55 protein-coding genes (1 of these 55 only partly in view) are annotated in these 57671 nt (G+C 51.4%); 16 read left to right on the top strand and 39 right to left on the bottom strand.

Going from position 1 to position 57671, the window contains the following annotated elements:
- Nucleotides 1-96: 96 nt before the first annotated feature.
- Both P2H89_RS29125 and pafA read right to left on the bottom strand, forming a co-directional pair.
- Nucleotides 97-2976, bottom strand: coding sequence for an insulinase family protein (locus P2H89_RS29125; RefSeq protein ID WP_275833832.1), 2880 nt, complete (start codon nt 2974-2976; stop codon nt 97-99).
- 190 nt (nt 2977-3166) lie between these two features.
- Nucleotides 3167-4831, bottom strand: a complete 1665-nt coding sequence (pafA, locus tag P2H89_RS29120; RefSeq protein WP_275833830.1) for an alkaline phosphatase PafA — start codon at nt 4829-4831, stop codon at nt 3167-3169.
- A gap of 221 nt (nt 4832-5052) precedes the next feature.
- Here pafA and P2H89_RS29115 point away from each other — a divergent pair, with 221 nt between their 5' ends.
- Together P2H89_RS29115 and P2H89_RS29110 are read left to right on the top strand one after the other, a co-directional pair.
- A complete protein-coding gene (locus P2H89_RS29115) occupies nt 5053-6312 on the top strand; it encodes an aminotransferase class I/II-fold pyridoxal phosphate-dependent enzyme (protein WP_275833828.1) in 1260 nt (419 codons plus the stop codon).
- A gap of 263 nt (nt 6313-6575) precedes the next feature.
- Nucleotides 6576-7019 carry a hypothetical protein gene (locus P2H89_RS29110; protein ID WP_275833826.1) on the top strand — a complete coding sequence of 148 codons (444 nt, stop codon included), beginning with the start codon at nt 6576-6578 and terminating at the stop codon, nt 7017-7019.
- 387 nt (nt 7020-7406) lie between these two features.
- Here the strand turns inward: P2H89_RS29110 and P2H89_RS29105 are convergent, their stop codons facing one another.
- On the bottom strand, nt 7407-7937 hold the full coding sequence (locus P2H89_RS29105) for a DUF255 domain-containing protein (protein ID WP_275833824.1): 531 nt from the start codon (nt 7935-7937) through the stop codon (nt 7407-7409).
- Between the two features lie 136 nt (nt 7938-8073).
- On the opposite strand from P2H89_RS29105, the gene P2H89_RS29100 reads away from it, so the two are divergent.
- Nucleotides 8074-8664 (top strand): UbiX family flavin prenyltransferase, encoded by a 591-nt coding sequence (locus tag P2H89_RS29100; protein ID WP_275833822.1) that lies wholly within the window; start codon nt 8074-8076, stop codon nt 8662-8664.
- A 46-nt stretch (nt 8665-8710) separates the two neighbouring features.
- Here P2H89_RS29100 and P2H89_RS29095 read toward each other — a convergent pair whose 3' ends face one another.
- A complete protein-coding gene (locus tag P2H89_RS29095; protein ID WP_275833820.1) occupies nt 8711-9385 on the bottom strand; it encodes an outer membrane lipoprotein carrier protein LolA in 675 nt (224 codons plus the stop codon).
- A gap of 171 nt (nt 9386-9556) precedes the next feature.
- Nucleotides 9557-12109, bottom strand: a complete 2553-nt coding sequence (locus P2H89_RS29090; RefSeq protein ID WP_275833818.1) for a DNA translocase FtsK — start codon at nt 12107-12109, stop codon at nt 9557-9559.
- A 93-nt stretch (nt 12110-12202) separates the two neighbouring features.
- On the opposite strand from P2H89_RS29090, the gene P2H89_RS29085 reads away from it, so the two are divergent.
- Nucleotides 12203-14263, top strand: coding sequence for a sensor histidine kinase (locus P2H89_RS29085; RefSeq protein WP_275833817.1), 2061 nt, complete (start codon nt 12203-12205; stop codon nt 14261-14263).
- Here P2H89_RS29085 and P2H89_RS29080 read toward each other — a convergent pair.
- The 3 genes from P2H89_RS29080 to P2H89_RS29070 form a co-directional block, all read right to left on the bottom strand.
- On the bottom strand, nt 14253-14639 hold the full coding sequence (locus P2H89_RS29080) for a DUF423 domain-containing protein (RefSeq protein ID WP_275833814.1): 387 nt from the start codon (nt 14637-14639) through the stop codon (nt 14253-14255). The two genes, P2H89_RS29085 and P2H89_RS29080, sit on opposite strands and share 11 nt — an antisense overlap.
- Entirely contained in the window at nt 14632-15636 is a 1005-nt protein-coding gene (locus P2H89_RS29075) for a GNAT family N-acetyltransferase (RefSeq protein WP_275833812.1), read from the bottom strand. Before P2H89_RS29075 ends, P2H89_RS29080 begins: the two co-directional genes overlap by 8 nt.
- A 103-nt stretch (nt 15637-15739) precedes the next feature.
- A complete protein-coding gene (locus tag P2H89_RS29070; RefSeq protein ID WP_275833810.1) occupies nt 15740-16924 on the bottom strand; it encodes an acyl-CoA dehydrogenase family protein in 1185 nt (394 codons plus the stop codon).
- Nucleotides 16925-17166: 242 nt separating this feature from the next.
- Here P2H89_RS29070 and P2H89_RS29065 point away from each other — a divergent pair, with 242 nt between their 5' ends.
- The 5 genes from P2H89_RS29065 to P2H89_RS29045 all read left to right on the top strand — a co-directional run bounded on the left by P2H89_RS29065 (nt 17167) and on the right by P2H89_RS29045 (nt 20339).
- Nucleotides 17167-17733 carry a sigma-70 family RNA polymerase sigma factor gene (locus tag P2H89_RS29065; RefSeq protein WP_275833809.1) on the top strand — a complete coding sequence of 189 codons (567 nt, stop codon included), beginning with the start codon at nt 17167-17169 and terminating at the stop codon, nt 17731-17733.
- The gene (locus tag P2H89_RS29060) at nt 17730-18347 is read left to right on the top strand and encodes a hypothetical protein (RefSeq protein WP_275833807.1); all 618 of its coding nucleotides are present in this window, start codon (nt 17730-17732) and stop codon (nt 18345-18347) included. The genes P2H89_RS29065 and P2H89_RS29060 overlap by 4 nt, the downstream gene beginning before the upstream one ends.
- Nucleotides 18322-19311, top strand: a complete 990-nt coding sequence (locus P2H89_RS29055; protein WP_275833805.1) for a hypothetical protein — start codon at nt 18322-18324, stop codon at nt 19309-19311. The genes P2H89_RS29060 and P2H89_RS29055 overlap by 26 nt, the downstream gene beginning before the upstream one ends.
- Nucleotides 19312-19528: 217 nt before the next feature.
- The gene (locus P2H89_RS29050; RefSeq protein WP_275833803.1) at nt 19529-19963 is read left to right on the top strand and encodes a YciI family protein; all 435 of its coding nucleotides are present in this window, start codon (nt 19529-19531) and stop codon (nt 19961-19963) included.
- Nucleotides 19964-19991: 28 nt separating this feature from the next.
- Complete coding sequence (locus P2H89_RS29045) at nt 19992-20339, top strand: MmcQ/YjbR family DNA-binding protein (RefSeq protein WP_275833801.1); 348 nt, start codon at nt 19992-19994, stop codon at nt 20337-20339.
- A gap of 87 nt (nt 20340-20426) precedes the next feature.
- Here the strand turns inward: P2H89_RS29045 and pyrF are convergent, their stop codons facing one another.
- The 7 genes from pyrF to P2H89_RS29010 all read right to left on the bottom strand — a co-directional run bounded on the left by pyrF (nt 20427) and on the right by P2H89_RS29010 (nt 26833).
- A complete protein-coding gene (pyrF, locus tag P2H89_RS29040) occupies nt 20427-21230 on the bottom strand; it encodes an orotidine-5'-phosphate decarboxylase (RefSeq protein WP_275833799.1) in 804 nt (267 codons plus the stop codon).
- Nucleotides 21231-21256: 26 nt separating this feature from the next.
- Nucleotides 21257-22534 (bottom strand): kynureninase, encoded by a 1278-nt coding sequence (gene kynU / locus P2H89_RS29035; protein ID WP_275833797.1) that lies wholly within the window; start codon nt 22532-22534, stop codon nt 21257-21259.
- An 87-nt stretch (nt 22535-22621) separates the two neighbouring features.
- On the bottom strand, nt 22622-23407 hold the full coding sequence (locus tag P2H89_RS29030) for an SDR family oxidoreductase (protein ID WP_275833795.1): 786 nt from the start codon (nt 23405-23407) through the stop codon (nt 22622-22624).
- A gap of 130 nt (nt 23408-23537) precedes the next feature.
- Nucleotides 23538-24446, bottom strand: a complete 909-nt coding sequence (locus P2H89_RS29025) for a glycerophosphodiester phosphodiesterase family protein (protein WP_275833793.1) — start codon at nt 24444-24446, stop codon at nt 23538-23540.
- Between the two features lie 48 nt (nt 24447-24494).
- The gene (locus tag P2H89_RS29020; RefSeq protein WP_275833791.1) at nt 24495-25127 is read right to left on the bottom strand and encodes an FMN-binding negative transcriptional regulator; all 633 of its coding nucleotides are present in this window, start codon (nt 25125-25127) and stop codon (nt 24495-24497) included.
- 197 nt (nt 25128-25324) lie between these two features.
- Nucleotides 25325-25522, bottom strand: a complete 198-nt coding sequence (locus P2H89_RS29015; RefSeq protein ID WP_275833789.1) for a hypothetical protein — start codon at nt 25520-25522, stop codon at nt 25325-25327.
- Nucleotides 25523-25729: 207 nt separating this feature from the next.
- On the bottom strand, nt 25730-26833 hold the full coding sequence (locus P2H89_RS29010) for an Mrp/NBP35 family ATP-binding protein (RefSeq protein WP_275833787.1): 1104 nt from the start codon (nt 26831-26833) through the stop codon (nt 25730-25732).
- A gap of 100 nt (nt 26834-26933) precedes the next feature.
- Here P2H89_RS29010 and P2H89_RS29005 point away from each other — a divergent pair, with 100 nt between their 5' ends.
- The 3 genes from P2H89_RS29005 to P2H89_RS28995 all read left to right on the top strand — a co-directional run bounded on the left by P2H89_RS29005 (nt 26934) and on the right by P2H89_RS28995 (nt 29652).
- The gene (locus P2H89_RS29005) at nt 26934-27575 is read left to right on the top strand and encodes a carboxypeptidase-like regulatory domain-containing protein (RefSeq protein ID WP_275833785.1); all 642 of its coding nucleotides are present in this window, start codon (nt 26934-26936) and stop codon (nt 27573-27575) included.
- A gap of 702 nt (nt 27576-28277) precedes the next feature.
- The gene (locus P2H89_RS29000) at nt 28278-28901 is read left to right on the top strand and encodes a GyrI-like domain-containing protein (protein ID WP_275833783.1); all 624 of its coding nucleotides are present in this window, start codon (nt 28278-28280) and stop codon (nt 28899-28901) included.
- 307 nt (nt 28902-29208) lie between these two features.
- Nucleotides 29209-29652, top strand: coding sequence for a hypothetical protein (locus tag P2H89_RS28995; RefSeq protein ID WP_275833781.1), 444 nt, complete (start codon nt 29209-29211; stop codon nt 29650-29652).
- 253 nt (nt 29653-29905) lie between these two features.
- On the opposite strand, the gene P2H89_RS28990 is transcribed toward P2H89_RS28995, so the two are convergent.
- From P2H89_RS28990 to P2H89_RS28980, 3 genes are all read right to left on the bottom strand, one after another.
- Nucleotides 29906-30661 carry a metallophosphoesterase gene (locus P2H89_RS28990; RefSeq protein ID WP_275833779.1) on the bottom strand — a complete coding sequence of 252 codons (756 nt, stop codon included), beginning with the start codon at nt 30659-30661 and terminating at the stop codon, nt 29906-29908.
- 49 nt (nt 30662-30710) lie between these two features.
- On the bottom strand, nt 30711-32591 hold the full coding sequence (locus P2H89_RS28985) for a WG repeat-containing protein (RefSeq protein ID WP_275833777.1): 1881 nt from the start codon (nt 32589-32591) through the stop codon (nt 30711-30713).
- A 70-nt stretch (nt 32592-32661) separates the two neighbouring features.
- Nucleotides 32662-33360 (bottom strand): hypothetical protein, encoded by a 699-nt coding sequence (locus P2H89_RS28980; RefSeq protein WP_275833775.1) that lies wholly within the window; start codon nt 33358-33360, stop codon nt 32662-32664.
- Between the two features lie 166 nt (nt 33361-33526).
- Between P2H89_RS28980 and P2H89_RS28975 the strand changes: the two genes are divergently transcribed.
- Nucleotides 33527-34747, top strand: coding sequence for a tetratricopeptide repeat protein (locus P2H89_RS28975; RefSeq protein WP_275833773.1), 1221 nt, complete (start codon nt 33527-33529; stop codon nt 34745-34747).
- Here the strand turns inward: P2H89_RS28975 and P2H89_RS28970 are convergent.
- From P2H89_RS28970 to P2H89_RS28920, 11 genes are all read right to left on the bottom strand, one after another.
- Entirely contained in the window at nt 34713-34952 is a 240-nt protein-coding gene (locus tag P2H89_RS28970; protein ID WP_275833772.1) for a helix-turn-helix transcriptional regulator, read from the bottom strand. The genes P2H89_RS28975 and P2H89_RS28970 overlap by 35 nt on opposite strands.
- Before the next feature lie 404 nt (nt 34953-35356).
- On the bottom strand, nt 35357-35704 hold the full coding sequence (locus P2H89_RS28965; protein ID WP_275833770.1) for a hypothetical protein: 348 nt from the start codon (nt 35702-35704) through the stop codon (nt 35357-35359).
- A gap of 152 nt (nt 35705-35856) precedes the next feature.
- Nucleotides 35857-37266, bottom strand: a complete 1410-nt coding sequence (gene hemN, locus P2H89_RS28960; protein WP_275833768.1) for an oxygen-independent coproporphyrinogen III oxidase — start codon at nt 37264-37266, stop codon at nt 35857-35859.
- Nucleotides 37267-37337: 71 nt separating this feature from the next.
- On the bottom strand, nt 37338-38105 hold the full coding sequence (locus tag P2H89_RS28955; protein WP_275833766.1) for an ABC transporter permease subunit: 768 nt from the start codon (nt 38103-38105) through the stop codon (nt 37338-37340).
- Entirely contained in the window at nt 38098-38865 is a 768-nt protein-coding gene (locus P2H89_RS28950; protein WP_275833764.1) for an ATP-binding cassette domain-containing protein, read from the bottom strand. The genes P2H89_RS28955 and P2H89_RS28950 overlap by 8 nt, the downstream gene beginning before the upstream one ends.
- Nucleotides 38862-40094: a nitrous oxide reductase family maturation protein NosD gene (gene nosD, locus P2H89_RS28945; RefSeq protein ID WP_275833762.1), complete on the bottom strand. Its 1233-nt coding sequence runs from the start codon at nt 40092-40094 to the stop codon at nt 38862-38864. Before nosD ends, P2H89_RS28950 begins: the two co-directional genes overlap by 4 nt.
- Entirely contained in the window at nt 40091-41131 is a 1041-nt protein-coding gene (locus P2H89_RS28940) for a nitrous oxide reductase accessory protein NosL (protein WP_275833760.1), read from the bottom strand. The genes nosD and P2H89_RS28940 overlap by 4 nt, the downstream gene beginning before the upstream one ends.
- 54 nt (nt 41132-41185) lie before the next feature.
- Nucleotides 41186-43204 (bottom strand): Sec-dependent nitrous-oxide reductase, encoded by a 2019-nt coding sequence (gene nosZ, locus P2H89_RS28935; protein ID WP_275833758.1) that lies wholly within the window; start codon nt 43202-43204, stop codon nt 41186-41188.
- 32 nt (nt 43205-43236) lie between these two features.
- On the bottom strand, nt 43237-43704 hold the full coding sequence (locus P2H89_RS28930; protein WP_275833756.1) for a c-type cytochrome: 468 nt from the start codon (nt 43702-43704) through the stop codon (nt 43237-43239).
- Between the two features lie 326 nt (nt 43705-44030).
- Entirely contained in the window at nt 44031-45314 is a 1284-nt protein-coding gene (locus P2H89_RS28925; RefSeq protein WP_275833754.1) for an acetyl-CoA hydrolase/transferase C-terminal domain-containing protein, read from the bottom strand.
- Between the two features lie 68 nt (nt 45315-45382).
- On the bottom strand, nt 45383-45880 hold the full coding sequence (locus P2H89_RS28920; RefSeq protein ID WP_275833752.1) for a YqhA family protein: 498 nt from the start codon (nt 45878-45880) through the stop codon (nt 45383-45385).
- A gap of 398 nt (nt 45881-46278) precedes the next feature.
- On the opposite strand from P2H89_RS28920, the gene P2H89_RS28915 reads away from it, so the two are divergent.
- Complete coding sequence (locus P2H89_RS28915) at nt 46279-47172, top strand: 3-hydroxybutyryl-CoA dehydrogenase (protein ID WP_275833750.1); 894 nt, start codon at nt 46279-46281, stop codon at nt 47170-47172.
- Between the two features lie 32 nt (nt 47173-47204).
- Here the strand turns inward: P2H89_RS28915 and P2H89_RS28910 are convergent, their stop codons facing one another.
- Nucleotides 47205-47831 (bottom strand): YigZ family protein, encoded by a 627-nt coding sequence (locus P2H89_RS28910; protein ID WP_275833748.1) that lies wholly within the window; start codon nt 47829-47831, stop codon nt 47205-47207.
- A complete protein-coding gene (gene ribD / locus P2H89_RS28905; RefSeq protein WP_275833746.1) occupies nt 47828-48868 on the bottom strand; it encodes a bifunctional diaminohydroxyphosphoribosylaminopyrimidine deaminase/5-amino-6-(5-phosphoribosylamino)uracil reductase RibD in 1041 nt (346 codons plus the stop codon). Before ribD ends, P2H89_RS28910 begins: the two co-directional genes overlap by 4 nt.
- Before the next feature lie 109 nt (nt 48869-48977).
- Here ribD and prmC point away from each other — a divergent pair, with 109 nt between their 5' ends.
- Nucleotides 48978-49889 carry a peptide chain release factor N(5)-glutamine methyltransferase gene (prmC, locus tag P2H89_RS28900; RefSeq protein WP_275833744.1) on the top strand — a complete coding sequence of 304 codons (912 nt, stop codon included), beginning with the start codon at nt 48978-48980 and terminating at the stop codon, nt 49887-49889.
- 58 nt (nt 49890-49947) lie between these two features.
- Nucleotides 49948-51294 (top strand): FAD-binding oxidoreductase, encoded by a 1347-nt coding sequence (locus P2H89_RS28895; protein WP_275833742.1) that lies wholly within the window; start codon nt 49948-49950, stop codon nt 51292-51294.
- A 111-nt stretch (nt 51295-51405) separates the two neighbouring features.
- Here the strand turns inward: P2H89_RS28895 and P2H89_RS28890 are convergent, their stop codons facing one another.
- The 8 genes from P2H89_RS28890 to P2H89_RS28855 all read right to left on the bottom strand — a co-directional run.
- Nucleotides 51406-51942, bottom strand: coding sequence for a hypothetical protein (locus tag P2H89_RS28890; RefSeq protein WP_275833740.1), 537 nt, complete (start codon nt 51940-51942; stop codon nt 51406-51408).
- A gap of 34 nt (nt 51943-51976) precedes the next feature.
- Nucleotides 51977-52375: a biopolymer transporter ExbD gene (locus tag P2H89_RS28885; RefSeq protein ID WP_275833738.1), complete on the bottom strand. Its 399-nt coding sequence runs from the start codon at nt 52373-52375 to the stop codon at nt 51977-51979.
- Nucleotides 52376-52393: 18 nt separating this feature from the next.
- Nucleotides 52394-53101: a MotA/TolQ/ExbB proton channel family protein gene (locus P2H89_RS28880; RefSeq protein WP_275833735.1), complete on the bottom strand. Its 708-nt coding sequence runs from the start codon at nt 53099-53101 to the stop codon at nt 52394-52396.
- A 100-nt stretch (nt 53102-53201) separates the two neighbouring features.
- Complete coding sequence (locus tag P2H89_RS28875; protein WP_275833734.1) at nt 53202-54128, bottom strand: SPFH domain-containing protein; 927 nt, start codon at nt 54126-54128, stop codon at nt 53202-53204.
- Between the two features lie 118 nt (nt 54129-54246).
- Nucleotides 54247-54954: a hypothetical protein gene (locus tag P2H89_RS28870; protein ID WP_275833731.1), complete on the bottom strand. Its 708-nt coding sequence runs from the start codon at nt 54952-54954 to the stop codon at nt 54247-54249.
- Nucleotides 54955-54977: 23 nt separating this feature from the next.
- The gene (locus tag P2H89_RS28865) at nt 54978-55664 is read right to left on the bottom strand and encodes a hypothetical protein (protein WP_275833729.1); all 687 of its coding nucleotides are present in this window, start codon (nt 55662-55664) and stop codon (nt 54978-54980) included.
- A 110-nt stretch (nt 55665-55774) separates the two neighbouring features.
- Nucleotides 55775-57241, bottom strand: coding sequence for a RagB/SusD family nutrient uptake outer membrane protein (locus tag P2H89_RS28860; protein ID WP_275833727.1), 1467 nt, complete (start codon nt 57239-57241; stop codon nt 55775-55777).
- 29 nt (nt 57242-57270) lie between these two features.
- Nucleotides 57271-57671 carry the 3' end of a TonB-dependent receptor gene (locus tag P2H89_RS28855; protein ID WP_275833726.1) on the bottom strand. Its footprint extends 2722 nt past the window's final position, so the window shows 401 of its 3123 coding nt (coding positions 2723-3123); the start codon falls outside the window, past its right edge; the stop codon is at nt 57271-57273.

Genomic DNA, 57671 nt, shown 5'->3' with positions numbered 1-57671 from the left:
TCAGGGTTTTTACGATGCGTTATGTTGATTTATCTCAACCCTGCGGGTGGCTTGTGTGTACTTCGCCTGCCCGGACATTCAGGGATGAGCGTACGCTTAAAATCCTTTCTTCTGTTCTCCGCTGCCCGGCGTTTTGTTGCCATAATTTTCGGGCATCTGGATCGCGTAGAACTGGTTCTTACCGTCGAGGATCAGTTTAGCTGCCTGCTGCACATCTTTCGGCGTAAGCTTGTTGATGTACTTCTCGGCATGGAGGAAACGATCTGGATCATCACCCTTGAACTTGATGCTCATCAGGCCTTCGAGCCAGGTACCGTTCTCTTTCATCTTCACCTTATTCTGCTCGAGCCATTGGATCTTTACCTTGTTTAGATAGCTGGTATCGGGGCCCTTGGCTACGATATCGACAAATTCCTTTTTCACCGCTTTAAGGAGCGTATCTACTTTCTCGGGGCCGCAAGGTAATTGCAGTACGAAGGAGTAGCTGGTGTAAGGATATTTTTCGAGTCCGCCATTGGTGCCGCCACCGTAGATGCCCTGCACTTTTTCGCGCAGTTCTTCAATGATGCGGATGTTGAGCACTTCACTCATGGCCTGCGCTTTGAGGTCCATGTCTTCTGTGTAAGGCACTTCGCCGGAGTAGAAGGCAAGGATCATGCTCTTTTCTTCTTTACCCTTATTAACAGTAAGCTGCTTATTGCCGGTTACGGGACGCACTTTGTTGTCGACGAAGGCGAACTTCTTACCGGTTGCAGGCAGACTGGCGATATACTTCTCGATATAGGGGATGATCTCTTCGTCTTTAAAGCTGCCCACGAAGGTGAAGCTCATGCCGCTGGCATCGCCGAAGCGCTCTTTGTAAATATCAAGTGCGCGATCGAGGTTTACCTGATCGAAATAGCTTGAATTGGGCACCATCACCGGCGCCAGCGGGTTGTTATTGTACATGGTCTTGTTCAGCGTATCGAAGAACACGGCCTGGGGATTGGCGCTGATGTTCGCAAACTGCGACTTGTTGCGCTGCTGCCAGGAACGGAAAAGCGCGGTATCCTTGCGGGGCGCTGTAAAGTACAGGTAGGTAAGCTGGAACATGGTTTCCAGGTCTTTTACGCTGGAGTTGCCGCGCACGCCTTCTGAGATGGCCGAGAAGGTCGGGTTCACGCTGGCCGTTTTACCAGCTAGTGCTTTGCGCAGGTCGGTGGGCGAGAATTCACCAACGCCCATGGTGCTTACCAGCGGCACTGCGTATTCTGCATTGAATTTATCGGACAGGCCATAGCTGTTTTTACCACCCTGGCGGGTAGCCCCCATGAGGATCTGGTCGTTCTTGAAATCGGTCGACTTCAGGGTTACGGTGATTCCATTGGAAAGCTTCAGCTCGGTGGTACCCAGTGCGGCATTCTTTGTCTTAGCTACTACTTTACCGGCTGCGGGCTCTTTGCTGATGAGGGTAGCCGCTACTGCTTTTTCTTCGTAAGGCTTGATATCGGCCTTTTCTTTGGCTTCGATGGCTGCAAGCAGGTCTTTGCCTTCGGGAAGCTTTTCGCCGGCTTTGGGCTCGGGTCCGGTTACATACACAAAGCGGTTCTTATCATCTTTGAACTTCTTCGATACTGCATTGACCTCTTCGAGGCTGATGCCGGGTACCAATCCTTTGGCATATTCATATTCCTTGTCCATGCCGGGGATGGGCTCCTGCTGCAGGAAGTTGTTGACGTATTCTTCTACATAATTGTCGCTCTCGGTTTTGTCGCGGTTGTTGTACATGCGGTCGTAGTTGGCGAGCATGGACTTCTTGGCGCGCTCAAGTTCGGCCGCTGTGAAACCGAAACGCTTTACGCGCTCTATCTCTTCTACCACGGCACTGAGGGCTTTGTTCACATCGCCGGTACCAGCTGCCGCGAATGCACCGAAGGCATCATAACCGCGTGCATAGGATCCGAAACTAACCGATCCAAACAGGAATGGCGGGTTCTCTTTTTGGGTAAGCTCCTGCAGGCGCTGATTGGTGAGTGACACGAACATCTGTTTTACCAGGTAGTTGCGGTAATCGCCGACCGTACTGGAAGGAGATTCTTTAAAGGCGGGATAGTTGATGGAAACCGTGTAACTGGTGGCTTCTTTATCGGTTACTACCATCGCTTCGTTAGAAGCATAGGCAGGCACGTTGGCATATTCACGGGGTCGTGGATTGGCGGGGTTGGTGAGGCCGGCAAAATGCTTGCGCACGAGTGCTTCAGCTTTCGCGGGTTCAATATCACCTACCACGATCACGGCCATCAGGTTGGGCCGGTACCAGTCCTTATAAAAGCGGCGGATCACATCGGGTTTGAAGTTCTTAATGATGCTGTCGATCCCGATGGGGAGGCGCTTGGCATATTTGGAGCCGGCAAAGAGCTGGGGATAGATCTTTTTGAACATGCGGTCGTTGGCTCCCTTGCCGAGGCGGCTTTCTTCGAGGATGATGGGCTTTTCGTTCTGGATATCATCATCGAGGTAGGTGACATTGTGCGCCCAGTCTTCCAGTACCTGGAACCCTTTTTCGAGGTTGCCGGGTTTGTCGATGGGTATGGGCAGGATGTACACCGTTTCGTCGAAGCTGGTATACGCGTTGAGGTCGTTGCCAAAGCCTACACCAATGTTCTGCAGGAAGGATACGATATCATTCTTTTTGAAGTGCGTGGTACCATTGAAGGCCATGTGCTCGGCCATGTGGGCGAGGCCCTGCTGGTCGTCGTCTTCATTGATGGCGCCGGCATTGAGCACGAGGCGAAGCTCTACCTTCTGCTCGGGCTTTTTGTTTTGGCGGATGTAAAAGGTGAGTCCGTTGTCGAGCTTGCCGATCTTTACCTTGGGATCGACGGGGATCTTAGCAGTCGGATCTAACGGGCTATTCTGGGCGAAGGTATGCCCGGCCGTTATGGTGACTACCAGGATCAATAGCCACTGTGCAATGGCCTTGAAGGGTTTGTTCATAAACATGTAGGTTTTTTAGTCGGTACAAATTTATCTGTACGCCTGTACAAAATACAGCCTTTTATATAAATGCCTGAAAAATGACCCTATTTACCCATTTACCCGTTGGCCAGGGTAACCTGGAGGGGCTCTACATGAAACAGGTGGACCGTTAGTACGGTCCACCTGTTAATTATCATGATAGTGAATATTATTTCAATACTTCTTCCACCACTTTACCCACGGTGCCGTTGGGCATTTGGATGTGCAGGAGCGCTGCGATGGTGGGAGCAATGTCGGTCATATAGGTTTCGCGGTTGGTGCGGCCCGGTTTGATGCCCCAGCCGTAGAACAGCATGGGGATATGTGCATCGTAGGGGTTCCAGATGCCGTGGGTAGTGCCGGTGGCGCCGCCGTCGATCCAGCCGGGTTGCAATACAAGCTGGATATCGCCGCTGCGGCGGGGATACCAACCATTGGCCATCATGTCGCGCTGCTTGGCGGTGAGGGGCACGGTCATGAGTTCATTAATGGCAAAGGCGCGGGATATACCTTCCTGTTTGTTGTAGTAATCAACGATGTATTGGATCACTGATTTTTTATCGAGCTCCAGTGAATCGAGTTTGTGGTGGTTGAGGTGTACCTGGTAGTTGTAGGTGCTGGTGATCAGCTTGTCCGCATTGAACTTTGCCTTGAGTCCGGCAGCCAGTTCTTTACCCCAGCGATCATCTTCAATAAGTCCGCCAGGCAGTTTGTGTTCTTTCATGAAGCCGGGTACATGGGCTACGCCATGGTCGGCGCTGAGGAACACGAGGTATTGCCCCTTCCCTACTTTCTGGTCGAGGAAGTTGAAGAGGTTACCGAAGGTGGTATCGAGGCGGAGGAAATCATCTTCCTGTTCGATGGAATTGGGTCCGAAGGAGTGACCAACATAATCGGGAGAAGAGAAGCTTACTGCGAGGAAGTCGGGGATATCATCGGCGCCAAGTTGTTCGTTGATCACGGCTGCTTTGGCCATGTCGGCTGTCATCGAGTTGCCGTAAGGCGTGCTGGCGATGGCGCCGTAGTTTTTACCAATAAACTTCTTCAGGTCGTATGGGAAACCCTTCTGATCGGCCCCGAAGGATTTTCCTTCCCAGGGCATTTCATCGGCGGTGCTTTGCACGTAGGTTTCTTTGGGATACATGAGGTTCCAGTCGAGGGCATAGTATTTATCAACGACCTTTTTCGCGTTAAAGTCTTTTACCCACTGGGGCAGGTCGTTCATGTAGTAGGTAGAAGTGATCCAGTCGCCGGTTTTGCTATCGTACCAATAAGCGGCGTTGGCGGAATGGCCGGCGGGCAGGATACCGCCGCGGTCTTTAATCGCGATGCCTACTACTTTGCTGCGAAAGTTGGTAGCGAGGCGGAGCTCATCGCAGATGGTATTGGTGAGCATGTTGCGGGGGCTCATTTCGCCGTTGACTCCGGTAGTGCCTACGGACTTCACCGTTTTATCTTCGGTGCAATACACGCTGCGTTGTTGTTCTTTATCCCACCAGGCGTTGCCGGTGATGCCATGTACGGCGGGTACGCTGCCGGTGTAGATGCAGGTATGTCCGCAGGCCGTGATCGTGGGCGTATACGGGATGAGTGTATTTTCTGCTGTGAAGCCCTGCTGGAGGAATCGTTTGAATCCGCCATCGGCTTTGTAGCGATCATAATATCGATAGAGATAATCCCAGCGCATCTGGTCTACCACGATACCAACGACCAGTTTAGGACGGTTGGGGGTGTTGAGGGTGGTAGTTGCCGGAGCGGCTGTTTTGGGTTTGGTTTGGGCCAGTGAACTGAAGGCAAGGGTGGACAAGCAAGTGTACAGGAATAACTTCCGCATTGTAGAAATAATTTCCGGCAAAGATATAAGCCCGGATAAATTGCTGCATTAAAATTTGATCAACAAAGTGTTGCGTGTTTTTGCAGGGCATTGGTCCACAAAATGGCGCCAGTGGCAGATTTTGTGCATGTTTTGTGATGAATCCCATACCAGCCATTGCACTAAATGCGTTATTTTTGCCCCTTGATTCATCTAAATCAAACCTTTAACATATCCATTATATGGCAGACATTTTCGAAAGACTGTTGAAGAACTATGGGCCTATCGGCCAGCACCGTGAACGTGCGCATGGGTATTTCGCCTTCCCCAAACTTGAGGGTGAGATCGGTAGCAGAATGAAGTTCCGTGGCAAAGAGATGGTGGTTTGGAGCCTGAATAATTACCTGGGGTTGGCCAATCACCCCGAAATACGCAAGGCGGATGCCGACGCGGCTGCTCAGTTTGGTCTGGCCTCCCCCATGGGTGCGCGCATGATGAGCGGCAATACCAATTATCACGAGCGCCTGGAGCAGGAACTGGCCGAGTTTGAGAGCAAGGAAGACGCCATCCTGCTGAACTTCGGTTACCAGGGTATGGTGAGCATCATCGACGTGCTGTGCGGCCGTCATGATGTGATCGTATACGATGCAGAAAGTCATGCCTGCATCATCGACGGTTTGCGCCTGCATCCCGGTCACCGCTACGTGTTTAAACACAACGATATTGAAGACTTCGAAAAGCAATTGCAACGTGCTACTGCGCTGGTAGACAAACAAAAGGCCGGCGGTATCCTCGTGATCACCGAAGGCGTGTTTGGCATGGCCGGCGACCAGGGTAAGATCAAGGAGATCGTTGACCTGAAGAGCAAGTACGACTTCCGCCTGCTGGTAGACGATGCCCATGGTTTCGGTACGCTGGGTGAAACCGGCGCCGGTGCTGGTGAAGCACAGGGTGTACAGGACCAGATCGACCTTTACTTCTCTACTTTCGCCAAATCGATGGCTTCTATCGGTGCTTTTGTGGCCGGTCCAAAGTCTATCATCGACTATATCCGTTACAATATCCGCAGCCAGATCTTCGCGAAGAGCCTGCCCATGCCGCTGGTATTGGGTAACCTGAAGCGCCTGGAACTGCTGCGTACACGCCCAGAATTGAAAGCCAAGTTATGGGAGAATGCGACGAAGCTGCAACAAGGGTTGAAGGAAAGAGGTTTCGACATTGGCAAAACCGACTCTGTGGTAACTCCGGTGTACATGAAGGGTGGCGTGGAAGAAGCTACTGCCATGGTGATGGACCTGCGTGAGAACTACGGCATCTTCTGCTCGATCGTGGTATACCCTGTTATTCCAAAGGGGCATATCATCTACCGCCTGATTCCGACGGCTGCGCATTCCGATGAGGACATTCGCCTGACGCTGATCGCGTTTGACGAAACCAAGAAGAAGCTGGACGCTGGTGAATACAAAGTAGAAGCCATTCCTGATATGGCCGAAGCTCAATAAGTATTTTAGTGCTGAAGTATACTGGCCGACCTGGTAACGGGTCGGCATTTTTATTGGGTGACTTCAAAGCCCTTGACATATAGCAAATATTGATCAAGCCAGGCAGGGCGTTTCAGCGGATTGGTTGGCCAGTTAACCGTAATAAACTGATCTTTCATCGTTTAAATGCCTCAACTGCAACATATCCCGGCTATAATATGTAATTTTTTAGCCAAACAACCGTTATTCCATCGGTAAAGACTGCTTTATCTAATTCGGTTTTAATGAAGGCAATTATGGCGTTATTGGTTACCTCTTTGCTTTGGGGCATCCCTGCGATGTCTCAAAGGAAGCTGCCCACGGACAGCGTGGACGTAACCATTCGCCTGAAGCATTCTGGCGGTACACCCATCACGGATTCGGTATTGGTAATCTTTGACCGTTATGATCATTCCGGCGCCGGGATCATCAAAAGGATCTATCACCCGGTGAACAATGAGATCGTCATTCCCAAAGTACCACCTGCCCGCTATTATATCGAAGTGGCCTTCCTGGGTGTCAACCAGGATCGTTTCAACGAACTTACGTATGTCAACAACCGGCGCAGCAACATCTTCACCTACCGCATCCGGAAAGGCGGTACGTTTACGCCAGGCCTGGTTATCATCCCCCTCGACCCTATCAACTTCAACAAGCTAAAGATCCTCGAGCCCAGAATTACTCCCTAGGCTGTTTACCTGTGTAGGGAATGATGTGTTTGGTATTGCTACAAAAAAAGAGTCCCGCCTTGCGGCAGGACTGCACTAATCAAATACCATTAACCATTAAACCTTATCCTATGAAAATTCAAATATAAGATGATGGCGTTGATTCAATGGTTGCACGCCGTAACTTTTTTTAAAGGAATTGATCTGGGTCAACACATGAATAGGGGATGAATCCTGTTCGCAGCCCTTTTCACCGCATTCAGACTACATGCAAACGTTTGCGGAGAAATGATGCATTCGGTTGGGTGCTAAATCGATATTCTTATCGTGTAGACGGGAAGTGCCAAATATTAACACCTTATACGCATATTTTGACATACGTCGCCCCTACCTCCCGGATTCAATTCTCTACCAACTGGATTTGAAGGAGCGTTGGTATTCGCCAAAATCCTTCTTGCCGAATTGTCCTTCACCGAAATATTTAACCAGCAATTCGAGCTCGGGTGGTGTGAGGTAACCGGGAATGGCCTGTGGTTCTCCATCGACGGGGATAATGACAGTGGTGGGATAGGAAAGTTGTCCGCCTGTAAGATAGATGGCAAAATTATTTGTCTTGTATCCGTCGTTGTACGTATAGCTCTTCCCCTGCCAGGTGATGGCGCTGCGCGTTTCGGCATCCACCTTTGCTGCATAGAACTTGTCCTGCAGGTAGGCTGCTACGTTCTTATTCGTGTATGTCTTTTTATCCATGACCTTGCACCAGCCACACCAATCGGTATACAGATCGATCAATACCGGTTTCTTTTGCTTTTGCAGGCCTTCGGCTACCTGGGTCAACGTGAGCCATTGGGTCTTGTTGGCGATCTCTGCAACAGGACGCTGTCCGCACGAAAAAACAAGGACCCAGCCGAACAAAAGAACCAGTTTGAAGGTTTGCATACTTATTTTTGTTTAATGACGGGGTTTGCCGGCCGCCTGGTTGCCTCCGTACTTGACCGGCAAGGCTTATTTCCGGGCTTTTTACCAGCCGTTGTTAGTATAACCATTTTGCGTTATTAAAGTTAACTCAAATACCATGCATAAAATTGTGCTCGCCATTACCGGCGCCAGTGGTTCGATCTACCCCAAACTACTTTTGCAGAAGTTGCTGACCATTCCGGCGCAATGGAGCGAACTGGGGGTAGTGATGACGACCAATGCCAGGCAGGTATGGGAAACCGAGCTGGGCAATGATGACTATAAACGATACCTGGAGGGGCATGAGCGGGTGAAGGTGTATGGTACCATGGATTTCAATGCACCTTTTGCGTCGGGATCGGGGCGCTTCGATACGGTGATCATTGCGCCCTGTTCGATGGGCACGCTGGGCCGTATTGCAACGGGCGTTTCGACCGACCTGATCACGCGGGCAGCTGATGTGGTATTGAAGGAACGCCGCAAGCTGATCTGCATGGTACGCGATACTCCCTATAATCTTATTCATATCCGGAATATGGAAACGGTGACGCTGGCGGGCGGCATCATTTGCCCGGCCTCTCCTTCTTTCTACAGCAGACCCACCACCATCGAAGAAGTAGCGGCCACCGTGGCCGACCGGGTACTTGACCTGGCAGGCCTTGATATCAGCACCTTCCGGTGGGGATCGCAGGGAAATGAAAAAGGCTGATCACGATGATCAGCCTTTCGTATAGATGGTTATTTGTGCCTGTGCATTATCGCAAGTCAACTTCTTCTACTCCGGGATATTTACTCTTGTCGAATACGAAGATATTATCAGCCAGGGTAGCTTTGCCATTGAGGCTGCTCACGGTGTAGCTGATCTTGGTGCCACTCTTATCGAGGATGCGGGTGCTGTACAAGGTCCTCGCATTTTTGTCTACCAGCAGGAATACTTTGTGAAATGACTTGGTTTTATCAACTGGTGTCATTTCAATTTCCACGAGTGTTTTACCAGCTTCTTTCTTTTCACCATTCAGTTTATAGAGGAAGTCCTTATCATAGAAATTGGTAAACAATTTCTGCGGGCTGATACTGCTTGCCGAAGGATCGAGTTTGGTGATGGTGACTTCGTTGGCCGCTTTGTCGTAGGTCCAGATATTGGATCCATCGCAGAAGATCTCGGCGCCACCGACGAGCGATACGCGGTATTTGGAGCCCTTCATGGATACGGTTCCTTTCTTATTGTCGAGCACTTTGCCTTTCGCGTCTTCATTTTTCAGGGAGAAAGCAGCCTGCACGGATTTGTAGGTCTTGAATTTTGCACTTACGTCGTCAAGTACTTTCTTGGCAGCCGGATCGTTTGTAACCGGTTGATCACCAACCTTTTTCTGAGAAAACCCTGCCAATCCGACCCCAATTAAACTAATGAATAAAAGTGCTGATTTCATTTATAGGTATTTGTGTATAATACGAGTTGCTAAAAGGCGCAAAGATATTGGTTTGCGTCAGAAACTTAGACGTCGGTTTTCCCCCGACCGTTTAGTCATTAGGAATAAATTAACAGAAAAAGTGACCCGGGCGTCAGATAGCCGAGGCGGCACGGTTGGCTTTGGGCGCGCCTACAGGAAATTGGCCAGGTGTTGCTCAAGGTCCATTTCCGTTTTGATGAGCACGTCGCGGGCCTTGGAGCCCTGGCTGGGGCCTACGATGCCGGCTGCTTCCAGCTGGTCCATCAGGCGGCCTGCGCGGTTATACCCCAGCTTCATGCGGCGCTGCAGCAGCGAGGTAGAGCCGATCTGGCTGGTGACGATCATACGGGCGGCGTCTTCGAACAGGGAGTCGCGGTCGCTGAGGTCAAAATCCTTTCCTTCCAGCTCCTTCTCATCCACATACTCCGGCAGCATAAAGGCCTGTGGATATCCATTCTGCGCCCCGATGTTATCGCACACGCTTTCCACTTCTGGCGTATCCACGAACGCACACTGCAAGCGCGTGAGCTCGCCATTGTACGAGATCAACATATCCCCTTTACCAATGAGCTGCTCCGCGCCACCCGTATCGAGGATGGTGCGCGAGTCGATCTTGGACGATACCTTGAACGCGATACGGGCCGGGAAGTTGGCCTTGATGGTACCTGTAATGATATTCACCGACGGACGCTGGGTGGCAATGATCAGGTGAATACCTACGGCACGGGCCAACTGGGCCAGACGGGCGATGGGCATTTCCACTTCCTTGCCGGCTGTCATGATCAGATCCGCAAACTCATCCACTACGAGTACAATGAAAGGCAGGAACTGGTGCCCCTTCTCCGGATTGAGGCGGCGCTTGACGAACTTCTCGTTGTATTCCTTGATGTTCCGGGTGCCGGCCTCTTTGAGGAGGTCGTACCGGTTATCCATTTCAATACACAGGGCATTGAGGGTATGGATCACTTTCTTGGTATCGGTAATGATGGCTTCTTCTTCGCCGGGCAGTTTGGCGAGGAAGTGGTGCTCGATGGTACGGTAAAGTGTCAACTCTACCTTTTTAGGATCTACGAGTACCAGCTTCAACTGCGATGGGTGCTTTTTATACAGCAGCGATACGAGGATCGCATTGAGACCAACGGATTTACCCTGACCGGTGGCACCTGCCATCAGCAAGTGGGGCATGGTGGCGAGGTCGACGATGAAGTTCTCGTTGTCGATCTTTTTACCGATGGCCACGGGCAGGCTGAAGTTGTTGGCCTGGAATTTCTCGGAGGCCAGCAGGGTCTTCATGCTCACCACGGTCTTCTTCACATTGGGTACTTCGATACCGATGGTTCCCTTACCGGGGATCGGGGCGATGATACGGATACCAAGGGCCGCGAGCGAGAGGGCGATATCATCTTCGAGGTTCTTGATACGGGAGATACGCACGCCGGCGGCGGGTACGATCTCGTACAAGGTTACCGTAGGACCCACCGTGGCGCTGATCTTCTGGATATCGATATCGTAGTTCTTGAGGGTGGTGATGATCTGGTTTTTGTTGGTCTCCAGTTCGGCCGGGTCCTGAACGATCTTCTCGCTTCCGTGCTGCTCGAGCAGTTCGAGCGAGGGGTATTGGTAATCCTTGAGGTCGAGCGTGGGCTCGTACGGGATATTCAGGTTGGGCTGGCGTACTTCCGGAATCTCCTCTCCTGCCGGTACCGGCTCTTCTTCCGTTTCGGGCTCCTCGGGCATGGACTTGATCTCGAGTTCGAGATTAGCTGCTGCCTGCTTGGCCTTTTCGGCTTTGGTGATCCGGGGCGGTAATGCAACCGGTTGTTGTATGGGTGGCGGTATTTGTACAGGCTCTTCGGGTTCGTCTATTTCAAAAGGCGCCTCATCTTCTTCCTCTTCCGGTTTCTCTACGAGCTGCATGTCTTCGAGCAGTTCTTCGTCTATCTCCAGTTTGGGCGCCAGCAGCGGTGCTGCCTGTTCGCCCTTTTTGAGTTTGTTGGTACGCTTTGGTTTGGGCTGCGGTTCCTGCTCTTCTTCATTCACCGGCAATACAGCTTCGTCTGCCTCCGCTTCTTTCTTCTTAGGCATGCTGGGCACTTTGAAGACAGGATTGAAGCGCCAGATGATATAGGCTAGCCCGCCTACCAACAGCAAAGCTGCGGTACCCACTTTGCCAAGCAGGCTTACGAGCCAGTCACTGATCATAGTGCCTACGGCTCCACCCCAGGTAAACTGGCTGCGGCCGGCGAAGAACGCAAAGGCCACACTAAAGAACAGTACACCGATGATGAGGTAGCGGACATTGCGCCACACGGAAAATATCTTCTTTCCAAAGAGGGCGTTGGCCCCCATGACGAAGAAGAGGGTGCAAAAAAGATAGGAGGCGATGCCGAACCCATTATAGAAAAACTGGTGCGATATATAAGCGCCGATATTGCCCAGCAGGTTGGTGGCTTTTACCCCGGCCGAGGGCCAGAGGATGGAAGCTCCACGGAAGACTTTATCCTGGTCTTCGGCCCAGGTAAATAGATAGGACGTGAAGGCGATAAACAGGAACAGGCTCACCAGCAGGGATACCGTGCCGGCGATCTTGTGGGTACGTTCATCTTTCACCAATTGTTTGACGGTTACCTGTTCTTCCTTCTCAGGTTTCAGTTTATCTGTTTCAGCAGGTTTGTTCTTGCCCGATTTTAAGCGATTGGCCATGGTTACAAAGATAAGTAGTTGATCAAATCTGCGCTATATCAAATAAAAGCGTTGGTGTGCCGGTAATTATTGTATTTTACAATGTCAATCAACATGAAACTCCGGAAGCACCTTTCCATCTGCACCAACCGCCTTTTTGTCCACCGTTCCTGTGTGGGCCGCGTAGCATTCTCCGTTTTTTCCCTTTTTTTACTGATTTGTTCGTTGCCGGGGCTGGCACAGCAGGATTCGCTGGCAGGCCGGATGGGCAGCAATGTACAGCATTCAAGTGAAGGACAGGATGGTGATGAGGCAGGAGCAGGACCATTGAGTGTTGTAGATTCTTCGGCGATCGATATTGCGAAGATCCGGTTCAACCGGTCGGAGGTGACAGGTTTTGAAGTGGCGACCATTTCAAGGAATCTGGCCTTCGGTGACAAGATCGACTTGCGTAGTCTTCCTTTCAAACCACTGAGCCGATCGCTTCCTGCGGAGTATATGGAGCAGGATGTGGTGGACCGTTTCACACTGACCAATACAGGTGATTCGGTCAAGTCGGTCTATTTCCTGCCTGGTTTCTATTGCCGGAATATCGAGCTATCTGCTGTGGGTGACGACGGCGCGTGGGCGCCGGTACCGGATACTTTGCAGAGCAACCGCTTCCTGGGGGCTATTGTGGTAAAGCTGCAGGGGCATGAGACCCGTACCTTTTATTGCCGTTTCAATTTTGTACGTACGAATGTCAATAATATTATTCCACGGCTGGTGGAGCGGGATTATTTCAGGCAGTGGAGGTCGTCGATCCGCGACCGCGATTACCTGCTGGATGTGGTGACCTATGTGGCCTGTGGCATTTTGCTGATGATGATCTTCTATTCGGTAGCGGTGTACCTGCAGAATAAGAACAAGGAGTTTATCTTTTATGCGCTGTATACTTTCTGTACGGCCTTCCTGCTGTTCCTGAAATCGTACCTGAACTTATCGGGCACCCGCTTTCATTATTTCTACGAGGAATACCTTGACCTGATGATGATGACGGCCAGCGTATTTACGTATCTCTATTTTGTGCGGCAGTTCATCAATACGAAGGAGCAGCATCCGGGCCTGGACCGGTTCATGCGTTGGTCGAAGGTGATCATGATCCTTTTTGCCATTTTCTTCACCCTGCTTTATTTCTTTACCGACAAATACATGTTGCTGAATGTGATGGAGAACCTGGTGATGAAGCTGATCTTCTTTGTCGTAGGCATTACCTTTATCGTATACAGTATCAAGAAAAAGGACACACTGCTCAACTACCTTGCGCTGGGGAACCTCGCACTGGTGGTGTTTTCGATCATTTCACTGCTGATCATGCTGCTCAAAATATGGCCCGCCAATAATGAATCGAGCTGGAGTATTCTCAACCGGTCTATCTTCTATTATGAGATCGGACTGGTGCTGGAATTGTCCTTCTTCCTGAGCGGCCTGGCCTGGAAGAACCGGCGCGACCTGGTGGAAAGGGTGAAGGAGCGGGAAAGGCTGAAGCTGGAGAATGAGCGGAAGGAGTTTGAAAAGCAGATGGCGGTGGTGACGGCGATGCAGGGTGAGCGGGACCGTATCTCGGCGGATATGCACGATGAGCTGGGCTCTGGCGTAACCGCGATACGCCTCATGAGTGAGATCTTAAAAACGAAGATGAAGAACCAGTCGATCCCCGAACTGGAGAAGATATCGAACAACGCGAATGAGCTGCTGGGCAAGATGAACACGATCATCTGGACCATGAAGAGCAGTAACGATACGGTGGAGAGTCTGATCGCTTATATCCGGGCACATGCCATCGAGTATTTCGACAGTACACCGATCGAATGCCATGTTAAACTTCCGCCGGTGATCCCGCAGGCTGATATCAGTGGTGAGAAGCGCCGCAATATTTTCCTGAGTGTGAAGGAAGCCCTCAACAATGCGATGAAGCATTCGCAGGCCACGCACCTGCAGGTCGATATCGCTACGCGGGAAAACGCGCTCATCATCCGCGTGGTGGACAATGGCGTCGGCATCAACCCCGACCAGCTGCGCCGCTTTGGCAATGGCTTGAACAATATGCGCCGGCGCATGGAAAGCATCGGCGGCTCTTTCAATATTGATTGCGACGGCCAGTGTGTGCTGACCTTCGAAGCCCCTATTTTTTAATGATTGCCACGAACATTGCGATCCAGCCGGCAATGAAGAACAATCCGCCGATGGGTGTGATGGCTCCTATTCCGCTCAATCCAACCGTATTGGTGGCTTTGAGGGCGGTGAGCACGTACAGTGATCCGGAGAACAGTACGATGCCGATGATGAAGAGCAAACCTGCCCAACGCATCCAATCGCCGGGAAACTTCTCGAACAATATCGCCACCACTAGCAGGGCAAATACATGGTAGAACTGGTATCGTACACCAGTTTCAAAGGTGCCTACGGTTTCGGGCGGCACGATCTTCTTCAATCCATGTGCCCCGAATGCGCCGAGTGTTACGGAGAGCGCGCCGAGCAAGGCGGCGGTGGTTAAAAATCCTTTATGCATGTAATACGGTTTGTATGAAATCGTTCATCGAGATGGCATCTTCCTTGTCCATCACCACATCGGCCTGCTCATAATACATACGCCGCTCGTTGAGCTTGCGCAGGATGTAGGCGCGCAGTTCTTCATCGCCGATATCTTTTATCAACGGCCGCTTGGCTTTCTCTTTCAGTAAGCGTTGCAGCAATACATCGACGGAGGTATTGAGCCATACGACGATGCCTACCTTCTTCATGTATTCTATGTTGTTGTAAAAGCAGGGCGTGCCGCCACCGCAGGAGAGCACCATGGATTCATTGGTTTCGACCAGCTTCTCCATCGTTTCCTTTTCCTTTTCGCGGAAATACTCTTCGCCGGAGTCGGCAAATATTTCCGTGACGGTTTTACCATCTTCTGCTTTGACCACTTCTTCATCGAGGTCGAAGAAAGGCAGGTTGAGGCGGTGCGCCACCTGTTTGCCCCAGTGCGTTTTTCCAGACCCCATGAATCCTATCAGGATGATCCTCATCGGTTGTTGTTTGTGGAATGAATACGTATAAAAGATCGTATCGAGCGGCATGGCCGGGAAATAGGCCGGCAGCTGCTCCTTTTTGATGCGATCGAATCCATTGCGTTCATAAAAGCGGTGGGCTGCTTTGAAGGGTTCAATTGTGCCGAGCAGGATGCGTTGTACCTGCTGTTGACGACACCAGTCGAAGACCACCTCTATCAGCTTTTGTGCCACTCCTTTATCGCGCCCCCGGTGTTCGGGGTGCACGAACATCTTGCGCAAAGCTACTTCGTTGTGGCCGATATCGATCAGGGCGATGGTGCCTACGACCTTATTTTCTTCGAGGGCAAGCCAGAAGTTACCGTTGCCCTGCTGGTAAAAGGTGTTCACGGTACGCAGATCGGGCTGGTCGGCGGCAGTGATGGGAACGCCGAATTCGCCGGCCTGTATACCTACGATGAGGTTGATGGTTTCGTCTTCGTATTGTTTGCTGTGCGTTATGATCTCCATTCCGTTGTGCTTGTTTGTTTACGGACAAAGGAGTACCTCCCCTGCCCGATGGCCGGTTGTTTGGCAGTATAACGTTTTGGGCGTGGTGTTGTTGACCCTGGAGCTATTTAAATGCGTTGAGCCCTGTGACATCCATGCCGGTAATGAGCAAATGGATATCGTGGGTACCTTCGTACGTGATGACGCTTTCAATGTTCATCATGTGGCGCATGACGGAATATTCGCCGGTGATGCCCATACCGCCGAGCATCTGGCGTGCTTCGCGCGCAATGTTGGCGGCGATCTCGCAGCCATTGCGCTTGGCCATGGAGACCTGTTGCGGGGTGGCTTTGTGCTGGTCCATGAGTGTGCCGAGGCGCCAGTTGAGCAGTTGCGCCTTGGTAATGTCGGTGATCATTTCGGCGAGTTTCTTCTGTTGCAGCTGGAAGCCGCCTATCGGGCGGTCGAACTGCACGCGCTCCAAGGAATAGCGCAAGGCGGTATCGTAACAATCCATGGCGGCGCCTACGCTGCCCCAGGCGATGCCAAAACGGGCGCGGGTGAGGCAACTGAGCGGCCCTTTGAGGCCTTTTACGTTGGGCAGTATATTTTCTTTGGGCACTTTTACATGGTCGAATACGAGTTCTCCGGTTGCAGAGGCCCGGAGGCTCCATTTGCCGTGGGTGGTGGGGGTGCTGAAGCCTTCCATGCCGCGCTCGAGGATGAGGCCGCGAATGTCGCCGGCTTCGTCCTTGGCCCATACTACGGCCACCTGTGCGAAAGGGGCATTGCTGATCCACATCTTGGCGCCGTTGAGGATGACGTGGTCGCCGGCGTCTTTGAAATGGGTGAGCATGCCGGCGGGGTTGGAGCCATGATCGGGCTCGGTGAGACCGAAACAGCCCAGCCATTCGCCACTGCCGAGTTTGGGCAGGTATTTTTTGCGTTGTTCTTCGCTGCCGAACTCATAGATCGGAAACATGACGAGAGAGCCCTGTACGGAGGCGGTGGAGCGTACGCCGCTGTCGCCGCGTTCGAGTTCCTGCATCATGAGTCCGTAGGAGGTATAATCGAGCCCTCCCCCGCCGTATTCGGCGGGTATGGTAGGGCCAAAGCAGCCGAGTTCTCCCAACTGTTTTACGATGTGCTGGGGAAATTCGGCCCGCTGGGCATAATCTTCTATAATGGGACTGATCTCTTTTTTAACGTAGGTGCGTACGGTTTCCCGGATAAGTTTTTGCTCTTCGGTGAGCAGGTCGTCGACTGCGAAATAGTCGGGACTGGTAAAAAGATCGGTTTTGGCGCTCATGTTTCCTTCTTTTTGGTCTATGGGTGCTAATGTAATGAAAATTAGCTAATAAGTGTTAGTTTATGCGGGAGAAGACGTGCGGGGGCGGCCAAGGCAAGTGAGGAACTTTGACCCGTGCTAAAATAGCTAACCGGGTGTACGCTAAAGGGTTTTCTGGCTGAATTGAAATATTTTATGGAGCTTATGCAACATCTGTTTCACGCCCATGTCTCTTCTTATGAACAAACATTAAATCATTCATCGTGGAGCTGACTGCAAACACCGTCCGGGATGAACTGGTAGAACGATGTAAACAGGGTGACAGCCTGAGTTATCAATTGTTGTATCAACGTTATTCCAAAGCCATGTACAACACCAGTCTGCGTATTGTGAACAATACGGCAGACGCGGAAGATGTTCTCCAGGAAGCGTTCCTGGATGCGTTCCGTTCGCTCAACGATTTTCATTACCGCTCCACGTTTGGAGCCTGGCTAAAGAAGATCGTGATCAACAAATCGATCAATGCGTTGCGCAAGCGACGCGGCCATTTCGTGGAGATCGACGAAGAGCGCGAAGACGGCGTTCATGCCATTGCGCAGGAGGAGCCGATCGACGAAGCGGACCTGCAATACCGGGTGGCCGAAGTCAAGAAGGCCATCCAACGATTGCCCGACGGTTACCGGGCCGTGGTGAGCCTCTACCTGCTGGAGGGGTACGACCAGGAAGAGATTGCAGGCATCCTGCACATTTCGCACAATACGGTGCGGACCCAATATGTAAGAGCGAAACAAAAGCTACTGTCTATTATAAAACAAGGAGGATTATTATGAGTACCCGTTTTGAACAATTCATGCGCGATCACCGGGAGGATTTTGACAGTGATGAACCGGCCCCACAGGTGTGGACGAAGCTGGAGAAAGAGCTGAAGCCGCGTGAGCAGAAAGGGAAAGTATTGTCCATGAAGATCATGCGCTGGAGCGTGGCGGCGGCCATTATGGTGCTGGCGGGCCTGGGGGTGTATCACCTGTTTGTTCCCAATGGTAAAGTCGGTCCGGACAATAATGCGATTGTCCAGGATGAAAAGTCCGGCAAGAAGCAGTCGCCGGAAGGGGATGTGTTGCTGAAAGACATTAACCCGACCTATGCTAAAGAAGTTTATCATTTCACCCAGCTCATCGAACTCAAGCAAAGTGAGCTGAAGCAAATCGAGAAAGACAATCCGACCTTATACAAACAATTCCTGCAAGACATTTCAAGGCTCGACAGCTCTTACAACACATTGAAGAGCGAACTGCCCACCAATGCCAACCGGGAGCAACTCTTAGAAGCGATGATCCAGAATTTGCGGCTGCAGACCGAGTTACTGAATCAACAGCTTCAGATCATCCAACAAATTAAAAAATCTAAATCGGGCAATAATGAAAGCAATGGTAAGATCGTATAGTGCATTGTTGTTAGTGGCTTCTCTGGCTTTACAAACTGCTGTGATGGCGGCAGGCGATCCGCTGGTAGAAAAGAAAAAGACTTTCTCTAAATCGTATAGCGTTACTTCGGCCGACAAGATCAAGGTGAGCAACTCATTTGGCGAGATGAAGATCAGCACCTGGAGCAAAAATGAAGTGAAGGTAGACGCCACCATCACTGCTGAAGCGGGCAGCGACGAACGGGCACAAAAGCTGCTGGATGCGATCTCGATCGACGCAGACAATAGTGGCAATGATGTTACTTTCAAAACACGCATTGGCGATAACAACAATAGTCGCGAGAAGGGCGAGAAGCAAAGTTTCAGCATTAATATGGTGGTATATGTTCCGGATGGATACCAGTTTACGGCCACGAATGAATTTGGCCCCATGTCGATCGGCGATTACAACGGACCGGCCAATTTCGTGAGCAAGTTTGGCAGCTTTACTGCCGGCAAACTGACGAAGGCGAAAGTACTGGTTGAGTTTGGCAAGGTAAATCTCGGTGCTTTCAATTCGGGTACGCTGGCCATCAAGTTCTCCCGCGGGCTGATTGAGAATGTAACGGGTGACGTACGTGGTACGTTCGAGCATTGCAGCGGCATCAAACTTAACTTACAGAATAGCATCAAATCGCTCGACGTCAAGAATGATTTTACGCCCTTGTATGTAGATGTGCCAACGAGTATTTCGGCCAGCTTCAATGTCAAGACGAGCTTTGGCGAACTCAGCAACAAGACCTCCTTCCCTATCAAGAAAGACGACGACGACGAAGACAGTCATGGGCCCAAATTCGACCACCAGTACATCGGTGTAGCCGGCAGCGGCAGTGCTTCGGTGCGGATCAAAGCCAGCTTCCAGACTGTTACGATTGGCCACAACCTTTCGTTCGACATTGACAAAGACGACGACAAGAAGGATAGGAAGAGAACGAGGAATATATAAGCCAGGAAAACACAAGATACAAGGACTGCGGTGGATAGAATGTGTGCGCAAAACTTGCAGTCAGCAGAGTCGAAGACTCTCTACGACGGGGCACTCCGGAAACGGGGGCCCTGTTTTTTTTGGGGGGCTTTGTTCGTCGGTCGGATTTCCGGGTTGATCGTGATACATGGGGAAGGCTTGAGCGGAGCGATTATCTTTGACTCTTAAATTGAACTATATGAGAAAATTCTCCTTGCTGCTGGTGCTGATCGTGTTGGTTTGCGCCGCAGGTTTTGCCCAACAAAAAGAAGCTACGACCGGCAAGAAGCCAGCCGACCAGATACGACAATACTGGTTTGTGATCTTAACGAAGGGCCCCAACCGCGCGCAGGATTCTGCTACGGCCGCCGAAATACAGAAAGCACACCTCAACAATATCAACCGCCTCTATAACGAAGGAAAGATCAAAGTGGCTGGTCCGTTCGGCAAAAACGAACTGGGCTACCAGGGGCTGTTCATTATTGATTGTCCTACCCGCGAGGAAGTGGAGCAGTTGCTGCAGACCGACAAAGCAGTGGCTTCGGGCCGGTTGAAATTCGAGGTGCTGCCCTGGTATACAGCGCCTATCGGGAGTTTTGTGCCCGGTAAGCCGGCCAAACCGTATAATGATTAATTTTGCCGTTCACTTTTACTGATTGCCTATGACCATCGAAGACATTCAAACAATCTGCGGCAAGTGGGCCGGTGTTACACAAGACATTAAATGGGAAAACCATCTTTGCTTCAATGTGGGTGAGAAGATGTTCCTGGTGACCGCACCGGATGAGGTGCCTATTTCGGCTTCTTTTAAAGTGGCAGATGAGGAGTTTGATGAAGTGAGTGCCCGGCCGGGTTGTAAGCCGGCGCCGTACATGGCCCGGTACAAGTGGGTATGGATCGACGATATCAACCGCATTGGCAAGAAAGAGTGGACGCGTTTGCTAACCTCCTCCTATGACCAGGTGGCTGCAAAGTTGCCGGCGAAGAAAAGAAAGGAATTGGGGTTATAGGGAGCAAAAAAAGGTCCGCGGTGGCGGACCCTGATCTTGTAAAGCTATTTATTTACGTAACGGCCTGCGGGCCGTTTTTTGTTATGGCTACTTGATGTATCCGGCCATTTCCAGCTGGTAGGCTTTGGCCACTTCGGTTGCTTTCACGGCAAAGTCTTCGCCGGTAGAAGCATAGATGATCGCACGGCTCGCATTGACGAGGATGCCAATATCTTTATTCATGGCCTTTTCGGAGATCTCCTTCAGACTTCCTCCCTGTGCGCCCACGCCGGGCACGAGGTAGAAATGATCGGGGGTGAGCTGGCGTATGTTGGTGAACCAGTCGCTTTGTGTGGCGCCGATCACATACATCAGGTTTTCCGGAGTGCCCCATTGCGCCGCCGTGTTGAGCACCTTTTCATAGAGAAGCCCATCGCCGGCTGGTTGCAGCTCGAAGTCGGACGCGCCGGTGTTGGAAGTTAAGCCGAGGAGGATGGTCCACTTTCCTTTATACTCCAGAAAGGGTTTCACGCTATCGGCCCCCATGTAGGGCGCTACGGTGATAGCATCGAAGTTCATAGTTTCGAAGAATGCCTTTGCGTATTGTGTAGAGGTATTGCCGATATCGCCGCGCTTGGCATCGGCGATCTTGAAATGCGTATCGGGTATATAATCAACCGTGCGTTCCATGGCTTCCCATCCTACCAGTCCCAATGCTTCGTAAAAGGCGGTATTGATCTTATAGCTGACGCAATAATCTTTGGTGGCATCGATGATGCGCTTATTGAATTCGAACACCGGCTCGGGTGAGGAGAGCAGGTGGCGGGGGATCTTGGTAATGTCGGTATCGAGTCCGACGCAGAGATAACTCTTCTTAGTCCTGATCTGTTCTACTAATTGTGCACGTGTCATGTCGTAATGTATTTTTAGCGGCGTACTTATTGTCTGATTAAGCGGGCTAAGGTATCTACAAATTTCCATACCTCTTCATAGGTATTGTACAGGGCCACGGGGGCGAGGCGGATGACGTTCGGCTCGCGCCAGTCGACAATGATGCCTGCTTCGGTGAGCGCATCGAATAACTGCCTACCCTTGCGGTGCACCAGCAGGGAGATCTGACTGCCGCGGGCGGCTTCGCTGCGGGGTGTGATGATCTCGAGGCGGGCTTGCGGGATGGAAGTTTCGAGTTCTTCTACCAGGTACCAGAGCCAGGCATTGAGCTGCTGCCGCTTTTGCTGTATGTTTTGCCAGCCTGCTTCTTCCACGATCTCCAGGGCAGCTTTATGGGCGGCGTAGAGCAATACCGAGGGGGTACTCAGTTGCCATCCCTGTGCGCCGGCATCGGGCACAAATCCTTTTTCCATTTTGAAGCGGGTGGCTTTGTCGTAACCCCACCAGCCTGCAAACCGATGCAGGGTGGGATCGTTGTGGTAACGCTCGTGGATGTAGGCGCCACCGATGGCGCCGGGGCCGCTGTTGAGGTATTTATAACTGCACCAGCAGGCGAAGTCGACGTTCCAGTCGTGCAGCTGCACGGGTACGTTACCTGCCACGTGTGCGAGATCGAAACCTACCTTCGCCCCTGCTGCCTGCGCGGCGCGGGTGATCGTCGCCATATCGAAAAGCTGACCGGTATAATAGTTGATGCCACCCCATAGTACGAGGGCGAGTTCGTCTTTGTGCTGATCGATCGCAGCGAGTATATCTTCTTCGCGGATGGTATGTTCGCCTGTGCGCGGAGCTACTTCTATGAGTACTTCAGCCGGATCGAAGCCATGGTGTTTTACATGGGTTTCGAACATGTACTGATCGCTGGGGAAGGCTTTGGCTTCGCAAATGATCTTGCGGCGTTTGCCTTCGGGGCGATAGAAGGTGACCATGAGCAGGTGCAGGTTGACCGTGAGTTGGTTCATGACCACTACTTCGTGTGGTAAGGCACCTACTACTGCTGCTAATGGCTGTATCAGTTGATCGTGGTATTGCAACCATTGGTTATCGCCCATAAACCAACCTTCTACGCCGTAATCGGCCCAGTTGCCGAGTATCTGGTGCAGGCGTTCTTTGGTGCGGCGCGGTTGCAAGCCGAGGGAGTTGCCCAGGAAATAGAGCTGTTGCTTTCCGTTGTGCTCCGGTATGATGAACTGATCGCGATATTTTGCCAACGGATCGATGCGATCAAGCTGTTGGGCGTATGTGATGCTGTTTTCGAATGCCATGTGTTGCTGAATGGTGCTTGTTGCGTGTACTGCCGAATAATTTACTGGGCGCCTGGTTTGTTTGACACGGGCACTATGTGGCTTCCGTTATATGGATCCCGTTTTGCCACCATCAACGGGAATGCTGGTGCCATTGATGTAGGCTGCCGCGGGGCCGGCCAGGAATGCTGCCAGGGCAGCGAGTTCGGCCGCTTCTCCAAACCGGCGTGCCGGTATCTCCTTCAACATTTCTTTTTCTATCTCATCGGGCGAGCGGTTGCTGCGCTTCGCGTTGTTTTGAATGAGGCTGGTGAGGCGTTGGGTTTTGGTGAGGCCGGGTAGGATATTGTTGACCGTAATGCCGAATTGACCCAATTCATTGGCCAGGGTTTTCGCCCAGGAGGCGGTGGCGCCGCGGATCGTATTGCTGACGCCCAGGTTCGCGATGGGTATGCGTACGGAGGTGGACACGATGTTGATGATGCGGCCATATGCGGCGGCCTTCATGCCGGGTATTACGGCCTGCACGAGCAGCTGGTTGCAGATGATGTGCTGGTTAAAGGCGGCGAGGAAGGCTTCGGGCGCGGCGTCACTGATGGGACCTGGAGTGGGCCCACCGGTATTGTTGATCAATAGGTGTACGGGCTGCTTTGCCACGATGTTGTCGATGGCTTGTTTTACCTGGGTGGGCTGCGAAAAGTCGGCCACCTGGTAACTGTGTTGCTGGCCATGGGGCTTGGGCAGGGTGGCGGCCACCTCTTTCAACGTGGTTTCGTTGCGTGCCAGCAGGATGCAGGTGGCGCCGAGGCCGGCGAGTTCCTGCGCGATGGCGAATCCGATGCCCTGTGTGCTGCCGCCGATGACGGCTGTTTTACCCTGTAAAGATGTATTCATCTCCTTTGTTTTGAATGGGGCAAAGGTAGGGGAAGAATGGCGTGGGGTGAAATGAGGGGCCTGGGGTAAGTAAATAAAAAACGGCCTGCAGGCTCGTGTGGAAGCGTGCAGGCCGGTTGCGTATGGTCTATTAAAACAAATTGGGATAATCGCTGATGATGCCATCAACGCCCATGGCTTTGAGCTTTTCGATGGTGGGTTTATCGTTGACCGTCCACGGCAGTATCCTGATCTTTTGCTTGTGGCAGGCTTCTACGAGTTCGGGTTTTACGAGGGTATACATCGGACTGTAGATATCGGGCGTGAATCCCAGCAGGCTGAGGTGTTCATCCAGCCCTTTTGCATCGGCCACCAGGGCAGCAGTGCGGATAGAAGGATATTTATCATTCAAATATTGCAGGGTGCGGAAATCGAATGATTGTATGATGACGCGGCTCTCGATGCCTTTGGATTTGATGACGGTCATCAGTCTATCTACAAACTCCTTTGGCGCGGGATGGTATTGGTTGTCTGTTTTCGGATTGCATTTGGTTTCGATGTTGTAGAACACCGGCACGAGGTTCTTGCTTTGTACATAGGCTTCGACGGAGTCAATGACTTTGCTGAGCAGTGGTTTGGTAGCGGCGAGTTTGTGTTGGTCTTTGAAACCGGGATTGGGGGCCAGGCCTACGTCGTAGCGCTGGGTCTCTTCGTAGGTCATCCCAAATATATTGAGGCCTTTTTCTTCCTGTGGGGTTACGCGTGTGCCATCGGGTTTGGTGGTGATGGCGGAGCTGAAGTAGGTATCGTGCGACAGGATGACCTGGTTATCTTTGGTGATCACGGCATCCATCTCGAGCGTGGTGACGCCCACGTCGATGGCGTGGTACATGGCGGGGATGGTGTTCTCGGGCATGAGTCCGCGGCAGCCGCGGTGCCCTTCTTTATCGAAGGCAGGTAGGTTGGCCTGGTGCTGTTTCAATGTATCGGTGCTTTTGCGGGTGGCATGGCAACTGACGACCAGTGCTACGATCAATACCAATTCTAAGAGCTCTTTCATTCGTTTCATTATTCAAGGTTACAACTTCTTCGGTATGGCGACCCTGGACTATCGTTTAAATAATTGTGATCTTCTTTCTTCCATCTCCAGTGCTATGCGACGGGCATCTTCGGTTCCTTCATTGAGGTCATTGATGATGTTGTCGTAGCTGGCTTCGTCACGGTTCTGGCTCAGCTTAAATACATTGTCGATCTGCGTTACGACGATCTCGATGCCTACGATGGCTTTGATGAGTTTGGCGATGTATTCTTCGGGCAAGTTTTCGTAGGCGCCGGGCGTGTGGGGGCCGCCTTCGAAATGGGTGGTGGTGTCGCGCAGCACCTGGCGCAGGTCGGCTTCTTCCAGGAAGCTGAGTTCGCCCTGGGCCTGTACGGTGATGTAATTCCAGGTGGATCCCTGTTGGGGGTCGGTGTACAGGCTGGCGCTGACGTAGGTGTGGGGACCGGTAAAGAGGGCGAGTACGTGCGGGTTCTGCTGAAAGGCTTTGTGGTGGTCGGTATTGCGCATGACGTGTCCACGGAGGACGAGCTTCCCGTTGCGTTCTGCAAAGAGAAAGGGGACCTGTGTAGCGACCGGTTTATGATCGGCGCTGACGCCCGTGAGCACCGCGAAGGGATGAGCCTTCATGAATGCGACGACCGTTTCAAAGTTCTTTTCTTTGAAATAAGGCAGATGGTACATGGTGCGAAGGTATTTGGTCCTTCCTTTTGTGGTTATTGATAATGGCTGAACCGGCTATTACACTGGTTAAGCCGCGCAAAATTACTTGATCGAAAGCAATTTTGACGGGAAATAAAGGGCGGGTGGGAACAAATGTGCACGTTTTGGGGAATAATAGCAGGAAAAGACGGGGGAAGGCTCCCAGACTCCCGCCTCTATCAATGACTTTTCTTCTGTTGGCCGGGGGCGTAGGGCTTGGCCGATTTAGAACCCGTGAGCTTTTTCGCCTGGCCGGGCGGCAGGGGTTTGGCTGGCTTGGATGCGGGTGGGCGAGACTTGACTACCAATGGTTTATTGCTACAGGCAGTTGCAGCGACCATGGTGATGGCGAGGAGGAGCAGTAAGGCGTTTTTCATATCAGGGTGTTTGGAATGTGTTTTCAAAGGTGATGCCGTGGGTGGCAATCGGCGGCAAGATAGTGAGGGGTCCGTACTTTGACAAGTTTTCTACCCAGTTACCTTGAAGGGGGTTCTGCGGGTTGGGTGGGCAACCGGTGCAAGTATGTAAACGGCCGGCGCCTTTGGCGCCGGCCGTGGATTATGGTGTCTTTTCATTTTTAATTGCTATTCAATCACTTCCGCTACTTTGCGGCTGCCCAGGTTGGCATTGCGCATGGAGATGGAGCGAATGGTATTGGCGGCAAACTCTTCGAAGGCTGCTTTGGTGATGGCGTCGTCGCCCACCATAGCCGGCACGCCCTGATCGCCCCCTTCGCGGATAGACTGTACCAGGGGTATTTGACCCAGGAAGGGGATCTCGTACTCATCGGCCAGTTTTTTACCACCATCTTTTCCGAATATATAATATTTATTATCGGGCAGTTCGGCCGGTACGAAGTAGCTCATGTTCTCGACCAGGCCGATCAGGGGCACTTTAAGTTGGGCCTGACCGAACATGGCGATCGCCTTCTTGGCATCTGCCAGCGCTACATCCTGCGGAGTGGTGACCACCACCACGCCGGTAACGGGAGCGGTTTGCATGAGGGTGAGGTGTATATCGCCGGTGCCGGGAGGCATATCAATAAATAAATAATCGAGTTCATCCCAATCCACGTCGGTCACAAACTGACGGATGGCGGATGACGCCATGGGGCCGCGCCATACCACTGCATTCTTTTCATCGACGAGGAGGCCGATCGACATGATCTTTATGCCATATCGTTCAAGGGGTACGATCATTCCTTTATCGGATCCTTCCACAGATTTCATCATGGGACGTTCGCCGCGAACGCCAAACATGATGGGCACGCTGGGTCCGTAAATATCAGCATCCATGAGTCCTACCCGGGCGCCTTTTTTCGCGAAAGCCAGTGCCAGGTTGGCAGCAACAGTGCTCTTCCCTACTCCACCTTTTCCCGATACCACGGCGATAATATTATTAACGCGGGGCAGCACAGCGCGGGTGTCCTTGCGGGCGGTAGAAATGTTGGAGGTAAAGTTGACGACGACGGTAGCTTCTTTGTTGACAAGGAGTTTGACGGCGTTTACGCATGCATTGCGGATATGATCTTTCATGGGACAAGCGGGCGTGGTGAGTACCACTGTAAAGGACACGAAGTTGCCTTCCACCACTACGTCTTTCACCATATTCAGTGTCACAATGTCTTTTCCGAGATCGGGCTCCTGCACGTTGCTCAATGCCTCTAAAACTTTGTCGGGGGTCATCATCTAATTGTTTTGTTAAAATGAATCTGTTTGCTGCAAAATTAACCAATAACGGGGTGATTTTGTTGAGAGTATTTGGCGGTAACCTGTATATTTGGACTGCATGAAGAGACATTTACTACTAGCCGTTTTGTTTGCTGTGGCTTTTCCGTTCCTGGCCAGTGCCCAATTCGAAAAGCTGAAGGATTCTGTGATCCAATTATATGGTGTGGTAATGACCGCCGACAGCTTAAAGGCGATCCCTTCGGTGAGTGTGGTGGTGAAAACGGACGGACGCGGTACGCAGACCAACGAACAGGGTGTGTTCTCGATCGTGGTGCAGAAAGGCGATGTGATCGAGTTTTCGTCGGTGGGGTATAAAACCAAGCAGGCGGTGATTCCCCGCGACCTGGAGGGCAATCAATACAGCCTGTTGCAACTGATGGTGACGGATGCGCAGTACCTGCCGGCCACGATCATCAAACCGAGGCCTACCAAGGAGCAGTTTGATCGCGACTTCGTGAATACGCCGGTGGCCGATGATGACCTGGAGACGGCGCGCAAGAACAATGATGAAACGAAGCGCCGGGTGATTGCGCGGACCTTACCGCGCGACGGCCAGGAGAACAGCAATATGTTGCTGAATAATAATTCGCGCCGCTATTATTATAATGGGCAGGCGCCGCCACAGAATATCTTCAACCCGTTTGCATGGGGCGAGTTCATCAAGGCCTGGAAGCGGGGAGATTTCAAGAACAAGAATTAATGTTATTGTGATTTATAGGGAAAGCGCCTCTTCGGGCGCTTTTTTGTTTTGGGAGATGCCGGGGCAGTACCGCAGCTAAGGGGTTTTGTAAAAAGCGGATCGATGGAGGGTTTGGTGGTGGACGAGCGGAAGGGCTGCGTGGGCAGCAGAGAGGCAGGCCTGGCGGAATGACGCAGGGTTGACTTATAACCACAAAGCGCCCTTGTGGGGCGCTTTACTGGCTCGGTGGATTAAGGCTGTTGCCGGGAGGGCTGCTCTCCAGGAGCTACTTATGTGTTTATTATCGTACCCTCTCCCACCCTGGCTTTTGGCTGGCCAGTTTTGATACTCATGGTTGTGTTGATTGGGGACCACGGCTCATCCATCAAAGTGAAACTTTTTGCTTTTACGCGACACCTTGATAAAGCATCAATTTTCAATTACGCTTTATGTAAAAATGCTACTAATCGTTGCCCGTAACGGTATGCTATAACGCGCTACTTCTCACTTCTAAAAGCGGCCTGCCTCTGCCCAATGCGATTGGCAGGCCGGGTTTTGTTGCTATCTATGAACCAAAAGGTAAGGATGAATATCTTTCAACTATAGGATGTGCTACCCGGTTATTTTCCATACTAATTTTTGAAGTTTTTTTTTAGAGTGCCCCTCCTGACATAGGGCTGTCACTCACCTGGCCTTTCTTTGGTCCATAAAATTTTATGCGCCATGGAAAAACTGGACCTCACTAAAAAGTACAAGTCTTATTACTCCGCTAAAACGAAGCCGGAACTTACGGAGTTCGGGGAGCTTCCATATATCTCTATCGCGGGTAAGGGCGATCCCAGCGGGCCTGCCTTTGCCGACCGGGTGCAGGCCCTGTATTCCGTTGCTTATGCGATCAAATTTCACTACAAGGGCGAAGGGAAAGATTTTGCCGTGCCCAAGCTGGAAGGCCAGTGGTGGTTTGACCATGAGCAATATACCGGCATCGGGATGGCGGAGGCGCCGAAGGCTGTGCCCCGCAGCGAATGGTTGTTCAGACTGCTGCTCATGATCCCTTCTTATGTGAGCGAGCAAGTTATTGAGGCGATGACCGGCTCTGTTGCCGCCAAGAAAGCGTTACCAATGGCAAAGGAGGTGCAGTTCTTTTCGCTGCACGAGGGCAAATGTGTGCAGCTGCTTCATGTGGGTCCTTTTGACCGGGAGCCGGAAAGCCTGCAAATGATCGCCGATTTTTCGCGGGAACAACATTTGCAGCAAAATGGTTTACATCATGAGATCTACCTGAGTGATTTCAGGAAGACGGCACCCGAGAAACTGAAGACGATCTTACGTGAACCTGTGAAATGACCCATCTGTGCCCCAGCTTGAACTTATTCGGGCATTTACATTGACTCAAATTAAGAATACCGCACTCCGTTAGTACAGAACACTTAATTTGATGATCTAAAATATTGGACAGTTTTAATGTTACGTATTATGAAGCCGGCCCTGCATGTCTATGCGGGGCCTTTTGGTACGTTGCGGTTCTTCTACATTTGTGGAAACGGGGCTCCGCAGGCGGTACTGGCTTTTAATGTAGGTCTCCGTGGCTGGCGGCTGGCTACCGGTCTTCCTATGATTTTCGTATATTGATGGCTTCTATACCCCTTCTACGATGAAGCGATCGATGATCCCCTTCCTGACCTATCTCGTGCTGGTAATTGTAACATCACCGCTGACGCCCTATTTCAGTTTATCGGAGGTTCCAGGATGGCATACGGATGCTATGTCTCCCTTTTCGCTCCTGGCCCTGGTGAACTGGGTTCCATTGCTGTTGGTCATGCTGGGCTATTGGCATTTGTCCAAACGTTTTAACCAGGTGAATATGAAACTGTTTGGCCTGCACCTGCTACTAACGTTGCCACTGATGGTGGTCGACTACTTCTCCGTACTGATTATTGAATGCGTAGACGACTATAAGGCCACGCTGAAATCCCTGTTTCTGATGGCTCAATTTTATCCCTGGCTGGTGCTGGCCTTCTGGGCGGGGCAGGCGGTGTTCGGGATATATTATTGGGGAAGGGTGAAGGAGAAGGGAGAGAACCGCACTTTCAGTTGATCCCCATCAATCCCGATACCGTGTTTTTCACGTTTCGATGGCCGTATCAGAAAAAAGATGATTTTCTTTTGGTACAGCCAGGCGGTTTTGTTGTTTCTATATTAAAGGATAAGGTTTAATGGTTAACGAATTTGATTAGTGTACGCCCTGCGTTTTTACGCGGGGCATTTTTGGTATGTGAGAAATGTACACAAAGCGAAAGAACTCGAAATACTGCAGCTCCTGGGTTACGTTCTTAACGAATTCATTTGATTTAAACCTCCACCACCGCATCTACCCGAAACCCATAATACTCCCGGCGGCGTACATAACCCAGCTGATTGGTCAGCAGGCGGGTATTGCCGATCGTAAACTCCAGCGTGTTCTGGTGGTGGTGGCCATAGATCCAGGCCGCAATCGGCGATGATTCAATATACTCAAATAGTTCGGTTGCGAATGCCTCATTGACCACCGATCCCCTGAACTGTTTCGGGTAGTGCTGGAAGGTAGGCACGTGGTGCGTGACCACCATACGGGAACCCGTAGTCTCCGCTACAGCCTTTTCGATAAATGCCCGGCAATCCCTGTGCAGACGATTGCTGTGCAAGGGACGAAAACGCTCGCCCTGGTAAGTGATATTCCGGAAATCCGTCACCGCCCGGGCTACGTCCCACTCCGCCGCCGGACTGATATGTGACCATAGGGTTGAAAAGATCAGTGATAGACCGTCCAGCTGCTCCACTGTATTGTTGAGCAGAAAGACATTGGAGCGGATAACTTCGCGAAAACTGCCACTTCGGTTCGTTATATCGCTCCCAAAATATTCGTGGTTGCCGGGCAACCAATAAGTGGTTTTGAAATGATCCGCCAGGTACTCGAGGAACTCGTGATGCTGATCCATTTCTGCGAAAGGAAGGATATCGCCGGCCAGGACCAGAATGTCAGCCGCCGGGCGTAGCGGGTTTGCCTTAAACCATTTGGCATTCTCGGGCATTTCAAGATGAAGGTCGGAACAGTACTGTATCGTCATTCGCAAATAAGCATGAATGTAAGCTTTTCCGGCAATCCATAACTCCCCACTAATCGATATAGGGGTCCATGATCCCGGTACGGTAATAAGATTGCTTATTTGTAAACTGTGCCGGATTGATGGATCCGCGAATGATATTACTGTATAGGATCTTTTCCTTTTCGGGATTGCGCGGATCAAGGTATTTCAACTCCACCCGGATGTATGTAGACAGCTCTCCTTCAAGATCGGGCACCACAAATTTCCAATGCGCAGCCGGCTCCAACTGAATCGTATGATAGCTGTTGCCACAAAATGAAGACGGCATATACTGGATATCCTGCCATTGCCCTTTTTCGTCCTGCGCCTGCATCTTCAAATACAAACGGCTATCGACGGCCCGGAACTGTAGGGTATCTGCTGTTGTATTCATGACATACAGGGGATACCCATTGTAGCGCCAACCAAAGGTATCAACGCGCATGGTGTCGATCACGACTGATAAGCGGTTGGGTTGCTGCTGCCTACCCGGCAGGGTTTTCTGGGGAAAATTGCCCGATGTTGCCCAACCTCCGCTGTTGAATTCGCCATCCTTGCCAAGGGTAGAGTAAGCACTGCAATGGGCTCGCAGCATGAAATCGATATTCAATCTGCGCAAATGAGTAGTTGTATCCTGTTGCGCCTGCCATACCTGCTGCCCGGCTTCGTTGAACCAGGTGAGCCGATCGTCAACCACGGCCAACAGCAAGCCATTTACAAAACCCCGGCGGTCATACTGCTGCATGACTGGATTAATGACTGGCTTCTCTCCAATAGTGATCACCCCAAATGGCCCCTTATCTCCTTCTCCTTCATCCATGCCGAAATAAACAAAATCACCAACAATCCGATCGATGTAGGGCAAAGTGGGTTTTACCACAAAGGTTCCACTCTTATCTATAACACCCCAGCCCGTCTCCGTATCAACGGCAGCATAGGGCGTGCGGAATGGATCTTCCTCAACTCCCCGGTAAGGATCTTTATTAAGCACCCGGAATGCTGTATCTATCAGGTAATAAAGCTCTTCCTTCGTTCTGGCGAAGGCCCGCCCCCTCGAGAATTCAGTAACATTAGTATACAGCGTGTTGTCGAGCACTACTTTTCCGCGGATATCGATGTACCCTTCATGATCGGTTCCGTTTACCAAGGATATCCGTATGCGCCCTTCATGGTAGGTTCCCCAGATCAGATCGTAATCTTTTGGGTATTGCCTGAAGAGTTCGCGGCCCTTGGAATCAATCAGCACATAATCGCCCATTTCGTCCCATTTGCGCGACTTACTATCCGCAATTGCATAACCCTGACTGAATGGATTAATTTTGAAATACCTGCCAAACGGCACTATAACCCGCCCATTGGTGTCAATAACCGAGTACTGAGGCGACCGGGACCGTTTGCTGCGGGGGTTGTATTTTTCGACGACGGCCACGCCCTTGTCAAATACTTCCATTCTCCAATAGATTGTATCGAGCACCAACTTTCGCGTAGGTATATCTAACAACCCAACATGACCACTCTCCGTGTGTACAATGGCTTTGCGTGGACCGACGAACTCAAGGGTTTTGTATACAGGTGGAGCTATCGCTGTTCCCGTGCGATCAATGATAGTAGGCTTACCCTTGCGGGTAACGAGCGATACTCCATTCTGAAAATGAGCCGCCTTATCGAACTGCGGCTCTAATACATAATTGCCTCTGGTATCGATGAAACCATAGTAGCCATTTTCACGTACAGCCGCCAGGCCCTCGCTAAACGCCTCGCCACTGTGGTATTTTGTGGGTATCACTACCCGGCCCTGTGCATTGATATAACCAACTTTGCCCTGGTCTTCGATCCTAAAAAGGGTGTCTTGCCTGGCTGCAGCACTGAGCGATAATAGCAAAGCAATAATAAAGGTTCCAGGTATTTTCATTATCAGGAATTGTAGGTCAACGGCCAATTTAATCAGGCTATTGGACTGTTGCAAGGTTGGGGATCAGTTTTTATTCGATCGGCTCTTTCGCGTTCAACGGGAACTCCGACTGCTCCTGCAAAAACTGCGATGGATTCAATCTGACATTGATCGTATTACTGAATGCCAGCTCTATCTTGCCCGGATCGTGCGGATCGATGTACTCCAATACCACCCTTAATTTTGTTTGCAGTGTACCTTCAAAATGTGGCACCACAAATTTCCAATGAGCATCCGGTTCCAGGCGTATCCGATGATAGCTGTTTCCACAACTGGCCCAACGCTGCAAGTATTCGATATCCTGCCAGTGGCCTTCCTCGTTCAACGCCTGCATCCGCATATATAACCTGCTATCCATTGCTTTGAACTGTAAGGTATCGGTGGTGGTATTCACAATATACAGGGGATATGCCTGATAGTGTGTGGAGAATGTATCGAGCCGGGCAGTGTCAATTGTAAGCGAAAGGGCATTGACCGGGAGCCTGGTTGACAAACGCTTCTTACTGGGATAATTGGTGGATGCATACCAGCCATTGCTGTGTGGGTTTCCATCAGCACCGAGGGTGGAATAGGCTTCGTAATTCGCCCTTAACACCTGCCTCTTGTTCAGCAAAGCCAACGGCGCCGATGTATCCGATGACAGTTTGGCCGCAATAATTTGCTGTGTATTTGCCAGGGTTATCTGAGCAGTTGCGAGAACAACTACCGTTATCATCCATCGAATCCTCATAGTGCTGGTTTAAGGACGAAAAGGTACTGCTACTATCGGTTCGGCACAACGCGCCCAAACAACTTTAACGATTTTACTGGTTTTGCGACTTGCCAATTCCCTACCGGCGTTTGGTTTTCCCCGATGGTATTTCTATCTTGTTGACGACCTCCTCAACCCCGCCCCAATGGATTATATTTATTTCTTATTGATGGTGCTTACCGGACTACTCACAGCTGTGCCGGCCACCGTGTTCTTACATGAACTTGGGCATGCCGTGCCGATGCTGTTGCTTTCTAAACAGCCGGTAGGCCTCTTCATCGGTTCGCAGGGCAATAGCGGGCGCAACCTGCGCCTGAAACTGGGCAGACTGACCATGCATTTCCATTACAACCCATTTCGCTGGTACTATGGTTGTTGCTTTCCGCCGGGGGATATCTCCATTGGTGGGCAGATGCTGTATGTTGCGACGGGACCGTTGGTTTCACTAGCCACTTTTCTCGTTTGCTGGAATGTGTGGAAAGGTGAGGAACCGGGAGGATTTTACCACTTCTTTTTAACCTGCGCTACCATATACTCATTCTATACCATTCTGGCAACGGCTATCCCACGCCGGCAGGTTGGGCATAATGCCGACGGACAACCTTACGGCAATGACGGTCATAACTTTCTTGAACTGATCCGTTATTCCCTATTTCATGGTCCTTTCCGGGAAATGAATGAAGCCATCAACAACAGAGACTACCAATTGGCCAGTGATCTTTTTGAGCAGTATTTGCAGGATGGCGGACATGGCCGTAATGCCTACCGGATGGGTGCTTATATCTATTGCCATTTGAAACAGTATGACAGGGCCCTTGCCTTGCTGGACACTATCCGGTCGAAGCATTTCTTCAAAACCTACGACCACCAACTGCAGGGAACTATATACCTGGCACAATTACGCCTGGAGGATGCCCTGCCCATTTTTGAATCACTGCTGGATCGCAACCCAGATGATTCCCTAAGCCTAAACGCAAAAGGATATGCACTGGGCATGCTGGGCCGCCACGAAGAAGCTATGCAGGGCCTGAACAGGGCCATCCGGCTGGCACCAGGTTTCGCCTACGCTTACAATAACCGGGGATTCTCGAAGATCCTGCTTGGCCAATTAGAGGCAGGGTTGGCCGACCTTCAAAAGAGCCTGGACCTGGACGACAAAAACGGCTACGTGTTCCGCAACCTGGGACTTTATCACTTGAAGAAAAACGAACAGGCACCGGCACTCGAATATTTAGAGAAAGCCAAAGCTATCGATGCGGACATGCCCTTACTCGATGGTTATTTTCAGGAAGCCACTTCGATGACTGGGGAGACCAACTTTGCTGGTGAAATTACTCCTCCTCTACCCCTTCCAACAATTCGGTGATTTCTATTTCTAGCCCTTCGCAAACAGCCAGCAGGTAGAGGTATCCGGGATTGACGCCGCCCTGCTCAAGACGGTGTACCGACTGGGGATCTTTGTTGATGGTATGCGCCAGGGCCTTGAGGGAAAGTCCGCGCTCTTCGCGCAGTTGTCGCACCCTTTGTCCCAACGCATGGAGCTTTTGCTGGTCTTTTTTACTGAATGGCATGGCCAATGTTATTCCTATGCCAGAAAAAAATAGTCAACAGATTCGTTGATATATCGAAACCTCTTTGTATCTTTCCTATCGTTACGGCGCCTGCAGCTTTGAGATCAACCTACAATGACCGTTTTTGGGTAGTTGCTGCCCTGCCGTTAAACTTTTCACCCAACCACTCGCACATCAACTTTTTTGCACAGGTAATGATTACTATGGGAATCTGTACAAATCCCTGCGGGTGATCATTGGTTGAAGACGGAGGAGCTTTTTCACGGGAAATGATTTAAGTTCTTACCGTATGCCAATGTGAGCCTGCAGGTTCTTTTATTCTTATGCAAGCTACCGAGTTTCCCCATAAAAAAAGCCGGATGGCTCCTGCTCCACCCGGCTGCAAACTATGATAGACCAATTCTTCAAAGACTTGCCAGCGCCGCTACTATCACAGCCACATCGATCAGCACACTCAGAAAAAACACAGGAATGGTGTATTTCGTAGGCATGGCCGCGAGGTTCACGATAAGCGAGATCGCCATCGCCATCAGGGCTGTCATGAACAGGAATAAGTTCATACCCGCCATCGACACAAACAGGATGGTGATGGGTGTGAGTACACAACCAAACCCACCCAGCGCAATCGCCAGCCACATTAATCGGTTGTCATCTTGCCCTTTGGCCCATTCCATGAAGCGGGTCCAGGCGCCAGTATTGTTGTTTGCAATTGTATAGGCGGGCTGTACGGAAGGATGCATTGTTGTTGCCATAACGGTTCGATTTTTTTTACGCCTCAAATGTCGGTCGGGATCGCTGCCCGGAAGCTGACCGCTGTTTTCCGGGTTACTGATTTTTATCAGGTGCGGATGATCTGTGACAGGTGGGCTTACATAAAGCACTAAGGATGTGGAAAGTGTAATGGTCATATTGCCTTGCTGAACGTATTCGCCCCCTCTGTAAGATGCGCATCGAATGCTGCACATACATGGCGTAGAAAATAATGCCCCAGCGCGGTGAGCCGCACACGTGGATGCTGCCAGGTAATGAGCCCATCGGCCGCCAATGCCTCCAGCCTGTCGAAACAATATTCCTGCAAGGCCGGCACATCGGCGGCGGCTATTTCTGTATATCCTTTGCAACTGATATCGAGAATGTAGCGACGCACGGCAAGCTCGGCCGTCGTAAGCACATAGCCCTTCTTTACCGGCAGGTGACCTGCCTGCACGCGTGCATTATAATCGTGTAATGTTTTCTCGTTTTGCGCAAATGCATTACCGGCATCGCTGATGGCCGATACGCCGAGTCCGACTAACAAGCCCGTATGTTGCGTGGTATACCCCATGAAGTTGCGGTGCAGGATGCCAGCCTGCCAGGCCTGGTACAATTCATCCGTTGGTAAAGCAAAGTGATCCATCCCAATATCGGCATACCCCTGCTGCGTAAGCAGCTCGCGCCCATGCTGGTACAAGGCCAGTTTTTCTGCTGCCGACGGCAGGTGCGATTCATCGAAGAGGCGCTGAGCGCGGGAGGTCCACGGTACGTGGGCATAGCTATAAAACGCGATACGGTCGGGCCGCAGTGCGATCACTTCGTTCATCGTTCGTTCGATGCTTGCCAGGGTTTGCAGTGGTAAGCCATAGATAAGATCGAAATTGATAGAGGTAAACCCGCATGCACGTGCCTGCTCCGTTGCGCGGCGCACATTGTCCAGGGGTTGTATGCGGTTGATGATGCGCTGTACTTCGGGATCATTGTCCTGCACCCCGTAACTAATACGCCGGAAGCCCAGCGCCGCCAGTGTTTGCAGGTGCTCGCGGGTTGTATTGTTCGGATGCCCTTCGATGCTGAAGGCATGATCGGGGTGAATATCACAACCTGCCAGCAGGTCTTCCATGAGCCGGCGCAGATTCGCCGCACTGAAAAAGGTGGGCGTGCCACCGCCCAGGTGCAACTCACGTATGAGCGGTCGTTCTTTAAACTGGTCACGGTACAGTTTCCACTCTGCCAGTATCACTTTCATGTATTCTTCTTCAACGCTGTGGTTGGTGGTGATCTTTTTATTGCATCCACAATAGGTACAGAGCGATTCGCAAAATGGCAAATGGAGGTAAAGCGACAGGCCGTTGGCGGTGCTTCTTTGTTGAAGGATGCCCGTATCTCCGCCCGAAAGGTTGATCCCATTTTCTCGATGGAAGGCTTGGGTCACCTGTTCGCGCCAGCGCTCCTCACCTATCTCCGGTTCCCAGACAGGTACTGTAGGATAACTGGTATAGCGGGGCACAGGCCGGTTGTAGCGTTCGAGCAACTGCGGATCGATAGAGGCTATTTGCATGATACAAATGTAGCTGGCACAACATGCGGAGTAACTGATGGAGATCAGCCCCGCAGCTTATTTTCATCAACCTAAAGGTCTTTGCGACGGAAGCGGCGAATGGCCATCCAAAGCGGTATCATTGCCCAGGCAAGCAGAATAACGGCTGTATAGAGCAATCCCCATCCGCTGCCGAAAAACACTTTGTAGGTGGCGCCTGTATACCCCATGAGCGCACTGATATCGAGCTGCAGCATGAGGAAGATGCGGGCGAGGTCGATGGGATTGAGCGAGGTGAGCAGCAAGGTGACCTTCTCGAGTGGGTAATCGCTGAAGGTGAATATGAGCAGCAGCAACAACCCATCGTACAACAGGGCAAAATAAAACCAGCAGAGCAGGGCGGCCCCGATGCCACGGGCCTTTTCCCGCGCCTTCACAGATACCAGGAAGGCCAGGGAACAGGTAATAATGGTAAGCATACTACCCGTAAACAATAAGGCCATGCCCGTTGCAGTGGGCTGGTAGATCAATACCGGTATGCCCACGCCCAACAGGAATGCTGCCGTGAGACTGCCGGCGGTGCCGACATATTCGCTCAGCAGAATACGTGTGCGGCTGACGGGTTGCGACAACATGAGCTCGATGAACTCGTAACTATTGTAATAATGTATGGTGGCAAAGATGATGCTCACCAACGGCACGATGAGCAGGATGATATTGAGCAGGCTGAGCAGGGCCTTGCCACTATCGGCCTCGAGCTGGAACAAACTCATGGACACGGTGAGCAGGAATGCCGTATAAGCTATAACCACCTTGCTACGGAGGATATCGTACCAGACGTATTTGGCGAGCTTAAACATGGCTGACAGTTTTGGTGGTGCACTGGCCGTTTTGCATCTTAGCAGGCGAGTGACTTTGCGCCTGCATGAGAGCGGCAATGGCTTTTGAGAGTTTTGCCTGGCCCGTTTGCTGTAAGATGTTGGGCAATGTATCGTAACACTTGACCTGCCCTTCGTGCAGGTACAATATATCGGTGGCCAGTTCGTCGAGATCATTGAGGATATGACTGGTGATGAGGATGAGGCGCCCCCGCTGCTTTTCGACCAGTATCTTGTTGCGCAGGATCTCGCTGGCAAGCGGATCGAGCCCAGCGGTGGGCTCATCGAGTATCAACACTTCCGGCCGAAACATAAATGCCAGTATAGCGCTGATCTTTTGCCGTGTACCGCCTGAAAGACTGTGCATGGGTTTATGGGCAATAGCGGCAATGTCGTAGGCCAGGTACAAGTCTTCGTCGATGGCAGCTGCCGGCTGGTTACGAATATTCTGCATCATAGCCATAACCTGACTGATCTTCATATGATCGGGGTAACGGCCTATCTGCGGCATATAGCCGATTTGGCGGCGGTATTCGAATTGCTCTCCGATCGGCTGATCATTAAAATATATCTGACCAGCGCTGGGTTTTACCATACCCAATATGCTTTTGATGAGGGTGGTTTTGCCCGACCCATTGGGACCAATGAGCGCGATGACCTGTCCGGCCCGGAAGCTGGCGCTGACATCGGTGAGTACGGCCAGTTTACTGAATCGCTTGTGGAGGTGTTCGATGCGGATCATAAGGCGATGGGTTTCATGAAGGGTAGTGTATCGACCAGGTTTTCGGGGGTGAGACTGGGAATGGCTTTCTCGGCTTTATCGAGCAAGCCTACCATAAAGCTGCGCAACAGCAAGAGGCTGTTGGGATCGCGCTCTACAAGCATGGAATACAAGCTCACCGGATGAAATGGCACATCGCCCACGCCATCACGATTGAGATCATATCCCTCGTATTTATCCCAATAGTTTCCATTGAAGGTATTGAGCACGAGTGTGCCATTGGTGGCTATATCGAATGTATTGGTGTGAAAGTTATTGTGGTGAAAGTTATTTCCGGCACAACTGGCCTGCACACGCGCAGCCCATCCGTTGGCCCGGAAACTGGTATAGCCTACTTCGATGCGGTTGGCTCCTTCCATATAGATGCCCACCGTGTTTTGTTCGAATGCATTGTGGAGGATGCGGCTGTCGCTGATCTCCTTGAGCAGCAATCCATACGCCGCGGGCCCCCAGTTGTTGTTAAACCGGTTGCGCTCCATAATCACCTTTTTCGAGAACATGACAGCCACCCCGGCCCCATTGTCATGAAATGCATTGGCGGTATAGCTGTCGTTGTCGGAGAACATGAAATGCAACCCATACCGGATATTGTGGTGACTCCGGTTGTTTTGAACAATAGATTGTGTTACAAACTCGAAATAGATGCCATCACGGTGGCCGGCTGCGGTGTTGCCATCGATCAGCGCATGAGAACACTTCCAGAGATGGATGCCATTGCCGGTAGTTTGCTCCGTGCGGGTAACTCCCTGAAAGGTATTGTTGCGGATGGTGAAATGATGGCTATTAGCGGCATGGATGCCGAAATAGGTATGGGTAAAGCGGTTGCCTTCTACAACGACCTCGCTGGCATCGATGATGCGCAGGGCGGGCCGCTCTTCCATGGATGAATAACCACTGTTGGTGAAATGAAGTCCGCGGATAACCGCCCCTTTTCCCGTAACGGTGAGGATGACATATTTATCGGCTCCGTGTAGTACAGGCCAGCCTTCGCCCTGCACGACAATCTTCTTATCGACGATGGCATTGTTGACATACCAGCTGCCTTTTTTTATGAGCAGGGTGTCGCCGGGTTTGGTGAGCGCCAGGCCCTGTTTGATGGATGGCAATCCTTTTTCGCCGCCCACGACGATGGTGCCGGCGTTGGCCGCCTGGCACATGAGCATGGTCGATATAAGGAGCCAGTTTTTCATTTTACGAGAATATTGTATAAGGTGGGCCAATTGGTGCGGCGGCTGCCTTCGAACTGTGCAGCTGTTGCCGTTGCTGCCTGTGTATTGATGAATGCGGCGGCATTACCGCCCATGGGGCTTTTGATCGCGCTGCCGATGACGAACTCGGCTTTCCCTACTTCAATAAACTGTTGTGGCTGGTTGTAATCGGCCACGAGGGTTTGATGGATGGCGGAGAGTTCGACCGCACGCGCCTGCAGGAATGCTGCCATGCAATGCACATCATCGAACTTATACACTTTACCTTTCTTTGTTAGTACCTCGGCTGCAAAGCGGGCATCGGCGATGCTCATTTTGCAACTGGTGCACAGGTCTTTGCCGGTGACGATGGGCTCTGGTTTGGGTGTACAGCCCGCCAGGAACAGCACCATGCTGCCCGCGGTAAAGAGTGCTGCTGCGGATAATTTTCTGGTGGCTTTCTGCGTACGATGCCTCCGGCGGTATTCGACGATCCAAACGAGGCACAACACGCTCACAGCACCAACAACGATCCAGCCGCCGGTTGCGGGATAGGAATAGGCATCGAAGTTGAGCAACTGCTTGTGACCGATGAGGGGCGGCTGGTAACTGAGGCCAGGCACCACGATAGCGGCGTTGGGATCGAGGTTGTGACCATAATCGTAGCCCCATTGATAAAAGTCGTAGAGTGCCAGCGCACCGCCTGCCAGCAATAACAGAAGGTAAGCGAACAGTGCCCGGCGACGTCCGTAAATTGCCACGGCTAATCCAGCCACCACAAAACCTACCATTACATAGGGCAGATACCCAAACTCGGGAAACATTTCTTCTTTAATATGCTTCATGCCGATGTAGTGATTGAGCCCGTTGATGATCTCTACCTGTCCGCTCAGTTTATTCAACCATATCTGCATGGACAACCCTTCGGGGTACTGTGGTGCTATAAGATAGATGCTCCAGAAGGGCTGGAAGAGGGTGATCAGCAACGTGAGTGCGCTGAGGGCTACGAGGAGGCGGGCGGTTATGCTCATGGGTTTCATAGCTGTGCAATAGACCGTGCTGCGGTGTTGTGCCGGCAGCACGGTCGATGATTTTTATTCTGCTTTGGCACCGGCGGCGGTACTGTCTTTGTCGCCGGCGGGCTTGTTGGTACCAGTACTAAAGGCAAGCGCTACATTACTGCCTGTGGGAGATACACGGAGGTAACCCTGCATTTCCTGGTGAAGCGCCGAGCAGAAGTCAGTACAATAGAAAGGGAACATACCAGCTCTATCGGGCTTGAACAGGAGGGTTTGGGTTTCGCCGGGCATAATGAGTATCTCGGCATTATTGGCGCCCTTGATGGCGAAGCCATGGGGCACATCCCAATCCTGCTCGAGGTTGGTGACGTGGAAATACACTTCGTCGCCTACTTTAACGCCTTCTATATTATCGGGCGTAAGGTGCGAGCGAATGGCCGTCATCCATACATGCACCTGGTTTCCTTTGCGCTCCACTTTCGTTTGCCCCTCCCCTTTCGATACATACGGGTGCTGATTCTCTTCGATCTTGTAGATCTTGACGCTGTTCTTCGATATCTTATCGGCCAGGATGGCTTCGGCATAGTGCGGTTCGCCCACTGTGGGGAAGTCGAGCAGCAGTTTCATCTTGTCGCCACTGATATCATACAGTTGCGCACTTTGCGGCAGCTCGGGCCCAACGGGCAGGTAGCGGTCTTTCGTGATCTTGTTGTAGGCCACCATGTATTTGCCATAAGGTTTTTTGGTGGGGCCGCCCATTACGCTCAGGTGCCCGATGGAATAATAGGTGGGCACGCGGTCGAGAACTTTCAATTCTTTCACATTCCACTTTACGATTTCGGACGATACAAACATGGAGGTATAGGCATTGCCATTGGCATCAAATTCGGTATGAAGGGGTCCGAGCCCTGGCTTCGTTACTTCACCATGCAGAACGGCTTCATATTTAAGAACGGGAAGGCCGTCGTAGCTGCCATCATAATTCTTCGCGGCGATGGCCTGCTGCATTTTGGTGAAGGAGAACACCGGGATCACCGCTGCGAGTTTGCCACTGCCTACGATGTACTCGCCCGTAGGATCCACATCGGTACCGTGGGGCGATTTGGGACAGGGTATGAAATAAACGATGCCTTCGAGTTCTTTGGGATCGAGCACCAACACTTCGTTGAGGATAGTGGAGGTGGCAGTATGTGTTTTTTCATCGAGCAGGTTATGGGCATATTTGGCGGCTACTTTTTTGCCCTTGCCGGCAGCGAGGTATTCTTCGGCCTTTTTCCAGTTGATGGCCATGATGAAATCTTTGTCTTTCGCTGAAGCATTCACTTCGAGCAGGGTGTTGGCTTTCTCGGAGTTGTAACAACTGAAGAAGAACCAACCGTGTGAGGGTCCTTTACCGGCGCGGGCCAGGTCGAAATTAACACCGGGCGTAAGCACCTGGAAGGCGATGTTGAGGTGGCCGCTCTGCGGATCTACTTTGATAAAACTGATGGTGCCCCTGAAATTGTCTTTGTAGGTATTGATGGGCACATCTTCATTGGTAAGGACAGGGATGCTAAAGCGGGTGCCTGCCACTACATACTCTGTATTTTCGGTAATGTAGGGCGAGGAGTGGTTACCAGCACTATTGGGTATCTCGAGTATCTCGGCCGTACGGAAGGTAGACATATCAACGCGGGCTATACGCGGGGTGTTGTTGCCATTGGCAAATACCCAACGACCATCGTGCTCGCCATTGGTGGTGGACAATGAAACGTGGTGCAAATCATCCCACGGCACGTAGCCATGCGCTGTATTGAGCATGGGTTTGGTCTCCTCACTGAAGCCATAGCCGTTCTCGGGCTGCAGGGAAAATACGGGTATGATGCGCAACAGACGACCCGAGGGGTATCCGTAAACGCTCATCTGGCCATTGAAGCCACCCGATACGAAGCTGTAGAACTCATCGTATTTACCGGGTGCTACATATACTTTTTCGGCGGCATCGCCGGTAACGGCGGCGGTGGCGCCGCGTGGTTTGCAAGACTGGAACGATGCGGCGGTGAATAGGAGGGCTATCCCTGCTGAGCGGCAGGGCAAGGCTGTAATTTTCATCATTACCTGTTTATTGTGATTGGATTGGTTAGTCGTTATTTAACGCCGTCGTTGCTGCGCATGAATTCCAGTATCTCGCGGGCTTCGTCTTTGGTGATGTTCTGATTGGGCATGCGTACCAGACACTGCTCCAGCAGTTTCTGTGCTTCGGCATCTTTTTCAAGCATCATATCGACGTTGGTGATCATGTTCATGATCCATTGCGGTTCGCGGCGGGTGGTCACATTTTTCCATCCGGGGCCTACGAGGCGCTCATCTGTGAGTTTGTGGCAGGCCTGGCATTTAAGGCCATAGATCTCTTTTCCTTTGGTCACCCAGGCTGCATTGAGCGGAGTGGAGAGTGTTATATCGCCGGCTTTGATCTCAGTGCCATGTATTTCGGTGGCGGTATTGTTTTCTGTTGAAGGGGTAGTGGCGGTGGTTTCTTTAGGTGGTTCGTTGCCACCACAGGCGTACAGCGTAAAGAAGCCAGCGCAAAGAAGATAGAATACGAGATGTTTCATATGTGCAGTTTTAGTGTGGAGGTGTTGTATTTGCTTTAACAAAAGTAGTTGCACCTATGTGTGGGTTACCTGATTGCCCTCAATGGAAGTTATGATTAAAGTCAGATTACCTCAATTAATGCCAGTTAAATTTCACATGTTAAATGATCTAAACAATGTTTAGCTATTGAGCTTTGTTTTCATCGTGGCTACTTCCCGGTCACGGTTAGGAGCAGGAAAAAAAACGCCTGCAGCTAGTTGCTGCAGGCGCTGAAGTATGGAAGGTTGCTATGAAATTTATCGTGGGTTCGGCGATCAACGGGTTAAGTCCAGGATCGGTTTCCCAATTATTTAGCGCCGAATCGCTCCGCATAGGCGCGTTCCAACGACTCCTGGTGATCGGGATGTGCGATGCCGATCAGCGCTTTTGCCCGCTGTTTGAGATTTTTTCCAAAGAGATCGACGATGCCGTATTCGGTTACTACCCAATGTACGTGACCGCGGGTGGTGACCACGCCCGCCCCTTGCTTGAGGTAAGGCACGATGCGGGATTGTCCCTTATTCGTTGCAGATGGCAATGCGATGATGGGTTTACCGTTTTCGGACAGAGAGGCCCCGCGCATGAAATCCATTTGTCCGCCAATGCCCGAGTATTGATAAGTGCCTATGGAATCGGCGCAAACTTGTCCGGTGAGATCGATCTCGATAGCGCTGTTGATCGCCGTGGCCTTTCGGTTTTGACGGATGATACTTGTATCATTAACATAGGCGATGTCCATGACACGCACGGTGGGGTTGTCATCCACAAAATCGTACAGTTTGCGCGTGCCGGCAAGAAAGCCGGTAACGGAACGGCCTACATTCAATTTCTTATGGCGATTGTTGATGACACCTTTCTCTATAAGTGGTATGATGCCATCGGAAAACATTTCGGTGTGCAGACCGAGGTCGCGGTGATGCTCCAGGTTCTTCAATACCTGGTCGGGTATGGCGCCAATGCCAAGCTGCAGGGTGGCGCCGTTTTCTACGAGAGAGGCCACCTGTTTGCCGATCTGTTCGGTAGCGCCGTTGCCGGCCACTGCATAATTGAGTTCGGGCAATTCAATGGCCGACTCTACGAGGTATTGAAAGCGGCTCACGTGCACAAAGCCTTCGCCATGGGTGCGTGGCATGCGGGGGTTGACCTGCGCAATAACGATGCGCGCCGTATCGACGGCAGCGCGTGCTATATCGACCGATGTGCCGAGTGAGCAATAACCGTGGCGATCGGGTGGTGATACGGTTACGAGGGCCACATCGATGGGCAATATATTTCTGCGAAAGAGTTGCGGTATCTGACTAAGGAAGATAGGCACATAATCGCCATCTTCACTGTTTACCACCTGGCGTACTGCAGCCGATACAAAGAGCGAGTTGATGAAGAAATGTCCCTGGTAACGTGGATCATTGAAGGCTACATCGCCGAGTGTGGTAATACTTACGAGCTCTACTTCGTTCAATTCTTCATAGCGTGCCAGCATCGCATTTACCAGCGTAACAGGCGTTGCTGCACTGCCGTGTATGAATACGCGGTTGCCGGACCCGATGGCCTGTACCGCAGCTTCGGCTGTAACGTAGATCGGTGTTTTCATATTGACGCAAAGGTAAGTTTATTGCAAGCGGGGAAGATGACGGGGATCATGAGATGGGCTTATTGTGATCAACTATCGTGTTTGCCATGCTCTCCTTTTTTGAGGAAGTAAAGACTGATCGAGATCACCAATATGGCGGCGGGGATGAGGAGACTGTGTTCGGTGACTTCGCCCCCGCTGATCTTGATACGGGCCACATCGGCCAGGTATGATATAACGAGCGTTGTGAGGATGGCTTCCCAGAGTATGACCTTGAGGTCCATGAAATTCTTTACCTGCAACCACCTGGGCAATGTTTGGAGGAGGGTATTGTCGGGTTTGTGGTTGAACAATACCTGGAGTCCCAGAGAAAACACAAACAATACCACGGCAATGAGGAAGAGGTCGACCGCTTTGATGAGGCTGATGGCCATGGTTCTTTCGGACCGCTCTCCATCGCCGCTGAGGTGGGTGAAGGCGTGTACAAAATCGTACGCGCCCAATACAGTAAAGGCGGTGCCTGCAAAGAAGATGATCACGGCGATGACCATTATCATGACACGCAAAATGCTGAAGATCGATTTCATGTAATGCTGTTTATTGGTGGCCAGGACGCGGGATGGCCAGTGTGGGAGGTCGGAGGGATCTTGCCGGGCGGGCGGTGTCTCTTCTAAGCTAGGACTATTTTCCTGTTTGAACCCTTTTACGGGCGGCAGGAATGCCAATATATGTAAATGAGGGCCGAATGGCAGGGGCAATTTCCTGAAGCCATGGAGCGAGATCGCGGGGCGCGCCCCCGGGCAGTTCAACAGGCACCTTGGCGGACGTAGCAGAAAATCAAGGTTGATGTTGTCTGTTCAACCAGCCACAGCACTTTGACTAATGGTTGTAAGTTTTGCGTTACTTTTGCCCCGCTTAGTCATATTTAAAACAGGTTGGAGCCATGCCGTTGGCGCTGGTTTCGACGTACCAAACTTTTCAGCTCATGTCTTTTAAACAAATTGCCGTGATCGGCGCGGGTACGATGGGTAATGGCATCGCCCATGTGTTTGCCCAAAGTGGTTTTACCGTTAAACTCATCGATGTAAATGGCGCACAACTCGAGAAAGCGCTGCAAACCATTGGCAAGAATCTCGACCGCCAGGTAAGCAAAGGCGCGCTCAGTGAAGGCCAGAAGAGTATTGCCCTCGCCAACATCACTACCCATACCGACCTGGCTGTGGGCGTGCAAAACGCCGACCTCGTGGTGGAAGCCGCTACAGAGAACACCGATCTTAAACTAAAGATATTCCGGTCGCTGGATGAGGCCGCCCCCGCCAATACCATCCTGGCCACCAATACTTCTTCTATCTCCATTACCAAGATTGCCGCGGCGACCAAGCGCCCCAATAAGGTGATCGGTATGCACTTCATGAATCCCGTGCCGGTGATGAAACTGGTAGAGATCATTAACGGTTATGCCACCGATAAAGCGGTTACCGATGCCATCGTGGCGATGAGCACGCAACTGGGCAAAGTACCCTGCGTAGTGAACGATTATCCTGGCTTTATTGCCAACCGCATCCTGATGCCGATGATCAATGAAGCCATCTATAGCCTGTACGAGGGTGTAGCCGGTGTGGAAGCCATCGACACGGTGATGAAACTGGGTATGGCGCACCCGATGGGTCCGCTGCAACTGGCCGACTTCATTGGCCTGGATGTGTGTTTATCAATCCTGAACGTGTTGCACGATGGGTTTGGGAATCCGAAGTATGCTCCTTGTCCGCTCCTGGTGAACATGGTGACTGCCGGTTACCTGGGCGTAAAGAGCGGCGAAGGTTTCTACCAGCATACGGCAGGCAGCAAGGATCTGGTGGTGAGTGAGCGATTCAGGTAGGGACGGCCAGACAGGGCCTTATCCCGGACGTGTTACAATTTTCTTACTTCAACATTGCGGATATCGTTGAGGCGATACAGTGCTTCATCGAGCCGGCCTTTGGAGATGCCAATCTTCATGTGGCAGAAAAGTCCGAGTTCCTGCTCGATGACGGTGCTATTGGTTTGCTTTACCACCATCATGATGTCGTTGATCTGCGAGTAATCGAAATGCACGATATAGGGCACTTCAATGAACCGCTGGGTTACGGGCACCATTTGCAATACGAGCGAGGCCGACATTTTGTAGGCGTTGATGAGTCCGGGTACGCCCAGCAGGGTGCCTCCAAAATACCGTACTACCACGATGAGCACATTGGTAAGTTCTTTGCTGTCGATTTGCCCCAGGATAGGCTTGCCGGCCGTACCTGATGGCTCGCCGTCGTCGCTAACGCGGAATGTATTTTTATCGGTACCAATGCGGTAGGCAAAGCAATGGTGCGATGCTTTGGGATGTTCTTTCTTCACCTCTTCCATACGGGCCTTGAATTCGTCGACCGATGTGATGGGCCAGGCATAAGCTATGAACTTACTGCCGCGGTCTTTGAACTCGGCGGTGCCGGGTTTATCGACGGTATAATAGATCTCCTGTTCCTGCATGGTGGTGGGGTTTTGTATCATCCTTCCGCTTTTTTCAGTATCCTGATGGTGTCGTTTTCGAGGGTGGTTGTTTCAAGGAGGGTGGCGGCGCCCAGCTCGGGTGCGCGTATGCCGCTGTCTACACGCAATGTTTCGTTGGTAATGATCCTTGCTTCATCCCAATAACCTTCGTCGATAAAGCTTTGCAGCAATTGTGCGCCGCCTTCGACCAGCACACTCAGTATGTTTTGTTGGTACAAGGCATTGGCTACCTGGTGCACGAGACTCACGTCGCGCGTTACCTGGTAGTATTGTACCGTGCCTTCTCCGGCATGTTGCTTTGTATTGAAGACGATGGTGCGTGCGGTGCCATCGAACAGTTTGAGCGAAGCAGGCAGGCGCAGGTCCATATCGACCACCGCCCTGATGGGGCTGGGCCCTTCCCAATGACGGGTATTGAGCCTGGGATCGTCGAAGAGTGCTGTATTGGTACCCACCAGTATGGCCGCTTCTTCGCTGCGCCATTTGTGTACGGTACGATTGGTGAGCGCATTACTGATCATCAACCGGGAATGGTCGTCGTTGCCGATAAAACCATTGGCCGTTTGCGCCCATTTAAGTATGATATAGGGCCGATGCTTTGTATGAAAGGTGAAGAAGCGTTTGTTCAGCTCCGTGGATGCTTCTTCCAACACTCCTACTGTTACATCTACGCCGGCTGCTTTCAGTTTATCAATGCCTTTGCCATCGACCTGTACGAATGGGTCGCGGGCGCCGATGACCACGCGGGGTATACGATGCCGCACGATGAGATCGGCGCAGGGAGGTGTTTTACCGAAATGCGCACAAGGCTCGAGCGATACGTACATGGTAGACTGTGGGATCAGTGGCTGATCGGCTTCGGCCACGGAGGCGATGCAATTGGGTTCCGCATGAGGGCCGCCGTATTGCCGGTGCCAGCCTTCGCCGATGATGCAGCCTTCATGCACGAGTACGGCCCCCACCATAGGATTGGGCGCGGTGTAGCCGGCTGCCTGCCTGGCCAGTTCCAGGCAGCGGTGAAGGTATGTTTCGTGCATCGTCAAAAGAATCGGAAATCGGGATGAGGCGCAAAGATAGCGGTTTCGGGGGAGGATCGCGGCAGCGATGTAGCGCGGTGATATTGCCGGCGGATGTTACCTTCGCGCCATGACTATCCAGGAGGCTCAACTACTTTTAACCCAACAGCTTTCGGCGATCTATGATGGCCGCGAGGCTTCGAATATAGTCGGCTGGGTGCTGGAACACCTCACGGGGATGACGAAGATAGACCGGGTGGTGCACCGCGACCGCGTGCTGAGCGCCACCCAGGCAGAACTGCTACAGAGAAACATCGATGACCTCTTGAAGCAAAGACCTGTGCAGTACGTATTGGGCGAGGCCTGGTTTGCCGGGATGCGTTTTTACGTCGACGAAAATGTATTGATCCCCCGACCTGAAACGGAAGAACTGGTGGAATGGGTGGTGGCCGAGGTGCGCGAGGCAGGTGGTGAAGCCGGCCATGCAGCCGGCGCCGATGGTGCAAGGAATCAGGAAGCAGGCAGCGGACTATCCATTCTCGATGTAGGAACAGGGAGCGGCTGCATACCGATCGCTTTGAAAAAGCAACTATCCGAGGCTATCGTGTATGGCGCCGATGTGAGTGAGGGCGCGCTGGAGGTAGCGAAACGCAATGCGGCTGCATTGGAGGCCGGGGTGCAATTTCTCCGGGTTGATTTTCTGCAGGAGGCGGCCTGGCCCGGTTTACCCGCTATCGATATTCTCGTCAGCAATCCACCTTATATTCCCGTCAGGGACAAGGCCACCATGCACAACAATGTGTTGCTGCATGAGCCACACCTGGCCCTGTTTGTGGAGGACGATGACCCGCTCCTCTTCTACCGGCATATTGGCCAGTTTGCCTTGCAGCATATGGCATCAGGTGGACGCCTTTATGTAGAGATCCATGAAGAGCTGGGACCGGCCACCGTTCAACTCTTTACATCACTGGGCCTCACGGGCATTGTACTGCGGCAGGACCTGCAGGGCAAGGACCGCATGGTGCGGGCCGTCAAAGCGTAGGAATGCGCTATGGCGTCCGGGCTTTTCACTGTATATTTAATCGCCGTAAACCTTTTACATGTCTTTATCCAGGATGGAAAAAATCGCAGGCTGGGGCAATTATCCCGTTTCCGACTCGTACCTCATCAACGTACGCAATAGCAATGACCTTGCTGACCCTTTGCAAAAAGGCAATCTCGTGGCGCGCGGACTAGGCCGCAGTTATGGCGACCAGGCCGTGAATGACGGTCATTTTGTGGGCGACTGCACAAAGATGAACAGCTTTTTGGGATGGGACGCCAATGCCGGTATTTTGGAATGTGAAGCCGGCGCGAGCCTGGAAGAGATCATTACGACGTTTGCGCCGCGAGGCTGGTTGCCGATGATCTGTCCGGGTACAAAGTTCGTGACCATCGGCGGCGCCATCGCCAATGATATCCACGGCAAGGCCCATCATATCGACGGCTCGTTCGTGAATTGCGTAGTTTCCTTCACCATCCTGGTGGCTGACGGCCGGGTGCTTACTGCTTCGCGCGAGGAAAATGCCGACCTGTTCTGGGCCAATTTTGGCGGATTGGGTCTGCTGGGCGTGATCTTAACCGCCCGCATCAAATTACGTAAGATAGAATCCTGTTATTTCAAGCAACGCTCTATCAAGATCAGGAACCTCGATCATATGCTGGAAGCGCTGGAGCAATACGACCATGAATACAATTATTCCGTTGCCTGGATCGATGCGCTTGCCAAAGGTGATAAGATGGGCAGTGGTGTACTGACACTGGGCAATGCAGCCAAGCTGAACGAATTGCCGCCAAAGCTGCAGGCCGATCCGCTGAAGACACATAAGCTGAGTAAACTATCTGTTCCTTTCTTTCTCCCCTCTTTCACCTTGAACAACCTGACGGTGAAAGTGCTGAACCGGGTGATCGCTTTTGTGCAGAACTCGCCCAAGGAATTCATTCACTACGAGAAGTTCTTCTTTCCGCTGGATGCCATCAACAACTGGAACCGGGGTTATGGCAAACGCGGTTTTATTCAATACCAGTTTGTGATTCCCGAAGAAAATGGCCGGCAACACCTGGCAGAGATCTTACAAATGATCGCGCAGAGTGGCTGTACGCCTTTCCTCAATGTGTTCAAACGCATGGGCGATGGTCAGGGCATTCTCTCCTTCCCTTTCAAAGGGTATACGCTGGCGATCGATTTCCCGGTGAGCAAACAGCTCTTCGAGTTTACGCCTAAGCTGGACGCGAAAGTGCTGGCCGCAGGTGGTCGTTTGTACCTGGGTAAAGATGCCTGCCTGGCCGAAGACATGTTCAAGTCGATGTACCCACAGGTAGGTGACTGGCTGGCGGTGAAACGCAAGTATGATCCGCAGAATAAGTTCAATTCGAATATCGGCAGGCGATTAGGGTTGGGCGCGTGAGAGGCAACGAGGCAACTTAGACATTGGAAGGAGGATAATCCCAAATTACCGCGGGACAATAAATGTTGAAGCTTAAAGAAGAATTAAGGGGGGCGGTAATACACGTTAAACTCATAACAGAGATCTCAAATCTTCCAATAATCCTAGATGGATAAAAAGGTACCAGGCTAAAAACCCTATTGCAAAGAATATTAACGTGGCCAGTAACTTGTTTTTGTAGCGCAATTCAATAGCGAGGGGTACTGATACCATCAATGAACATAATGGTTGGCCCAATATCGACACCAGCGCCCCACGCAATCCTCCCGTTTCTCCAATTCCCGCCTGTTCCAAACCAAGCCGTACCGTTTGGCAGATGATCTCTGCAAAAAAAACTATCAAACACCCAAACACCAGGAGATAAATAAGTCGTACCTGCGGACTGTCTTTCAGCGCCTTTTTAAAGGTGAAAAGAAATACAACATAGTTACTTACCAGGAGAATTAGCCCACTTATATTAATTTTCACCTCTCCCGGTCCTATGCGTTCAGGCACTCTTCCGTGGAGTGCAAATTCTACCAAATGAAGTATTGCCAACGAAGCTATCGCTACCGCCAGCAATTTACGGTTATCAGCCGGTGTTGAGTTCTGAATAACGGGGTCGAGCATGGAGTATTATATCGTAAGATTCTCGCCTTGCCGCTTACTTCACGTTCGCTACTACTTTCGCACCGGCGCCTTTGGATACGCGCATGATGCGGAAGATCTCGCCCCAATAGGCTACGGTATCGGCATTGATCACCACTACGGGTGTATCGATCTGCTGTTTGAACTTCATGATCTCGGCTTTCAGCAAAGTATCGAACAATAGAGGGTCGGTCTTTTTGGTGCCGATGTAACATTGCTGTGCATTATCGATCGATACGGTGATGTGCTGCTTGGCCTTGGTATCTTTTGTACCGCGCGGGTTGTTCACCTTCACGATATTGGGATTGGCGATGGTAGACACGATCAGGAAGAAGAACAGCAGGATGAACAGGATGTCGTTCAGGGCTCCTGCATGCAATTCCGGGTGTTGTCTTAACCTGTTTCTTAAATTCATGCTGATGGTGTTTACTGATTACCGGGTGGGTTCCTGCAGGATGTCGATGAACTCGGCGCTGGCCACCTCCATGCGGTTCACATTCTTATCGATCTGCGCATTGAGGAAGTTATAACCTACGTAGGCCAACAGACCAATGATCAAACCACTGGCCGAGGTGATCATCTTGGTATAGATACCACCGGCGATCTGCGCAGGCGTAAAATCGCCCGACGCATTGATGTTGTAAAACAACTGCAACATACCGAAGATGGTACCGAGGAACCCGAACATGGGCGCAATGCCATACACCAGCGACAACATAGAAAGGTTCTTTTCCATCTTGTAGATCTCCAGTTTACCAACATTCTCCATGCTCTTTTCGATGGCGTCGATGGGCTTGCCGATGCGCTGCAGTCCCTTATCAATCATGCGGGCTACCGGATTCGACGTATTCTTGGCCAGCGACCGGGCGGCCGATACGTTGCCACTGAACACGTTATCACGAATGATGTTCATGAAATTGGGATCGATATTGCTGGCTTTGCGGATAGCGATCAGCCTTTCGAAGAAAAAGAATACCGCCAGCACGAGCAGGATGCCCAAGGGTATCATCAAGGGGCCGCCATGGGCCAACATTTCCATTACATTCATAGAGGGCGCTGTACCACTTCCCTGTGCTACCTGCTTCAAGGAATCTGCCAGGGAGGTTGCCGGATTGGTGACCTGAAGAAAAAACCAATTCATCCAGTGTTGTTTTAGTGGTGTAAAAGTATCAAATGTATGCCCAAAACGTTTTTTAGCCGTTTATATTTCTTAAAACTTTGTTATATAAGGGGCCACGAAGTTATGTACCACTTTTCTTGAGCATCATGGCCTGTATCTGTTTCATGGTATGTTCCATACCATCGGGACTGCCATCGAGGAAGATGACGTTGCCTTTTCCGTATTCGGCGAAGTTCTTGACGGCTTCTGTCCACATCGAGAACAGGATCACATTGGTATCGAGGTTGGCTTGTTTCATTTGCTCGGCGGCATGGCTCATACCTTTGGCCACTTCTTCGCGGAAGAGCGCCACACCCTGACCGCGTAATTGTGCTGCCTGGCGTTCTGCCTCGGCGGCGATCTTGATGGCGTTACCTTCAGCTTCTGCAGCTTTGGTTTTGGTAATGAGCAGGGCCTGTCCTTCGTTCTCGGCGGCAGCTTTGAGGTTGTTGCTGGCTACTACGCGACTCATGGAATCCATGATGGCCTGATCGAAGGTGATATCATTGATCTGAAGATCTTGCAAGTGATAACCCCAGGTTTCGAGTAACTGATCGATCTGATCTTTTACATACTCCACGAGGTCTTTGCGCAATGCGAGGATCTCGGCCTGGCGCTTAGTAGCTACAAACGACCGGATGGTGCCTTCGATGGTACGGGTAAGCGCCTGCATGAGATCGCGCTCGCTGAGGAACTTGAACGCTACTTTTTTAATAGTCTCTTCATCGGCATTTTGCACGGAATAGAGCAACATGCTTTTGAAATATACATTGGCCTGGTCGGCAGTGACGGCCTGAAATTCCATTTCGACGGAGCGGTTCTGTATACTTACGCGCTTGGCGATCTGTTCCAGGAAGGGTATGAGCAGGTTGAGGCCGGGGCGCACCACGCGCTGGTATTTACCAAACATGGTGACTACACCAACGAAGCCCTGGTTGATGGTTTTGAGTCCGGCAAAAAGCACCAGCAGTATGACGATGACCCACCAATACGATTGAAGCAATTCCATATGGAGTGTTTTTTTGCCGAAATGTAGTCATTTTTAAGTTACGCAGGGAGACTCCGGAGGGGGTGGGCATAAAAAAAGCACCCCGCGGGGTGCCTGCTACATTTTTGCTCATAGTGCTTTAAAACAGGGTATTGTAGTACCGGATCACTTTGCGGCAGTCGTCTATGCTGCGGCATTTCAGCTTTTCCTTTTCGATATAGGCCGTTACTTCGGTGCTTTTATCTTTCAACAATACCAGTAATGCTTCTTTACCGGTTTCTAGTTTGACTACCTCATTGCCGATGCCACGTACCCACCAGCTTTCCTTGCGGGTGAATTTGCGCAAGGGAGACGCTTCATTGAACTCTTTTACATCTTTATAGGTAATCCTGATTTGCTTCAGGGTAGTAATGCGTCCGGAATCGGCCTGCTCATACACCGGCGCATTGGCTTCGTTGATCGCCTGGGCAGTAAATGTTTCCAATACCAGATCGGAGGTACCCTCCTCCCCTGCCATTGCGATAAAGCGGATGCGGCGAATGGGTACGGCCGCTACCATCTCCTTCCCTTCCGGTGTTCGGTACACGATCTCATTGGCCTGCACATTGAACTTTACCTGGATATTCGGATACACTTTTCCGCTGGTGGTGGTGATCTCCACCGTACTGTAATTGTCGCTATAGTAGGGGCTTCCTTCCGAACGGTATTCTGCCTGCTCGCTCACCAACCGGCCGCTGGCATCTTTCATCCAGTGGTTAACGTAGGGATTGCCGTATATCTGGTCCTGGGCCTGGCCGGCAACAACATACAACAGTGCAAGCAGGGTAACAAAGGTATGGCGGTTCATGGGTAACGATTTGAGCCCTCAATTTACTGAAACAGCGTATTATAATAACGGATCACTTTACGGCAATCTTCCACACTGCGGCATTTCAATTTTTCTTTATCTATGTAAGCCGTGATCTCTTTAGGTTTATCGGTGAGGGTAGCCAGCATGGCCTCCTTACCGGTTTCGAAGTTCTTTACGACTCCATTCGCGGAGAGGAGATGCCAGGTTTCTTTCCGTTTGAAATTACGGACAACGGTAGACTGATTGAACTCCTTGTTGTCGATATAGGTAATTTTTATCTGCTTAAGCACAGTGATACGGCCAGTGTCGATTTTTTCGTATACGGGTGCATTGGTCGCATTGAGCGGCTGTTCGGAAAACGACTCAAGTATCCGGTCCCGCGCCCCTTCAGGACTCATGAAACCGATTAACCGTATACGACGGATGGGCATGGTGGCCACCATTTCGGTACCGTCATCTGCCATGTATAACACCTCATTGGTTTGAATATTGAACTTGACGTTCACCGGGGGATACACCTTCCCGTACAACGATGTGATCTCAGCAATGGTGTATCCGTCATGATAATACGGGGTACCTTCAACGCGGTAATTCGTTTGCCTGTAAAGAGGGCGCCCATTGGCATCGTTCATGAAAGGGTTATCCTGCGCCCACAGGCATTGCAGGAAAAACAGGGATAATACCAAAGCCAATACTTTCTTCTTCATAAGCAGGGTGTGTATTGCAGATAAGGGAGTATGTTACAAGATAAAAAGAAACCCCGGGATCTTGCGTTCCGGGGTTTCCTTTATTTAAGCAGCATATTCGGTCATACCTATTAGTTCTTGATGAGCGTATTCAACCTGGTCTCGTCTGCAGAAATGGGCCAGATATAGGCTTCATTTGTGGAAGGCACAGGCGTTACCACTACCCCATTGGCCGCTACCCGTCCGGGAAACTCAAGTCCAAGGCGCATGATGTCGAGACCACGGATCCCTTCGCCGATAAACTCGATGTTCCTTTCTCTGATGATGGCGTCCACCAGGGCTGTGGAGTTGGCGAAATCCGCAGCAGTATAGGTCGTAGAGGCATCGGAGCGGCTGCGTACGGCACTGAGCAGTGCAACTGCACGCGCATCTACGCTGCCAGCATTGGTACGTGCCAGCGCCTCAGAGAGACTCAGCAATACTTCGGAATACCTGATCACCGGCGCCCAATCGAGCCAGGGGGTTCCACCATTGAATTTCTTCAGGTATGCTTTCCCTGTCGAGGTATCGATCACTTTTCGGCGATCGTCTGACGTCTTCCAGCTTGCATCGCCCAGGACCTTTGCCGGGTTCAGGTAAAAGATGGCAGCACCACCGGCAGCTTTGGAACGGTAATAGTGTCCCAGCTGGTTTTGCGTACCAGGCGCGTCGTTGATCGTGAAACCCATGGAAAAGATCGATTCGGTACTATTTACAGCCGAAGAGAATATGGCAGGATAACTAGCCTGCAGCGCGTGCGCCACACCGGAAGTTGCCGTAAAGGGAGCAGCCGTAGAAACGATCTTATTGGCTTCTGTAATTACTTTCGGATAATCGCGCATGATCAGGTAAACCCGTACTTTCAACGCGATCGCGGTATTACGGTGTGCCCGGATAGTGCGTGTCGCCGCGTCGGCGATAGTGACAGGCAGGTTGGCCTCGGCAAAGTCCAGGTCATCGATAACCTGCTTATAGACTTCTGCTACCGAAGCGGCAGCCAGGTCATTGAAACCCGGGCCTTTGATACCAACCAGGCGCAATGGCAATCCACGTTTGCTACCGTTGCCATCCCAATATGGGCGGGCGTACAATTGCAACAAGCTATAATAGGACAGTGCACGGCCAAAACGGGCTTCCGCCTGAAACGCCTTGGCCTTGTCACCAGCTACTTTATTACCGGTCTCTTCCATCCCATCGAGGAACAGGTTGGATCGGTTAATAGCTGTATAGGCAGCGGACCACAGGTTTTTGCACTCATCATCACCACTATTGATGGCAAACTCCCAGGGTGCACGGGCAGTTACGCGGTTACCATCGTCCGATATGAAATTCTCACCACGGGCATCGTGGTAGATAAAATAGCGACCACCATACATTTGGCCAGACTTGAGCGCTGAATAAACTCCCTTTACCTGGTTTTCGATCCGGTCGATCGTTTCAAACGCAGTGACATCAGACAGCGAAGTATTTGAAGTCGGGTTTAATGTTTTCTTCTGACAGGAGAACAGCACAGATGTCATTCCACCCACCAGTGCCAACTTAAACATATATCTTTTCATGTTCTTTTTTTTGAGTGTTGATCAGTTAATTAGAATCCAAGTGTAAGGCCCACTGTAAATGTGATGGCATTACCCACTGAGTTGCGGTCTACACCCTGGTTGCCGTTGCCGTTGCCGTTGGTGGAAACTTCCGGATCGGGTCCATTGTAAGCAGTCAAAACCGCCAGGTTTTGACCAGACACGTACATTCTTGCTGTAGAAAGACCCACTTTTGAGAGTGCTTTCTGATCGAACGTGTAGCCCAGTGCTACGTTACGCAGCTTCACGAAATCGCCTTTTTGCACGTTGTCGGAAATTGGGTTGGCAGAACCATTAGACACGTTGTCGCCGAATACGAGGCGGGGAATTTCGGTAACATCGCCGGGTTTCTGCCAGCGGTTGAGCACAGCCTTTTCGCTGTTCCAGAAACGCTGATCACGGATGGTTGCCT

It is taken from the genome of Paraflavitalea sp. CAU 1676 (genome assembly GCF_029223285.1).
Lineage (GTDB): Bacteria > Bacteroidota > Bacteroidia > Chitinophagales > Chitinophagaceae > Paraflavitalea.
Note: the sequence above shows the minus strand (reverse complement) of the source record. Positions and strands in the feature narration are given on the sequence as shown.

Excerpts from the sequence above, each read along its gene's own strand:
- P2H89_RS29125 (WP_275833832.1), bottom strand. The coding sequence starts at position 2,976 with ATGAACAAACCCTTCAAGGCCATTGCACAGTGGCTATTGATCCTGGTA.
- pafA (WP_275833830.1), bottom strand. The coding sequence starts at position 4,831 with ATGCGGAAGTTATTCCTGTACACTTGCTTGTCCACCCTTGCCTTCAGT.
- P2H89_RS29115 (WP_275833828.1), top strand. The coding sequence starts at position 5,053 with ATGGCAGACATTTTCGAAAGACTGTTGAAGAACTATGGGCCTATCGGC.
- P2H89_RS29110 (WP_275833826.1), top strand. The coding sequence starts at position 6,576 with ATGAAGGCAATTATGGCGTTATTGGTTACCTCTTTGCTTTGGGGCATC.
- P2H89_RS29105 (WP_275833824.1), bottom strand. The coding sequence starts at position 7,937 with ATGCAAACCTTCAAACTGGTTCTTTTGTTCGGCTGGGTCCTTGTTTTT.
- P2H89_RS29100 (WP_275833822.1), top strand. The coding sequence starts at position 8,074 with ATGCATAAAATTGTGCTCGCCATTACCGGCGCCAGTGGTTCGATCTAC.
- P2H89_RS29095 (WP_275833820.1), bottom strand. The coding sequence starts at position 9,385 with ATGAAATCAGCACTTTTATTCATTAGTTTAATTGGGGTCGGATTGGCA.
- P2H89_RS29090 (WP_275833818.1), bottom strand. The coding sequence starts at position 12,109 with ATGGCCAATCGCTTAAAATCGGGCAAGAACAAACCTGCTGAAACAGAT.
- P2H89_RS29085 (WP_275833817.1), top strand. The coding sequence starts at position 12,203 with ATGAAACTCCGGAAGCACCTTTCCATCTGCACCAACCGCCTTTTTGTC.
- P2H89_RS29080 (WP_275833814.1), bottom strand. The coding sequence starts at position 14,639 with ATGCATAAAGGATTTTTAACCACCGCCGCCTTGCTCGGCGCGCTCTCC.
- P2H89_RS29075 (WP_275833812.1), bottom strand. The coding sequence starts at position 15,636 with ATGGAGATCATAACGCACAGCAAACAATACGAAGACGAAACCATCAAC.
- P2H89_RS29070 (WP_275833810.1), bottom strand. The coding sequence starts at position 16,924 with ATGAGCGCCAAAACCGATCTTTTTACCAGTCCCGACTATTTCGCAGTC.
- P2H89_RS29060 (WP_275833807.1), top strand. The coding sequence starts at position 17,730 with ATGAGTACCCGTTTTGAACAATTCATGCGCGATCACCGGGAGGATTTT.
- P2H89_RS29055 (WP_275833805.1), top strand. The coding sequence starts at position 18,322 with ATGAAAGCAATGGTAAGATCGTATAGTGCATTGTTGTTAGTGGCTTCT.
- P2H89_RS29050 (WP_275833803.1), top strand. The coding sequence starts at position 19,529 with ATGAGAAAATTCTCCTTGCTGCTGGTGCTGATCGTGTTGGTTTGCGCC.
- P2H89_RS29045 (WP_275833801.1), top strand. The coding sequence starts at position 19,992 with ATGACCATCGAAGACATTCAAACAATCTGCGGCAAGTGGGCCGGTGTT.
- pyrF (WP_275833799.1), bottom strand. The coding sequence starts at position 21,230 with ATGACACGTGCACAATTAGTAGAACAGATCAGGACTAAGAAGAGTTAT.
- kynU (WP_275833797.1), bottom strand. The coding sequence starts at position 22,534 with ATGGCATTCGAAAACAGCATCACATACGCCCAACAGCTTGATCGCATC.
- P2H89_RS29030 (WP_275833795.1), bottom strand. The coding sequence starts at position 23,407 with ATGAATACATCTTTACAGGGTAAAACAGCCGTCATCGGCGGCAGCACA.
- P2H89_RS29025 (WP_275833793.1), bottom strand. The coding sequence starts at position 24,446 with ATGAAAGAGCTCTTAGAATTGGTATTGATCGTAGCACTGGTCGTCAGT.
- P2H89_RS29020 (WP_275833791.1), bottom strand. The coding sequence starts at position 25,127 with ATGTACCATCTGCCTTATTTCAAAGAAAAGAACTTTGAAACGGTCGTC.
- P2H89_RS29015 (WP_275833789.1), bottom strand. The coding sequence starts at position 25,522 with ATGAAAAACGCCTTACTGCTCCTCCTCGCCATCACCATGGTCGCTGCA.
- P2H89_RS29010 (WP_275833787.1), bottom strand. The coding sequence starts at position 26,833 with ATGATGACCCCCGACAAAGTTTTAGAGGCATTGAGCAACGTGCAGGAG.
- P2H89_RS29005 (WP_275833785.1), top strand. The coding sequence starts at position 26,934 with ATGAAGAGACATTTACTACTAGCCGTTTTGTTTGCTGTGGCTTTTCCG.
- P2H89_RS29000 (WP_275833783.1), top strand. The coding sequence starts at position 28,278 with ATGGAAAAACTGGACCTCACTAAAAAGTACAAGTCTTATTACTCCGCT.
- P2H89_RS28995 (WP_275833781.1), top strand. The coding sequence starts at position 29,209 with ATGAAGCGATCGATGATCCCCTTCCTGACCTATCTCGTGCTGGTAATT.
- P2H89_RS28990 (WP_275833779.1), bottom strand. The coding sequence starts at position 30,661 with ATGACGATACAGTACTGTTCCGACCTTCATCTTGAAATGCCCGAGAAT.
- P2H89_RS28985 (WP_275833777.1), bottom strand. The coding sequence starts at position 32,591 with ATGAAAATACCTGGAACCTTTATTATTGCTTTGCTATTATCGCTCAGT.
- P2H89_RS28980 (WP_275833775.1), bottom strand. The coding sequence starts at position 33,360 with ATGAGGATTCGATGGATGATAACGGTAGTTGTTCTCGCAACTGCTCAG.
- P2H89_RS28975 (WP_275833773.1), top strand. The coding sequence starts at position 33,527 with ATGGATTATATTTATTTCTTATTGATGGTGCTTACCGGACTACTCACA.
- P2H89_RS28970 (WP_275833772.1), bottom strand. The coding sequence starts at position 34,952 with ATGCCATTCAGTAAAAAAGACCAGCAAAAGCTCCATGCGTTGGGACAA.
- P2H89_RS28965 (WP_275833770.1), bottom strand. The coding sequence starts at position 35,704 with ATGGCAACAACAATGCATCCTTCCGTACAGCCCGCCTATACAATTGCA.
- hemN (WP_275833768.1), bottom strand. The coding sequence starts at position 37,266 with ATGCAAATAGCCTCTATCGATCCGCAGTTGCTCGAACGCTACAACCGG.
- P2H89_RS28955 (WP_275833766.1), bottom strand. The coding sequence starts at position 38,105 with ATGTTTAAGCTCGCCAAATACGTCTGGTACGATATCCTCCGTAGCAAG.
- P2H89_RS28950 (WP_275833764.1), bottom strand. The coding sequence starts at position 38,865 with ATGATCCGCATCGAACACCTCCACAAGCGATTCAGTAAACTGGCCGTA.
- nosD (WP_275833762.1), bottom strand. The coding sequence starts at position 40,094 with ATGAAAAACTGGCTCCTTATATCGACCATGCTCATGTGCCAGGCGGCC.
- P2H89_RS28940 (WP_275833760.1), bottom strand. The coding sequence starts at position 41,131 with ATGAAACCCATGAGCATAACCGCCCGCCTCCTCGTAGCCCTCAGCGCA.
- nosZ (WP_275833758.1), bottom strand. The coding sequence starts at position 43,204 with ATGATGAAAATTACAGCCTTGCCCTGCCGCTCAGCAGGGATAGCCCTC.
- P2H89_RS28930 (WP_275833756.1), bottom strand. The coding sequence starts at position 43,704 with ATGAAACATCTCGTATTCTATCTTCTTTGCGCTGGCTTCTTTACGCTG.
- P2H89_RS28925 (WP_275833754.1), bottom strand. The coding sequence starts at position 45,314 with ATGAAAACACCGATCTACGTTACAGCCGAAGCTGCGGTACAGGCCATC.
- P2H89_RS28920 (WP_275833752.1), bottom strand. The coding sequence starts at position 45,880 with ATGAAATCGATCTTCAGCATTTTGCGTGTCATGATAATGGTCATCGCC.
- P2H89_RS28915 (WP_275833750.1), top strand. The coding sequence starts at position 46,279 with ATGTCTTTTAAACAAATTGCCGTGATCGGCGCGGGTACGATGGGTAAT.
- P2H89_RS28910 (WP_275833748.1), bottom strand. The coding sequence starts at position 47,831 with ATGATACAAAACCCCACCACCATGCAGGAACAGGAGATCTATTATACC.
- ribD (WP_275833746.1), bottom strand. The coding sequence starts at position 48,868 with ATGCACGAAACATACCTTCACCGCTGCCTGGAACTGGCCAGGCAGGCA.
- prmC (WP_275833744.1), top strand. The coding sequence starts at position 48,978 with ATGACTATCCAGGAGGCTCAACTACTTTTAACCCAACAGCTTTCGGCG.
- P2H89_RS28895 (WP_275833742.1), top strand. The coding sequence starts at position 49,948 with ATGTCTTTATCCAGGATGGAAAAAATCGCAGGCTGGGGCAATTATCCC.
- P2H89_RS28890 (WP_275833740.1), bottom strand. The coding sequence starts at position 51,942 with ATGCTCGACCCCGTTATTCAGAACTCAACACCGGCTGATAACCGTAAA.
- P2H89_RS28885 (WP_275833738.1), bottom strand. The coding sequence starts at position 52,375 with ATGAATTTAAGAAACAGGTTAAGACAACACCCGGAATTGCATGCAGGA.
- P2H89_RS28880 (WP_275833735.1), bottom strand. The coding sequence starts at position 53,101 with ATGAATTGGTTTTTTCTTCAGGTCACCAATCCGGCAACCTCCCTGGCA.
- P2H89_RS28875 (WP_275833734.1), bottom strand. The coding sequence starts at position 54,128 with ATGGAATTGCTTCAATCGTATTGGTGGGTCATCGTCATACTGCTGGTG.
- P2H89_RS28870 (WP_275833731.1), bottom strand. The coding sequence starts at position 54,954 with ATGAACCGCCATACCTTTGTTACCCTGCTTGCACTGTTGTATGTTGTT.
- P2H89_RS28865 (WP_275833729.1), bottom strand. The coding sequence starts at position 55,664 with ATGAAGAAGAAAGTATTGGCTTTGGTATTATCCCTGTTTTTCCTGCAA.
- P2H89_RS28860 (WP_275833727.1), bottom strand. The coding sequence starts at position 57,241 with ATGAAAAGATATATGTTTAAGTTGGCACTGGTGGGTGGAATGACATCT.